55 protein-coding genes (2 of these 55 running past the window's edge) are annotated in these 56,692 nt (G+C 64.8%); 21 read left to right on the top strand and 34 right to left on the bottom strand.

Going from position 1 to position 56,692, the window contains the following annotated elements; translation table 11 throughout:
- Together JOE31_RS11865 and JOE31_RS11860 are read left to right on the top strand one after the other, a co-directional pair.
- Positions 1–505, top strand: partial view of an amidohydrolase gene (locus tag JOE31_RS11865; RefSeq protein ID WP_209744608.1) — the final stretch only. Its footprint begins 1,172 nt before the window's first position; 505 of the gene's 1,677 nt are visible here — the last part of the coding sequence; its start codon lies off the left edge, out of view; its stop codon occupies positions 503–505.
- Between the two features lie 419 nt (positions 506–924).
- A complete protein-coding gene (locus tag JOE31_RS11860) occupies positions 925–1,665 on the top strand; it encodes a polyprenol monophosphomannose synthase (protein WP_209744606.1) in 741 nt (246 codons plus the stop codon).
- A 117-nt stretch (positions 1,666–1,782) separates the two neighbouring features.
- Here the strand turns inward: JOE31_RS11860 and JOE31_RS11855 are convergent, their stop codons facing one another.
- The 4 genes from JOE31_RS11855 to JOE31_RS11840 all read right to left on the bottom strand — a co-directional run bounded on the left by JOE31_RS11855 (position 1,783) and on the right by JOE31_RS11840 (position 4,919).
- Positions 1,783–2,130 (bottom strand): RNA polymerase-binding protein RbpA, encoded by a 348-nt coding sequence (locus JOE31_RS11855; protein ID WP_011692034.1) that lies wholly within the window; start codon positions 2,128–2,130, stop codon positions 1,783–1,785.
- 263 nt (positions 2,131–2,393) lie between these two features.
- The gene (locus JOE31_RS11850; RefSeq protein WP_209744604.1) at positions 2,394–3,380 is read right to left on the bottom strand and encodes an SPFH domain-containing protein; all 987 of its coding nucleotides are present in this window, start codon (positions 3,378–3,380) and stop codon (positions 2,394–2,396) included.
- 103 nt (positions 3,381–3,483) lie between these two features.
- Positions 3,484–3,945: an NfeD family protein gene (locus JOE31_RS11845; protein WP_011692036.1), complete on the bottom strand. Its 462-nt coding sequence runs from the start codon at positions 3,943–3,945 to the stop codon at positions 3,484–3,486.
- 122 nt (positions 3,946–4,067) lie between these two features.
- Complete coding sequence (locus tag JOE31_RS11840) at positions 4,068–4,919, bottom strand: putative RNA methyltransferase (RefSeq protein ID WP_209744602.1); 852 nt, start codon at positions 4,917–4,919, stop codon at positions 4,068–4,070.
- Between the two features lie 130 nt (positions 4,920–5,049).
- Between JOE31_RS11840 and JOE31_RS11835 the strand changes: the two genes are divergently transcribed.
- A complete protein-coding gene (locus tag JOE31_RS11835) occupies positions 5,050–7,110 on the top strand; it encodes a S9 family peptidase (RefSeq protein WP_209744600.1) in 2,061 nt (686 codons plus the stop codon).
- Here the strand turns inward: JOE31_RS11835 and JOE31_RS11830 are convergent.
- Positions 7,107–7,787 (bottom strand): peptide deformylase, encoded by a 681-nt coding sequence (locus tag JOE31_RS11830; protein WP_209744598.1) that lies wholly within the window; start codon positions 7,785–7,787, stop codon positions 7,107–7,109. The genes JOE31_RS11835 and JOE31_RS11830 overlap by 4 nt on opposite strands.
- A 9-nt stretch (positions 7,788–7,796) precedes the next feature.
- Positions 7,797–8,723 (bottom strand): hypothetical protein, encoded by a 927-nt coding sequence (locus tag JOE31_RS11825; RefSeq protein WP_245199145.1) that lies wholly within the window; start codon positions 8,721–8,723, stop codon positions 7,797–7,799.
- A gap of 93 nt (positions 8,724–8,816) precedes the next feature.
- On the opposite strand from JOE31_RS11825, the gene JOE31_RS11820 reads away from it, so the two are divergent.
- Positions 8,817–9,266: a nuclear transport factor 2 family protein gene (locus JOE31_RS11820; RefSeq protein ID WP_209744595.1), complete on the top strand. Its 450-nt coding sequence runs from the start codon at positions 8,817–8,819 to the stop codon at positions 9,264–9,266.
- A 13-nt stretch (positions 9,267–9,279) separates the two neighbouring features.
- Here JOE31_RS11820 and JOE31_RS11815 read toward each other — a convergent pair whose 3' ends face one another.
- The 3 genes from JOE31_RS11815 to JOE31_RS11805 are packed head-to-tail and all read right to left on the bottom strand — an operon-like array spanning position 9,280 to position 12,348.
- The gene (locus JOE31_RS11815) at positions 9,280–10,416 is read right to left on the bottom strand and encodes an NAD(P)/FAD-dependent oxidoreductase (protein WP_209748365.1); all 1,137 of its coding nucleotides are present in this window, start codon (positions 10,414–10,416) and stop codon (positions 9,280–9,282) included.
- Positions 10,409–11,134 (bottom strand): class I SAM-dependent methyltransferase, encoded by a 726-nt coding sequence (locus JOE31_RS11810; protein WP_209744592.1) that lies wholly within the window; start codon positions 11,132–11,134, stop codon positions 10,409–10,411. The genes JOE31_RS11815 and JOE31_RS11810 overlap by 8 nt, the downstream gene beginning before the upstream one ends.
- Positions 11,134–12,348: a type III polyketide synthase gene (locus JOE31_RS11805; RefSeq protein WP_209744589.1), complete on the bottom strand. Its 1,215-nt coding sequence runs from the start codon at positions 12,346–12,348 to the stop codon at positions 11,134–11,136. The genes JOE31_RS11810 and JOE31_RS11805 overlap by 1 nt, the downstream gene beginning before the upstream one ends.
- 148 nt (positions 12,349–12,496) lie before the next feature.
- On the opposite strand from JOE31_RS11805, the gene JOE31_RS11800 reads away from it, so the two are divergent.
- Entirely contained in the window at positions 12,497–14,887 is a 2,391-nt protein-coding gene (locus JOE31_RS11800) for an excinuclease ABC subunit UvrA (RefSeq protein WP_209744586.1), read from the top strand.
- Positions 14,888–15,251: 364 nt separating this feature from the next.
- Here JOE31_RS11800 and JOE31_RS11795 read toward each other — a convergent pair whose 3' ends face one another.
- From JOE31_RS11795 to JOE31_RS11785, 3 genes are all read right to left on the bottom strand, one after another.
- Positions 15,252–15,548 (bottom strand): antibiotic biosynthesis monooxygenase, encoded by a 297-nt coding sequence (locus JOE31_RS11795; protein WP_209744583.1) that lies wholly within the window; start codon positions 15,546–15,548, stop codon positions 15,252–15,254.
- A 142-nt stretch (positions 15,549–15,690) separates the two neighbouring features.
- Entirely contained in the window at positions 15,691–16,167 is a 477-nt protein-coding gene (locus tag JOE31_RS11790) for a VOC family protein (RefSeq protein ID WP_209744580.1), read from the bottom strand.
- A 116-nt stretch (positions 16,168–16,283) separates the two neighbouring features.
- Positions 16,284–16,652, bottom strand: coding sequence for a VOC family protein (locus JOE31_RS11785; protein WP_209748363.1), 369 nt, complete (start codon positions 16,650–16,652; stop codon positions 16,284–16,286).
- Between the two features lie 169 nt (positions 16,653–16,821).
- Between JOE31_RS11785 and JOE31_RS11780 the strand changes: the two genes are divergently transcribed.
- Complete coding sequence (locus JOE31_RS11780) at positions 16,822–17,238, top strand: DUF3054 domain-containing protein (protein WP_209744577.1); 417 nt, start codon at positions 16,822–16,824, stop codon at positions 17,236–17,238.
- Positions 17,239–17,320: 82 nt separating this feature from the next.
- Positions 17,321–17,602 (top strand): Lrp/AsnC family transcriptional regulator, encoded by a 282-nt coding sequence (locus JOE31_RS11775; RefSeq protein WP_011692051.1) that lies wholly within the window; start codon positions 17,321–17,323, stop codon positions 17,600–17,602.
- A 15-nt stretch (positions 17,603–17,617) separates the two neighbouring features.
- On the opposite strand, the gene trpD is transcribed toward JOE31_RS11775, so the two are convergent.
- Positions 17,618–18,676, bottom strand: coding sequence for an anthranilate phosphoribosyltransferase (gene trpD / locus JOE31_RS11770; RefSeq protein ID WP_209744574.1), 1,059 nt, complete (start codon positions 18,674–18,676; stop codon positions 17,618–17,620).
- A gap of 112 nt (positions 18,677–18,788) precedes the next feature.
- Here trpD and JOE31_RS11765 point away from each other — a divergent pair, with 112 nt between their 5' ends.
- The 4 genes from JOE31_RS11765 to JOE31_RS11750 all read left to right on the top strand — a co-directional run bounded on the left by JOE31_RS11765 (position 18,789) and on the right by JOE31_RS11750 (position 23,166).
- Entirely contained in the window at positions 18,789–19,463 is a 675-nt protein-coding gene (locus JOE31_RS11765; protein ID WP_231510979.1) for a heme-copper oxidase subunit III, read from the top strand.
- Between the two features lie 87 nt (positions 19,464–19,550).
- The gene (locus tag JOE31_RS11760) at positions 19,551–20,339 is read left to right on the top strand and encodes a c-type cytochrome (protein ID WP_043481688.1); all 789 of its coding nucleotides are present in this window, start codon (positions 19,551–19,553) and stop codon (positions 20,337–20,339) included.
- 99 nt (positions 20,340–20,438) lie between these two features.
- Positions 20,439–21,509 (top strand): ubiquinol-cytochrome c reductase iron-sulfur subunit, encoded by a 1,071-nt coding sequence (locus JOE31_RS11755; RefSeq protein WP_011692055.1) that lies wholly within the window; start codon positions 20,439–20,441, stop codon positions 21,507–21,509.
- Complete coding sequence (locus JOE31_RS11750) at positions 21,487–23,166, top strand: cytochrome bc complex cytochrome b subunit (RefSeq protein WP_209744571.1); 1,680 nt, start codon at positions 21,487–21,489, stop codon at positions 23,164–23,166. The genes JOE31_RS11755 and JOE31_RS11750 overlap by 23 nt, the downstream gene beginning before the upstream one ends.
- A gap of 66 nt (positions 23,167–23,232) precedes the next feature.
- Here JOE31_RS11750 and JOE31_RS11745 read toward each other — a convergent pair whose 3' ends face one another.
- Positions 23,233–24,027, bottom strand: coding sequence for a GntR family transcriptional regulator (locus tag JOE31_RS11745; protein WP_011692057.1), 795 nt, complete (start codon positions 24,025–24,027; stop codon positions 23,233–23,235).
- Here JOE31_RS11745 and JOE31_RS21925 point away from each other — a divergent pair.
- Positions 23,966–24,481, top strand: coding sequence for an HPr family phosphocarrier protein (locus JOE31_RS21925; protein WP_374100836.1), 516 nt, complete (start codon positions 23,966–23,968; stop codon positions 24,479–24,481). The two genes, JOE31_RS11745 and JOE31_RS21925, sit on opposite strands and share 62 nt — an antisense overlap.
- Positions 24,482–24,625: 144 nt before the next feature.
- On the opposite strand, the gene JOE31_RS11735 is transcribed toward JOE31_RS21925, so the two are convergent.
- The 5 genes from JOE31_RS11735 to JOE31_RS11715 form a co-directional block, all read right to left on the bottom strand.
- Positions 24,626–25,027 (bottom strand): cytochrome c oxidase subunit 4, encoded by a 402-nt coding sequence (locus JOE31_RS11735; RefSeq protein ID WP_011692059.1) that lies wholly within the window; start codon positions 25,025–25,027, stop codon positions 24,626–24,628.
- A complete protein-coding gene (gene ctaD, locus JOE31_RS11730) occupies positions 25,024–26,745 on the bottom strand; it encodes a cytochrome c oxidase subunit I (RefSeq protein WP_209744565.1) in 1,722 nt (573 codons plus the stop codon). The genes JOE31_RS11735 and ctaD overlap by 4 nt, the downstream gene beginning before the upstream one ends.
- Positions 26,746–26,755: 10 nt before the next feature.
- Positions 26,756–27,628, bottom strand: coding sequence for a cytochrome c oxidase subunit II (coxB, locus tag JOE31_RS11725; RefSeq protein ID WP_209744562.1), 873 nt, complete (start codon positions 27,626–27,628; stop codon positions 26,756–26,758).
- Between the two features lie 186 nt (positions 27,629–27,814).
- Positions 27,815–28,204, bottom strand: coding sequence for an iron-sulfur cluster assembly accessory protein (locus tag JOE31_RS11720; RefSeq protein ID WP_011692062.1), 390 nt, complete (start codon positions 28,202–28,204; stop codon positions 27,815–27,817).
- Positions 28,205–28,412: 208 nt separating this feature from the next.
- Positions 28,413–29,843, bottom strand: coding sequence for a dipeptidase (locus tag JOE31_RS11715; RefSeq protein ID WP_209744559.1), 1,431 nt, complete (start codon positions 29,841–29,843; stop codon positions 28,413–28,415).
- Between the two features lie 131 nt (positions 29,844–29,974).
- Between JOE31_RS11715 and JOE31_RS11710 the strand changes: the two genes are divergently transcribed.
- Positions 29,975–30,577, top strand: a complete 603-nt coding sequence (locus JOE31_RS11710) for a DUF3043 domain-containing protein (RefSeq protein WP_011692064.1) — start codon at positions 29,975–29,977, stop codon at positions 30,575–30,577.
- Positions 30,578–30,657: 80 nt separating this feature from the next.
- Here JOE31_RS11710 and JOE31_RS11705 read toward each other — a convergent pair whose 3' ends face one another.
- The gene (locus tag JOE31_RS11705) at positions 30,658–31,731 is read right to left on the bottom strand and encodes a quinone-dependent dihydroorotate dehydrogenase (RefSeq protein WP_209744556.1); all 1,074 of its coding nucleotides are present in this window, start codon (positions 31,729–31,731) and stop codon (positions 30,658–30,660) included.
- Between the two features lie 126 nt (positions 31,732–31,857).
- Here JOE31_RS11705 and JOE31_RS11700 point away from each other — a divergent pair, with 126 nt between their 5' ends.
- Entirely contained in the window at positions 31,858–32,868 is a 1,011-nt protein-coding gene (locus JOE31_RS11700) for an alpha/beta hydrolase (protein ID WP_209744553.1), read from the top strand.
- The gene (locus JOE31_RS11695) at positions 32,865–33,950 is read left to right on the top strand and encodes an alpha/beta hydrolase (RefSeq protein WP_209744550.1); all 1,086 of its coding nucleotides are present in this window, start codon (positions 32,865–32,867) and stop codon (positions 33,948–33,950) included. Before JOE31_RS11700 ends, JOE31_RS11695 begins: the two co-directional genes overlap by 4 nt.
- Before the next feature lie 7 nt (positions 33,951–33,957).
- On the opposite strand, the gene JOE31_RS11690 is transcribed toward JOE31_RS11695, so the two are convergent.
- The 3 genes from JOE31_RS11690 to leuA all read right to left on the bottom strand — a co-directional run bounded on the left by JOE31_RS11690 (position 33,958) and on the right by leuA (position 37,409).
- Positions 33,958–34,818: an isoprenyl transferase gene (locus JOE31_RS11690; protein ID WP_209744548.1), complete on the bottom strand. Its 861-nt coding sequence runs from the start codon at positions 34,816–34,818 to the stop codon at positions 33,958–33,960.
- A 2-nt stretch (positions 34,819–34,820) separates the two neighbouring features.
- Entirely contained in the window at positions 34,821–35,576 is a 756-nt protein-coding gene (recO, locus tag JOE31_RS11685) for a DNA repair protein RecO (RefSeq protein WP_307864408.1), read from the bottom strand.
- 93 nt (positions 35,577–35,669) lie between these two features.
- Entirely contained in the window at positions 35,670–37,409 is a 1,740-nt protein-coding gene (gene leuA / locus JOE31_RS11680; protein WP_209744543.1) for a 2-isopropylmalate synthase, read from the bottom strand.
- 254 nt (positions 37,410–37,663) lie between these two features.
- On the opposite strand from leuA, the gene JOE31_RS11675 reads away from it, so the two are divergent.
- Entirely contained in the window at positions 37,664–39,616 is a 1,953-nt protein-coding gene (locus tag JOE31_RS11675; RefSeq protein WP_209744541.1) for a M13-type metalloendopeptidase, read from the top strand.
- Between the two features lie 80 nt (positions 39,617–39,696).
- Here JOE31_RS11675 and JOE31_RS11670 read toward each other — a convergent pair whose 3' ends face one another.
- The 5 genes from JOE31_RS11670 to JOE31_RS11650 all read right to left on the bottom strand — a co-directional run bounded on the left by JOE31_RS11670 (position 39,697) and on the right by JOE31_RS11650 (position 45,262).
- Complete coding sequence (locus JOE31_RS11670; protein ID WP_209744539.1) at positions 39,697–41,271, bottom strand: LCP family protein; 1,575 nt, start codon at positions 41,269–41,271, stop codon at positions 39,697–39,699.
- Positions 41,272–41,423: 152 nt separating this feature from the next.
- Entirely contained in the window at positions 41,424–42,380 is a 957-nt protein-coding gene (gene era / locus JOE31_RS11665) for a GTPase Era (RefSeq protein ID WP_209744537.1), read from the bottom strand.
- A complete protein-coding gene (locus JOE31_RS11660; RefSeq protein WP_209744535.1) occupies positions 42,364–43,707 on the bottom strand; it encodes a hemolysin family protein in 1,344 nt (447 codons plus the stop codon). The genes era and JOE31_RS11660 overlap by 17 nt, the downstream gene beginning before the upstream one ends.
- On the bottom strand, positions 43,704–44,177 hold the full coding sequence (gene ybeY, locus JOE31_RS11655; protein ID WP_011692075.1) for an rRNA maturation RNase YbeY: 474 nt from the start codon (positions 44,175–44,177) through the stop codon (positions 43,704–43,706). Before ybeY ends, JOE31_RS11660 begins: the two co-directional genes overlap by 4 nt.
- Positions 44,174–45,262 (bottom strand): PhoH family protein, encoded by a 1,089-nt coding sequence (locus tag JOE31_RS11650; protein ID WP_209744532.1) that lies wholly within the window; start codon positions 45,260–45,262, stop codon positions 44,174–44,176. Before JOE31_RS11650 ends, ybeY begins: the two co-directional genes overlap by 4 nt.
- 377 nt (positions 45,263–45,639) lie before the next feature.
- Here JOE31_RS11650 and JOE31_RS11645 point away from each other — a divergent pair, with 377 nt between their 5' ends.
- Complete coding sequence (locus tag JOE31_RS11645) at positions 45,640–46,602, top strand: GerMN domain-containing protein (RefSeq protein WP_209744529.1); 963 nt, start codon at positions 45,640–45,642, stop codon at positions 46,600–46,602.
- An 8-nt stretch (positions 46,603–46,610) separates the two neighbouring features.
- Here the strand turns inward: JOE31_RS11645 and JOE31_RS11640 are convergent, their stop codons facing one another.
- The 3 genes from JOE31_RS11640 to hrcA all read right to left on the bottom strand — a co-directional run bounded on the left by JOE31_RS11640 (position 46,611) and on the right by hrcA (position 49,628).
- Entirely contained in the window at positions 46,611–47,393 is a 783-nt protein-coding gene (locus JOE31_RS11640) for a 16S rRNA (uracil(1498)-N(3))-methyltransferase (RefSeq protein WP_209744526.1), read from the bottom strand.
- Positions 47,394–47,395: 2 nt separating this feature from the next.
- Complete coding sequence (dnaJ, locus tag JOE31_RS11635) at positions 47,396–48,523, bottom strand: molecular chaperone DnaJ (protein ID WP_209744523.1); 1,128 nt, start codon at positions 48,521–48,523, stop codon at positions 47,396–47,398.
- Positions 48,524–48,614: 91 nt separating this feature from the next.
- Positions 48,615–49,628 (bottom strand): heat-inducible transcriptional repressor HrcA, encoded by a 1,014-nt coding sequence (hrcA, locus tag JOE31_RS11630; RefSeq protein ID WP_209744520.1) that lies wholly within the window; start codon positions 49,626–49,628, stop codon positions 48,615–48,617.
- 246 nt (positions 49,629–49,874) lie between these two features.
- Between hrcA and JOE31_RS11625 the strand changes: the two genes are divergently transcribed.
- Positions 49,875–50,726 carry a DUF3097 domain-containing protein gene (locus JOE31_RS11625; RefSeq protein WP_209744517.1) on the top strand — a complete coding sequence of 284 codons (852 nt, stop codon included), beginning with the start codon at positions 49,875–49,877 and terminating at the stop codon, positions 50,724–50,726.
- A 123-nt stretch (positions 50,727–50,849) separates the two neighbouring features.
- Positions 50,850–51,269 (top strand): DUF4870 domain-containing protein, encoded by a 420-nt coding sequence (locus tag JOE31_RS11620; RefSeq protein ID WP_209744514.1) that lies wholly within the window; start codon positions 50,850–50,852, stop codon positions 51,267–51,269.
- 81 nt (positions 51,270–51,350) lie between these two features.
- On the opposite strand, the gene hemW is transcribed toward JOE31_RS11620, so the two are convergent.
- Together hemW and lepA are read right to left on the bottom strand one after the other, a co-directional pair.
- A complete protein-coding gene (gene hemW, locus JOE31_RS11615; RefSeq protein ID WP_209744511.1) occupies positions 51,351–52,580 on the bottom strand; it encodes a radical SAM family heme chaperone HemW in 1,230 nt (409 codons plus the stop codon).
- Between the two features lie 36 nt (positions 52,581–52,616).
- Positions 52,617–54,470, bottom strand: coding sequence for a translation elongation factor 4 (gene lepA, locus JOE31_RS11610; RefSeq protein ID WP_011692084.1), 1,854 nt, complete (start codon positions 54,468–54,470; stop codon positions 52,617–52,619).
- Positions 54,471–54,649: 179 nt separating this feature from the next.
- On the opposite strand from lepA, the gene JOE31_RS11605 reads away from it, so the two are divergent.
- The gene (locus JOE31_RS11605) at positions 54,650–55,207 is read left to right on the top strand and encodes a type II toxin-antitoxin system PemK/MazF family toxin (RefSeq protein ID WP_209744507.1); all 558 of its coding nucleotides are present in this window, start codon (positions 54,650–54,652) and stop codon (positions 55,205–55,207) included.
- A gap of 198 nt (positions 55,208–55,405) precedes the next feature.
- On the top strand, positions 55,406–55,666 hold the full coding sequence (gene rpsT / locus JOE31_RS11600; protein ID WP_011692086.1) for a 30S ribosomal protein S20: 261 nt from the start codon (positions 55,406–55,408) through the stop codon (positions 55,664–55,666).
- A 125-nt stretch (positions 55,667–55,791) separates the two neighbouring features.
- Here rpsT and holA read toward each other — a convergent pair whose 3' ends face one another.
- Positions 55,792–56,692 carry the 3' portion of a DNA polymerase III subunit delta gene (holA, locus tag JOE31_RS11595; protein ID WP_209744504.1) on the bottom strand. The gene runs 116 nt beyond the window's last position, so the window shows 901 of its 1,017 coding nt (coding positions 117–1,017); its start codon lies off the right edge, out of view; it ends in the stop codon at positions 55,792–55,794.

Here is a 56,692-nt window from a genome sequence, read left to right as displayed (position 1 = left end):
CGTCAGCGTGCAGCCTGGATTCGACGCTGCCTGGGGCGGGCCGGGACGCCTGTACCAGGAACGGCTGGGGCACCGGGAGCACGGCATGAACGCCTTCGCATCCTTCTACGCGGCCGGAGTACCAATCTGCTTCGGCAGCGACAGCCCCGTCACTCCGCTCAACCCGTGGGCCAGCGTCCGCGCCTGCCTCGAGCACAACAACCCGGACCAGCGCATCTCAGCCCGCGCGGCGTTCCTCGGCCACACAAGGGCAGGCTGGCGGGCCGCCAAGTACAGCAATCCAATGGCCGGCCAGCTGGTTCCCGGCGCACCCGCCAGCTTTGCGGTCTGGGAAGTGGAGGAACTCATGGTCCAGGTCGCGGACGGGCGCGTGCAGTCGTGGAGTACCGATCCGCGGGCCCGCACACCCTTGCTCCCGGCGTTGGACACCGGCAACGATCCTGTGTGCCTGCAGACCGTCCGCGACGGACACGAGTTGTTCACAAACGGCTCCCTGCAGTCATAGACCGTAAAACTACCGGCGCGCCGTATGTTCCTGACCTGCGGTTACACCTAAAACCGCACGTCAAACGCGGGTTGACACTCCCGGGACGGTCCGTAGCATTGAGTCGCAACGGACGGATTCCAAAGTCGAGGGGCTCCGTCTGGCCACGTGGCCGTCCGGCAGATGCCTAACCCGCACCTGCAGGCAGGCCGGAGCGTGGTAGTCCCAGGGGCAGGTCCACTTCGCAGCAGAAAACAGTTCCGCCGAGGCATGTCGCATCCGTCCGAAACTGGCCCGAGGCGTGTGGACCTGCCCGCGGGATCACGTGTGACGCGCCCGGTATGCGCAAACTACCTATAATGGTGACTTGCGCCTTAAAGCCGGCTCTCCTGTAGAGCTTCCTGGCGCGTGACCGCTCCCATCAAGGAAAGGGCCTCGCTGTGCGTGTCCTCACCATCATCCCCACCTACAACGAGCTGGAATCGTTGCCCAAGACACTCGCGCGCCTGCGTGCGGCCGTCCCGGCTTCCGATGTGCTGGTGGTGGACGACAACAGCCCGGACGGCACTGGACAGCTGGCAGACGGTATCGCTGCCGAGGACAGCCAGGTCCACGTCCTGCACCGTGAAGGCAAGGCCGGACTCGGAGCCGCCTATATCGCAGGCTTCAAGTGGGGCCTGGAGGCCGGGTACGACATTCTTGTGGAAATGGACGCCGACGGTTCGCACCAGCCCGAGCAGCTGCAGCAGCTCCTCGACGCCGTGGAGGAGGGCGCGGACCTGGCCATGGGTTCGCGCTGGGTGCCGGGCGGCAGCGTGGTCAACTGGCCGCTGTACAGGCAGGCGATCTCACGGATCGGCAGCACGTACGCGCGGCTTATGCTGGGCATCAAGATCAAGGATGTCACCGGCGGGTACCGCGCCTTCCGCCGTACCACCCTTGAGAAGCTCAACCTCGACCAGGTGGACTCCGTGGGTTACGGGTTCCAGGTGGACCTCGCCTGGCGTGTGGCCAAGATGGGGCTGAAGATCGTGGAACGCCCCATCACGTTCGTGGAGCGGGAACTTGGGGCCTCCAAAATGAGCGGCAACATTGTGGTGGAAGCCATGATCAACGTCACCAAATGGGGACTGACTGCCCGCTGGCAGAAGCTTACGGGCCGGGGTTCCGCCGCAGCGTAGAGTGCAAGGTGCCGGCGGCGGCGGCCGGAAAGACACAGTCGATAAAGGGCCGGGCCCGTAGCCTCACGTGAGGCTACGGGCCCGGCCCTTTTATGCTGCGTTTAGCCTGCGCCAGACCTAAGCCGAGCGCCGTTCGCCGCGGCGTTCCCGCAGAATGGTCAGGCGGTCTTCGAGGATCTGCTCGAGCTCAGGCAGCGAGCGGCGTTCAAGGAGCATGTCCCAGTGCGTACGGACGGCCTTCTCATTGCTGTTGATGGGGCGTTCGCCGTCGACAAGCAAGGCTTCCTTGCCGGTCTTCGAAACCCACACCGGGGGAATCTCGGCTTCGGAGGAGAAGGTAACGAAGACCTGCTCGCCGTCCTCGCAACGGTACTCAACCCGCTGGCGCGGAGCCGGCTCAACACCGGATTCCGTCTCCATGCTCTGTGCGCCAAGACGCATGCCCCGGAGGCTGCGATCGCTCATGATTTCTCCCTTTGGTCGGTTCGCGGAGTCAGGCTCCGCGCTAGCCGGGGCAGCTCACGCCTCGGACTACTGTTTGCACTGCACTGCACCAATAGATACAACGCTTTGCCAAGCTATGTTGTTCCAGCAGGCCTGAACCAGCCGGACAAATATACTATTATACCGGCTTCCGCGCTGGCGAGTAAAGCGGGGCCTCCGGCACAAAACCAGGGGAGGCACCCGCACTGCGGATACCTCCCCTGGCCGGTGGTTGACAGGGCTGCCTACAGCGGCTGGCTCGGAGTGTTGGGGTCGGCAACATCCGGCCGGGACCCGGCGGCAGCGTTCGTTCCGTCGCCAGTGGCGGCGTCGAACAGACCGCCGGTGCGGGGATCCGGGTTGGTGCCGCCGAGCGCGTTGCCGATGCCCTTCAGGGCTTCGCCGACTTCGCTGGGGATGATCCAGAGCTTGTTCGAGGAACCTTCGGCCAGCTTGGGCAGTGTCTGCAGGTACTGATAAGCCAGGAGCTTGTTGTCGGGATTGCCCTTGTGGATCGCGTCGAACACCTTCTGGATGGCCTGGGCCTCGCCGTCTGCGCGGAGAATGGCAGCCTTGGCGTCACCTTCGGCCTTGAGGATGGAGGACTGGCGCTGGCCTTCCGCGGTGAGGATGGCCGACTGCTTGGTGCCCTCGGCGGTAAGGATGGCAGCGCGGCGGTCACGCTCGGCACGCATCTGCTTCTCCATCGAGTCCTGGATGGAGTGGGGCGGATCAATGGCCTTCAGCTCCACACGGGAAACGCGGATGCCCCAGCGGCCCGTCGCCTCGTCCAGGACGCCGCGAAGCTGGCCGTTGATCTGGTCGCGGGAAGTCAGCGCCTCTTCGAGGTTGAGGCCGCCGACGACGTTTCGGAGCGTGGTGGTGGTGAGCTGTTCGACCGCCTGGATGTAATTCGCAATCTCGTACGTGGCCGCCCTCGCGTCAGTCACCTGGAAGTAGACCACGGTGTCAATGGAAACGACGAGGTTGTCTTCGGTGATGACCGGCTGCGGGGGGAATGAGACAACCTGCTCGCGAAGGTCCAGGAGCGGCAGGAGCCTGTCGACGAAGGGAATCAGGATGGTGAGGCCGGGGAGCAGTGTCCGCTGGTACTTACCGAGCCGTTCCACAACGCCGGCCCGGGCCTGCGGGACAATCCGCACCGACCGGACCAGCACTATTATTACGAACGCAACGAGAACCAGCAGCACTATTGCGACTGCGATATCCATACATCACCTATTCCCCAGTTATGTGCCTTGCTATGTGTTGCGGCGATGCTCTGCCGCCTGCCCGGCGCCGGTGGCGGCTGCCGGAAGAGTGTTCGTGCTGCTGCTACTGAACGGCCGTTTCCGGTTGCGGCGCCACCACGGCGGTGGCTCCTTCGATGGCGGAAACCACCACACGTTGCCCGGCGTTCAGGACTCCGTTCTCAGAACGCGCGCTCCAGACGTCTCCGCCGATCTTGACCAGGCCGGAGGATGTGCTGACGGTCTCCATGACGAGTGCGGATTCGCCGATCAGCCGGTCAATGTTAGTCCGCTGTTCCGCGGGGCCCTTCTTCAGGTGCTTCAGCGCCACAGGCCGGACAAAGACCACCATCAGTAGGGAAACGACGCAGAAAACAACGATCTGCAGCCAGAAGTCGGCACCGGCAAAATCAGCCAGCAGCCCGGCCAGTGCTCCGCCGCCAAGCATGATGAAGAAGAGGTCCAGCGTCAGCATTTCCACCACCGCGAACGCCAGGAATACGGTGAGCCACAATGCCCACCAGTTCTCGCCAAGCCATTCAAACATGTGCTCCCCCTTCGTCCCCGGAGCTGCGGAAGCAGGCCCTCAGTAACTGTCCTTCCATCCTAGACCGAAGCCACGGGGCGTAGGAGGCTGCTCCCGGGGACGTTCCGAACGTAGTCAAGTCGTTATGCGGGCGGCCGGTTCAGGGGTTCAAAAACGCTGATTCGGAACCGTGCCGAGACCTTGGTGAGCGGCGGCAGCGCGGCGGTGATGGTGTCCAGCGCTGCAGGGTCCAGGTGGTGGCCGGCGGGTCCCATCAGGGCGAGGTTGCCTACGTCGGCCGGTTCGAGCCCAAGCTCGAGGTCAAGCTCCCGGACGGAGTGCGGAGCAAAATGTCCCCCGAGCGAAGCGGCCAGCCGCTCCTCCTTGGCCGGTTCGATGCCGAGCATGCCCGTTTGTCCCGCTATTTCCGCGAGGTGGCCGGACCGCGGCGTCACCACGATCAGCCGGCCGCCGGGACGTAGCACCCGGGCGAATTCCGGGGCGTTCCTCGGCGCGAAGACCACCGTAACGACGTCCGCCGCCATGTCCGCAACCGGAAGCGGCTGCCAGACATCGCAGACCAGGTTGGCGGCGCCGGGATTCATCCGGGCGGCACGCCGCAGCGCGAATTTGGAAATGTCCAGGCCGATGGCCGACGCGGGTGCAGCCGCCAATAGTTCCTTGAGGTAATGTCCGGTTCCCGTACCGGCGTCCAGTACCGCGGCGTGCGGTCCCTGCAGCACCGGGGCTGAGAGCTCCGCGACGGCCCCGGCGAGCGGCCGGTAATGACCTTTGGAAAGAAAGTCGAAACGGGCTGCCACCATGGCGGCGGTATCGGCTTCGAAGACAGTTCCCTTGCCCACCAGCAGGTTGAAGTAACCCTGCCTGGCGGCGTCGAAGCTGTGGCCCTCGGGGCAAGCCAGCCGGTTGCCGCCCAGCGTCAGGCCGTTCCGGCAGACGGGGCACAGGAGGGAACGGGCGGCGTCGGGGAGCATGCCACCATCCTAGGGGCCGCGGCGGCGGCCAATCCACGCCTCCCGGCCGCCCCGGGTCGCGCCCAGGGTCCCGTCCCGGCGCGGCGTGAGTCATTTCACAGGCCATGCGCGAGCCGTTAGGCTCACAAACGTGAAACCTGAACATCTTCCCCTGCTGAAGTCCGTTTCCGCGCCGGCCGTCCATCCGGACGGCAGCCGGGCCGTGGTCTCCGTCATCCGCCCTGATTTCGACGCCGACACTTATGTGGGCCAGTTATGGACTGTGCCGCTGGACCCTGAAAAGCTGCCCCGCCGGCTGACCCGCGGCTTCCGTGACACGGCACCGGCATTTTCCCCGGACGGACTGGTGCTGGCGTTCCTGCGCGCTACTGCAGACGGGAAGCCGCAGCTTTATGTCGTGGAGGCTGCCGGCGGCGAACCGCAGGTCCTGACAAGCACCAAACTCGGCGTCTCCTCGTTCGCCTGGTCTCCCGATTCGCGCAGCATTGTCTTTGGCGCCAGGACGCCCGACGACGGCCGGTACGGCACTCTGGACGGCGTATCCGCCGGGGCCGAGGACGCGCGGCTCATCACGGACTTCAAATACAGGATGAACGGCGTGGGATACACGGCGGACAAGGCGCTGCAGCTCTACGTTGTGGAGGTGCCCGAGCTGGACGACGAGCCGCCCGTTGCGCCCGCAGGGCGCTCCCTGCGGGCGCGAAAGACCGCCGCGGAAGGTACTGCAAAAGAAGCCGGTCCGGCTCCTGACGCCGACACCGCGGACGCCCTGCTCCCGCCGGCCCGGCAGCTGACGTTCGCCCCGACTGACCACAGCGGAGAATCGTTCAGCACGGACGGACGCTCCGTGTACTTCGTTGCCTCACTTCATGAGGGCAGCGACCATGACCTTGAATCCGGCGTGTACCGGGTCCCCGTCTCCGGCGGAAAACCGGAACCCGTCATCGCTGCCAACAGCGGCCGCCAGACGGTCGGCGCGGCACGTCAGTCCAGGAACGGGAAGTGGCTGTTCTACACCGCCCAGGACCTTGGCGAGTCAGGCCAGGACTTCGTCGCACGCAACACTGCCCTGTATGTGATGCCGGCCGGGGGCGGCGACGCCAGCGTACTGAGCGACGTCGAAACAATGGACCTGGCAGCGTCCGCCGCGGGGCTGGAGCTCCGCGGCCCGGATTCCGTGCTTTTGCTCAACAACGCGCAGGGCACGGTGGAGCTTCTGGAGTTCGGAGCCACGGGGAACCACTCACTGCTGGTTCATGGTGACCGGGTTGTCACCGGCGCAGCTGCGGCCGCCGGCTCAGTGTTCGTCAGTTTCACTGATCCCGCCACAGCGGGGGACGTCGCAGCGCTTGAGGACGGCCAGCTGAGGCTGTTGACCGATTTCTCGGCGGAACTGCGCCGTCAGGCAGAGATCATCGAGCCCCGGGAGGTCACGTTCGAGGCTGCCGATGGCTATCCGGTCCACGGTTGGCTGGTGCTGCCGCCCGGGAAAGGGCCGCACCCCGTCCTGCTGAACATCCACGGCGGGCCGTTCTCGCAATACACCGTGGCCCTGTTTGACGAGGCCCAGGTGTACGCCGCGGCCGGCTATGCGGTGCTCATGTGCAATCCACGGGGCTCGGCCGGCTACGGCCAGGCACACGGGCGGGCCATCAAGGAAAAGATGGGAACCGTCGACATGCAGGACGTGCTGTCCTTCCTCGACGGCGCCCTGGCAAAGTTACAGGAGCTCGACGGCGGAGCGCTCGGGATCATGGGAGGTTCCTACGGCGGATACCTTACGGCGTGGACCATCAGCCAGGACCACCGTTTTAAGGCGGCCATCGTGGAGCGCGGATTCCTGGATCCGGTCAGCTTCATCGGCTCCTCGGATATCGGCTGGTTCTTCGGCGGCGAGTACACCGGCACCTCGGCGGAGCAGATGGCGGCCCAAAGCCCCATGGCCACTGTCCGCAATGTGCGGACGCCCTCGCTGGTCGTCCACAGCGAAGAGGACCTCCGCTGCCCTGTGGAACAGGGCCAGCGCTATTTCACGGCCCTGAAGCAGCAGGGTGTGGAAGCCGCGTTCCTCGTATTCCCCGGAGAGAACCACGAGCTCTCCCGGTCCGGTACCCCGCATCACAGAAGGCAGCGCTTTGAGGAGATCGTGCGCTGGTGGTCCCGTTACCTGCCCACGGCGGCCAACAGCTAGTTGCCCTGGCCGGTACCCTGGCCCGGCAGGAACCCCAATTCCTGCCGGGCCAGGTGGATGTCAGGATGCGCCCAGCGGGCGCCGTATTCGGCGTTGTTGCTGAGCGAGCGCAACTCAGCCTTGTCCACATAGAGGATCCCCTGCAAGTGGTCCGTCTCGTGCTGCACAATACGCGCCTGCCAGCCGGAGAAGTCCTGCTGCCGCCTGGTTCCGCCGGGATCGGTGAAATGCAGGCGTACCGCCTCGTGCCGCGAGACCACGGCCTGCAGGCCCTGCAGCGAGAGGCATCCTTCGTAAAACGCCGCAGTGCCGGTCCCCAGCGGCGAGTACGACGGATTGATGACCGCAAAGAACTCCAGCGGTGACCTGTGCCGGACGGCGGCAGTCTCGGCGTCGACATCGTACTGGTCCTCAAGGACCGCAAGCTGCAGGGGAATGCCGAGCTGCGGCGCGGCCAAGCCGACGCCAGGTGCGTCATGCATCACCTCCCGCATCAGGGCTATCAGCGCTGCAAGTTCAGCGCCATCCAGCTGGCCCTCGTACGGGGCTGCCTGTTGCCGGAGCACGGGATGGCCGGCTTGGACGATGGCGGGAAGGACGCCTGCGGAGAGCATTTCCTGGACAGTTTCCCTGATCCGGGCGGTGCTGAACGGCGTGGGGTTGGCTACGTGAAGCATGGGGAAAGCCTAGTGCGCTGCGCAGGCCGCCGTGGCGAATTCGTAGATCCGGGCCTTCAGGACGGCTCCGGCAGCAACTTTGAGCACACCCTGCCGGCCGCCTGCGTCGACGCGCAGGGGCAGCAGTGTCCCCACCTTGTCCTCGGCGACGGCATGCGGATCGCAGCGGGCGGGCCGGATACGGAGGCTGAGTTCCCGGGCAGCCATGCCGGCCGCAACCGTGATGCCGCGCGGCCAGGGGCTTTCCGGCGCTTCGGCCAGCAGCGTGGTCCCCTCGATCCGTTCGATGGTCAGTGTGCGCGATCCTCCGGCACCGGCTGCGCGCGGGGTGACCCGAAGGCGTACGACGGCGGTACGGCCGTCCGCCGAAACCTCCAGTTCCGTGTCCAGCCCCATCTCCGCAATCTGCCCGGCGTCCTGCGCGAAGCACAGCTCGGAATGGTTCCGGGCCAGGACGCCGAACGGGTCCGCGGCCGGAAGACGTTCCTGTGCGGTTGCGGACCCCTGCCGGACAGATACCGTTACTTCCGCCGGCGAACTGCCGGGCCCGGCCCGCGCCCCTTCAGCGCTCTGAGGTTCATCAATCCCGGGGTGCCCGCAGGCGGGTGCCGGAAGCCTGGCAGGCAGGCTCTTGGTCTGGCCCGGCGGTACCTCGGTGCCCTCCGGTGGCGCCTGCCATGCGGTCCCCGCCGGGAACAGGGGCGTCGAGACTTCGGCGCTGAGGACGCTGACCGGCACGGACCCGGTATTGCTGACCTGGATCTCGATGACCTGCGTGCCGTAGGTGTCCCTGAACTGGTTGAGCTCGGCAGTAAGCGGCTCCGGCGCCTGCGTTTCGGGAGTGCAGCCCTGCACCGCGCCGCCCGCCATCACGGCAGCCACGACGACGGCGGCTGCTGCGGACCGCCGTCGACCCGCCCGCGGGACGCCGTTCATGCGAGCAGTCTAAAGCCACGGCCCGGCAGCGGCGCCGGGCGACGGGCAGTGGGCGGCTGAAAATGGGCGCCGGGCATGGGCTACCCTCGTTCCATGACTGAACAGACGCCGCTCACCTGTGTCCTTGGGTTTGTACGAGCCATTGAAGCCGGCGGCGGCGCCGCTGAAGTGGACGCCTTCCTTGCCGAGGACTTCACCCTGGTCGAAGCGCCGCACGTGCTTGCCCCGGAAGGATCCAGGCGGAGCCGCGAACAGGTGCTGGCAGGTGCCGAGCAAAGCCGGCAGGTGGTATCCAACCAGCGTTTCGATGTCCGCCGGACCACGTGCGAAGGAAACCGCGTTGTGCTGGAAGTGGACTGGTCGGCAACGCTCTTGATGAACCTCCGCTATTGGGATGCCGGTGACACCATCCGGGCCCGCACCACCTCCGTCTTCGAAGTCCGTGACGGCCGGATCACCAGCCAGGACAGTTACGACTGCTACTTCACCGGTGACGAAGATGATGCAGATGACACAGATCAAGGACAGCCGGTTGCGGAGTAAGCCGCGGGGAGTTCTAATGCATGGTGAACCGGGCGGCAACGCGTGAATTGATGGCCGGAACACTGGCGGCGGATCCGATCAGCCGGTTCCTGACATGCCACAGCGGGCGTGGCACCGGCCGGCCAAGGGCCATGTTGATTTCGGATTGCCGGACGGCCTTCGCTGCCGCCCGCAGCCGGTGACGTTCAAAGGACCTGAGGTCAGCCCCGCAGTCAGTGTGCGTCAACCGGTTGAGGATGAGCGGCGCCAGTTCAGCGGCATCCAGCCAGCCCAGGTTCATACCCTGGCCGCCGATGGGGCTGATTTCATGGGCGGCATCACCGATCAGCGACGTCCGGCCGTGGACCATGCGCTTCACCAGCCGTGACCGTACGCCGAAACTGCTCACCATCGAATTCGTGCCGGCGTCGACGGCGATCCCGGTCCGTTCTTGCACGATCCGTGCCAAGGAACCGGCGCTGGGCGCATCCGGCATGGTTCCCGGGAGCCTGGCCACCCACCGGCGCATGGCTCCCGGCAGCGGGAAGGACTCCACGATCCCGGGAAACTCCAGGAAAAGTGCCGCGTCGGGGCCGAACGCGGTCCCGTCGGCGAAGTCTCCCATCAGGTATCTGTCCGGATACGTCCTCAGCGGGGCGGGGATGGCCAGCAATTGACGGATGGTGGAGCGGACCCCGTCCGCGGCCACCGCCAGGGAGGCATGAATTCGGGATTTTCCGCCGGCGGTGACGACGTCCACCGCAACCGCGGAGCCGTCGTCGTGAATTCCCGTCACTGTGGCTCCGCGGATTATCGCCCCGCCGTCCAGTGCCACGACGCGCCGTTCCAGGGCGGCTTCCGTGAGAACCTGCGGGACCGACAGCACGAAGGGGAATCGGCCGGACACGGAGTCGAAGGACATGCCAGCCACTTCCACGCCGCCGCCGATGGCAACCCCGCGGCGGATGCGCACGCCCTCGTTCACCAGGCCTGACGCCACCCCGATCCGGTCGAGCGCTTCCAGCGACGGCGGATGGATGCCGATGGCACGGGAGTGGGTGTCGGGTTCCGTGCGGCGCTCCAGGACGCGGACCGACACGCCCTGCTGCAGCAGAAGGGCCGCCACGTACAGCCCCACCGGCCCGCCGCCCACCACGACGACGTCAATCACCACGAACGTTCCGGCTGAGGGTGAGGAGGTTGCGGAAGGGTACGCGGGGCGCAACGGCCCAGCCCGGGGGAGCGGCGGCCTGGAGTTCCGCGGTTGTGTAACTGCGGCGGATGGACGTCAGCCCGTCCGGCCTGATGAAGGAACCGCGGAACGGCCATGATGCTGCGTAGAACAGCGCATAGGCGGCGGGGCTCCGGCGGATGTCGTTATGGAAGACGCTGCCGCCGGACAGCAGCGCCGACTCGGCGAGGAACCGGGGCAGGTCCGCCGCGTCCAGGTGGTGCAGCACGTGGTTGGAGATGACGACGTCGTAGCGTTTTCCTTCGGTGGCCAGTTCAGCAGTGGATGCCTGCCGGAACGTCACTCCGTCGACGCGCCGGCGGCGCAGCGCGAACTCAAGGGCACGACGGTCCGGATCAATGGCGGTGATTTCCAGCCGCCGCCCGTCCCTGGCCGCCCACTCCGCCAGCAGCACCGCCACATCCCCGCCCCCGCAGCCGATGTCCAGCAGCGTTGTGACCCTGTCCGCTGAAAGGAGCGGCCGGAGGTGCGTCCGGTAGATTCCGCGCCATCCGGCCACGGCCCTGTTGACCACGGAAAATTGTGCGTAGGTGCGGTCCAGGCGGGCAGGATCACAGTCAGGGCGATCCATTTCCTCCACTGAGTGCGCGTCCCGCTCGCGCAGCATTCCGACGGCGGCCGTCACGTGCGTGGCCATCAGATGAGTGACGGCTCGGTCCGTGCTCCGGCATCCTCCGTCCCGGCGGATTTCCGGACGGCCGCGGGCGACGCTTCCGGCTGCAGTGCGCGCACCTTGGTGAACATCGCCGTTTCCACCGTGAGGCCCGGTCCGAAGGCCATCGAACAAATGCGTTCATCGCCCTCCTGCGGCGGGAGTCCGGCGATGTGTTTAAGGACAAAAAGCACTGTGGCACTGCTCATGTTGCCAAAGTTGCGTAGGGTTTCCCGTGCCGGCACAAGCTGCTCATCCGTGAGCTCAAGCCGGGACTGCACCTTGTCCAGGATGCTCCGCCCGCCGGGGTGGATAGCCCAGTGGGTGATGTCACGGTAGGGGAGTCCCCGCAAGGATTCGTCCCGCATAAGCAGCGGCTCAAGCGCGCCGATGATGTGGTCGTCAATGATGTGCGGGACGTAGTTGCCCAGCACCATCTCGAAACCCTCGTCGCCGATGTTCCACGCCATGGATTCCTCGCCGACGGGAGTGAGTACCGTTTCGAAGTGGTCCAGCTGCAACAGGGGCGTCCCGTCCGGAATGTCCCTGGCCGAGATGACTGCTGCTGCGGCGCCATCGGCGAACAGGGCCGAGCCCATGATGGTGTCAGGGTCGTTGGAGGTGCGGACGTGAAGGGAACAAAGCTCCGCGCAGACAACCAGGACAACGGCGTCCGGGTCTGCCTCGCAGAACGATTTGGCGGCGCGCAACGCCGGAAACGCCGCGTAACAGCCCATGAAACCGAGGTGGTAGCGCTGCACGGCCGGACTCAAACCCAGGGCACGGACGATTTTGTAGTCCGGCCCGGGGTTGAAGAATCCGGTGCACGAGACTGTCACGAGATGGGTCACGTCAGCCGCATCGATGCCGGCACAGGCATCCAGCGCCGCCCTGGCGGACTCTACGAAAAGCTTCGTGGCTTCGCGGCCGAAAATGTCGTTCCGGACTTTCGTGCTGGGACTCAGGACCAGGCCGGTATCCGGGTCGAAGAACTGCGGATCATCCGCACGGCTGTCTTTGGTGAGCTCGGTAACAGCCGTGTACCGGGTGTCGATGGCTGCGGAATCAAAGCAGGTGTTGACCAGCCGCGACCCCAGCCTGGTCAGCCCTGGCTGGGCGGCAAACACATCGCGGGCTTCAGACTGAATGAGTACGGTGGGCGGGACAGCAGTTTCCAGGGACCTCATGTAGACCGTCATGGTTCATTCTCAGTGAGCTTCGGGCTTAAGACAATGGTGGCTACCAAACGGTAGGGTTCCCCGGCTGATCGGCCGGAGCTGGTTAGATTGGATCGGGCGACGCCGACGGAAGCCGCAGCGGCTGCCCCGCATAACCGAGGGAGACACGATGAGCATGGCCACCCAGACCGACCCCCAGTCGCCGGCCCCGCACGTGGCCGACAGCCACGACCTGATCCGTGTGCAGGGCGCGCGGGAGAACAACCTCAAAGATGTCAGCCTGGAGATCCCGAAGCGCCGGCTGACGGTATTTACGGGCGTCTCCGGTTCGGGCAAAAGCTCCCTGGTGTTCGCCACGATTGCCGCGGAGTCGCAGCGGATGATCAACGAGACGTACAGCGCGTTCGTGCAGGGCTTCATGCCGACACTGGCGCGGCCGGACGTCGACCTGCTGGAAGGCCTGACCACCGCAATTATCGTGGACCAGGAACGGATGGGTGCCAACCCGCGCTCCACCGTGGGCACCGCCACGGACGCCAACGCGATGCTGCGCATCCTCTTCAGCCGGCTGGGGACACCGCATATCGGGCCGCCCACGGCATTCTCCTTCAACGTCCCGACGCGGAAGGCAAGCGGGGTGATGAGCACCGAGAAGGGCGGCAGGGTCGAGAAGAGCGTGGTGCAGAACGCGGTCTACCTGGGCGGCATGTGTCCGCGCTGCGAGGGCATGGGCTCGGTCTCCGATTTCGACCTCACGGCGCTCTACGATGACAGCAAGTCGCTCGGCGGGGGTGCCCTGACGGTCCCCGGCTACAGCATGGACGGGTGGTACGGCCGTATCTTCAGCGGTGCCGGCTTCGACATGGACAAGCCGATCGCGAAGTTCACCAAGAAGGAGCTGGACGACCTCCTCTACAAGGAGCCGACCAAGATCAAAGTCGAAGGCATCAACCTCACCTACGAGGGCTTGATCCCGAAAATCCAGAAGTCGATGCTTTCCAAGGACGTCGACGCGATGCAGCCGCACATCCGGGCCTTCGTGGAGCGTGCCATCACCTTTCAGGCCTGCCCCGAGTGCGACGGTACGCGGCTCAGCGCGGAGGCAAGGTCCTCGAAGATCCAGGGCAGGAACATCGCCGACCTGTGCGCGATGCAGATCAGCGACCTGGCCGGCTGGGTCCGTGACCTCAAGGAGCCGTCCGTGGCCCCGCTCCTCAAAGGGCTGCAGCACCTGCTCGACTCCTTCGCCGAAATCGGGCTGGGTTACCTCTCCCTGGACCGGCCCGCGGGCACGCTGTCCGGGGGAGAGGCGCAGCGGACCAAGATGATCCGGCACCTCGGCTCGTCCCTTACGGACGTTACCTACGTCTTTGACGAGCCGACGATCGGTCTCCACCCGCATGACATCGAACGGATGAACCAGCTGCTGCTGCAGTTGCGTGACAAGGGCAACACCGTGCTCGTCGTCGAGCACAAACCGGAAACCATCGACATCGCTGACCACGTTGTTGATCTCGGTCCCGGCGCAGGAACCGAGGGCGGCCACGTCTGCTTCGAGGGAAATGTGGAGGGGCTGCGGGGGAGTGACACCATCACCGGCCGCCACCTCGACGACCGGGCATCCGTAAAAAGCTCCGTGCGCACGCCGTCCGGCACCCTGGACGTGCGTGGTGCCTCCACGCACAACCTCCGGGATGTGAGCGTCGACGTTCCGCTCGGCGTGCTCTGCGTCGTGACAGGAGTCGCGGGGTCAGGCAAGAGCTCGCTGATCCAGGGCTCGGTGGCCGGGCGCGACGGCGTTGTGGTGATCGACCAGGGCGCCATCAAGGGCTCGCGCCGCAGTAACCCGGCGACGTACACGGGCCTTCTTGAACCCATCCGCAAAGCGTTCGCGAAGGCCAACGGTGTGAAGCCTGCCCTGTTCAGCTCCAACTCCGAGGGCGCCTGCCCCACCTGCAACGGCGCCGGCGTCATCTTCACGGAACTGGGTGTCATGGCCACTGTCGAGTCCGTCTGCGAGGACTGCGAGGGCCGGAGGTTCCAGGCGTCAGTCCTGGAATACGAACTGGGCGGGCGCAACATCGCTGAAGTGCTGGCAATGTCGATGACCGAAGCCGAGGAGTTCTTCGGCGCAGGCGAGGCACGGACGCCGGCTGCCCACAAGATCCTCGACCGGCTCGTCGACGTCGGACTCGGGTACCTGACGCTCGGCCAGCCGCTCACCACGCTGTCCGGCGGCGAGCGGCAGCGCGTCAAGCTGGCTACCCAGATGGCGGAGAAGGGCGACGTGTACGTTCTGGACGAACCGACCACCGGCCTGCATCTCGCCGACGTCCAGAACCTGCTGGGCCTGTTGGACAGGTTGGTGGATTCCGGCAAATCGGTAATCGTGATCGAACATCACCAGGCCGTCATGGCTCACGCCGACTGGATTATCGACCTTGGCCCGGGCGCCGGGCATGACGGCGGACTGATCGTCTTTGAGGGCACGCCGGCCCAGCTCGTCGCCGGGCGCTCGACGCTCACCGGAGAACACCTTGCAGCCTATGTCGGCGGTTGATCGGAGGCGGTGACTAAGGGTTCAGAAAGGCGGGTCCTTCCGCCTTCTGAGTTGCTTCCCAATAACGCCGATAATCTACATTATGTAAAGTAGAAGTTTTTCGACGAAAGGCCCCCACCCTCCGATCGACCTCGGATCCGCCCATCCGCTACCCAAGGAAAGACGGCACAAACAAACGAAGCCGACGCCGCTATGATGCGGTCGCACCATTTCCGGAGGCTGGATTGTTTCCGGCTTGGCTTGCGGAGGCGCTCAGAGGTAGCGCTTCCGCGGCACGGGCGTGGTTGTCGATGCCGTTCACCCAGGACTTGTCAGGAAAACGGCCCTGTTAGGCCCGATGTGAGCGTGTTGGCTCCGGCCGGCATCAGCCGATAGTCGCCGCTTCATCAAGGGTGTGCGGTTCGAAGTGCTCCAGCATTTCGCGCATGGCCTCGTAGCCCTGGGTAAAGGCGGACGAGGCCCGCCATACGTCGACCTGTTCAAGCGACTCCCAAGGGCCGGTACTGATGAACCTGTTGGGAACATCGCGATCGTGCATCAGGACGGCCTTCGCGCCGGGAAAATCCTCTTCGGTCTTCCGGGCGAGATCACGCCATGCCTGGACGAAATCATTTTCCCTGCCTGGTTTCACCAGCCAGATTCCGAGCGTGTAAACAGACATCGCGAAGGCCTCCAATCGCGTGCGGGGTAGGTATTCCCGATTATCTTCCCGCCGGCCGGAGCCGGGTAGGGCCACATGGCATGTGGTCCACTCCCCCGCGCCCGACCCGGGAGTCCGCTCCTTTCAGGTCCCGTCGATTTATTCAGGCCCCGTCGTAGGCGGCCTGCAGCTCGCTGATCACCAGTTTGCGCATTCCCAGCATTGCCTGCATGGCACGCTGGGCGCCCGCAGGATCCGGCCCGCCCAGCAACTGCCCCATGACGGAAGGAACCACTTGCCACGAAAGGCCGAACTTGTCCTTGAGCCAGCCGCACTGGCCCTCCGAACCGCCAGCCGTGAGTGCTGTCCAGTACCGGTCCACTTCTTCCTGTGAGGAGCAGTTGATGACAAAGGAAACAGCTTCAGTAAACGTGAACGCGGGCCCACCGTTAAGGCCCAGGAACTTCCGGCCTTCAATTTCGAATTCCACGGTCATCGCCTGGCCTGCGGGGCCGGGTCCAACGTCGCTATAACGGGCCACATTCAGGATTTTCGAGTCGTCAAAGACCGAGACGTAGAAGTCCGCGGCTTGCTCTGCCTGGCTGTCAAACCACAGGCAGGTGGTGATTTTTTCAGTCACGGGGTCCCCTCATCTCACTGGCTTCGCCGGAAAGGACTCCCGACGGCGGTCCTTCAGTTGCGTGTGCGAGCCTAGCGGCGGGTGATTCGCGGCACAATGGTCCGGCAGGCCGGCCGTTAACGCGGCAGCTGGCTGACCAGGCCAACGGTGTTCCCTTCGCTGTCGCGGATGAAAGCCATCCATTCGTCGGTTCCGGGCGGCCCCAGACGGTCATCTGCATGGCTGAAGATCACTTTGGGCTCCTCAATGATCTCCACTCCCCTGCCCCGGAGCCCGGACACTGATTCCCTGACGTCAGGCACAGCCAGATAAAGCAAGGCCGACGGCGCCCCGGCCTCGAGCAGCAACCGCACGCCGTCCAGGTCAAAGAAAAGGAGGCCCGGCGGATTGAATACTGCACGGGCTTCGACGCCGAGCAGGGCGGCGTAGAACTCCCCTGCCCGCGGGAGGTCGCTGGCGTGCTGCGCGATCTGGACAAGTCTCATGCTGCCGTCCGGTTTGTCGTTGCGGGATGAGTTGGGTGCAGTTGGGGCGCGACGGAACGCCCCGGCAAGGTTGTTGGCGGTGTTCCCGGTCATAGTCTAGAGCCGTCGACCCTGCGACGCCGGCTCACATCGGCTCGTCCCGGCACGAAACCGCAACTAGTGTGGAGGTATGCCTTCCCGCCCTAACCCGACACCCGTCCGCGCCGCCACCAGGAACGCGGCAGTACTTGCCGCCCTCGCCGATACCGTCCTGATCCTCGCGTTTGCAGCCATCGGCCGGGACGCGCACCAGCGCGGGGACGTGATCACCGGGGTCCTCTCGACGGCCTGGCCCTTTCTGGCCGGGGGTGCGATTGCCTGGCTTGCATTGAGGGTATGGCGGCGGCCGTTGCGCGTCTGGCCGGAAGGCATCGCTGTGTGGCTCGGCGCTGTGGCCCTGGGCATGGTTCTGCGGGCGGTGACCGGACAGACGGTGGTCTTGCCATTCGTCATCGTTGCCACGCTGAGCCTGGGCGTTTTCCTTGTGGGCTACCGGGTGATTGTGGCCGCTGCCGGCCGGCTCAAAGGACGCCGGCAGCTCCGCTGATTCACCCCCGATGTACTAGGCTGGCAGCACACAGCATCGCCCGCCGTTCCCCGCAGGGACGCACCCATCCGAAAGGTCAAGAGTGATCACCGCATTCGTCCTGATCAAGACAGACGCCTCCCGAATTCCGGAGACGGCAGAGGAAATTTCGGCGATTCCGGGCATCAGCGAAGTCTATTCCGTGACCGGGGAATGGGACCTGATCGCCGTGGCCCGGGTGGCGAAGCACGATGACCTGGCGGACGTCATTGCGGACAAGCTGTCCAAGGTGCCGGCGGTGGTCCACACCACGACCCACATCGCGTTCCGCGCCTACTCCCAGCACGACCTCGATGCGGCTTTCGCACTGGGCTTCGAGCAGTAAGCCCGGCCATTACGGCTAACCCCGGGTAAGGGCGACCCACTTTTCCAGCACGGCCGCCGCGGCACCGGAATCAATGGACTCTTCCGCCCGCTTCAACGCGGCCGCCATCCGGTCGGTGAGCGCGCCCTCGGCATCGACGTCGAACGCCACCAGGCCAGCGGCGGCATTCAGCAGGACGGCGTCACGGGCCGGGCCCGCCGCGCCGCTCAGGACATCACGGACGACGGCGGCATTGGCTTTCGCGTCGCCGCCGCGGAGCTCCTCCACTGTCGCGGCACGGATGCCCAGCACCCGGGGATCAAACGTCTGCTCCGTCACTTCGCCGTTCCGGATCTCCCAGACAGTGGACGGCCCGGTGGTTGTCAGTTCGTCCAGTCCGTCACTCCCCCTGAAAACCAGCCCGCGGCTTCCGCGCTTGGCCAGGACCCCGGCAACCAAGGGAGCCATCCTTGCGTTGGCGACACCAACCGCGGAAGCCTGAACCCGAGCAGGATTGGTCAGCGGGCCGAGGAAGTTGAACGCCGTGGGAATGGCAAGCTCCCGGCGCGGCACGGCCGTGTGCCGGAAAGAGGGGTGGAACACCTGGGCGAAGCAGAACGTGATCCCCGCCTCTTCGGCGTTGCGCGCAACGCGGTCGATGGGCAGGTCCAGCCGGACGCCGAGCGCTTCGAGGACGTCCGCTGATCCTGACGACGACGACGACGCCCGGTTGCCGTGCTTAACCACCTTTGCGCCCGCTCCCGCACAGACGAGTGCGGCCATGGTGGAAATGTTGACGGTGTTCAGCTGGTCACCGCCGGTGCCCACAATGTCCAGCTTCTCGCCGCCGATATCGACCGGATTCGCGTGCGCCAGCATGGCCTCGACAAGCCCGGCTATCTCGTCCACCGTCTCACCCTTTGACCGCAGCGCCACCAGGAACCCGGCGATCTGCGAAGGGGTGGCTTCCCCGGACATAATGGTGTCCATCGCCCATTCCGTATTGTCGGCCGTCAGGTCCGCGCCGTTGATCAGTGCCGAAATGAGCCGCGGCCAGGTGTTGCCCGCCGCCTGTGCAGATGCCTGTGAAGTCACCTCCTGATGCTATCGAGGCACCCGCCCTGATGACCAATGTGAACCGGCCCGGGAACTTTTCCGCGCGAATTCGCGTCTTTGTAGAAAAAGTCCGCGGAAATGGCGGTTTGCGTTGGGCAGGAGGAACTTTTACAGACATAATGTCTATGTGACATCTGCGACCCATGCCCCCAGTACCCCGGCGCACCCGACGCTGAACCGCCCGAATATGGTTTCCGTAGGAACCGTTGTCTGGTTGTCCAGTGAGTTGATGTTCTTCGCCGGTCTCTTTGCCATGTACTTCACACTCCGTTCGACGTCCGGACAGATGTGGGCCGAAGAGACAGCCAAGCTCAACTTCCCCTTTGCGCTCGTAAACACGATCGTCCTCGTGGCAAGTTCATTCACTTGCCAGATGGGCGTCTTCGCCGCTGAGCGGCTCCAGCCGCGCCGCGCCGGCGGCCCCCTTGCCTTCACGCGTTGGGGGATGAACGAATGGTTCACCCTCACGTTCATCATGGGCGCCTTCTTCGTTGCCGGTCAGGCGACTGAATACGCCATGCTCGTCTCGGAGCATGTGTCGCTCTCATCGAATGCGTACGGCTCGGCCTTCTACATGACCACCGGCTTCCACGGCCTGCACGTCATTGGCGGCCTCATCGCCTTCCTCTTCATCATCGGCCGTTCGTTTGCCGCCAAGAAGTTTGGTCACTTCGAAGCAACGTCCGCGATTGTCACCTCGTACTACTGGCACTTCGTCGACGTCGTGTGGATCGGCCTCTTCCTGGTCATCTACGTCCTCAGGTAGCCCCGACTTGACTCTTTTTCTACAAGAGGCAGAATTTCAAGAAGCGGCTCCCGGAGCCGACGCACGATCGAATAAAGGAACCACCACGTGAAGGCACTCTCGCAGAAGCGACGTCACCCACTGGCAGCCATTGCGCTGCTGCTGATGGGCCTCCTCCTCACTGGTGGGCTGTACGCCGTTGCCACCACCGTCAACGAGGCCAAGGCTTCCACCACCAGCTTCAGTGCGAACGACACTGAAGAGGGCGGGAAGCTTTTCGCCGCCAACTGCGCAACCTGCCACGGCATGGGTGCGAGCGGAACCAAGGACGGACCCTCACTTGTAGGCGTCGGTGCTGCCGCTGTTGACTTCCAGGTAGGCACCGGGCGCATGCCCATGCAGATGAACGGCCCGCAGGCTTACAAGAAGCCCGCACAGTTCAACGACGAACAGACCCACCAGCTGTCCGCTTACGTCGCTTCGCTCGGCCCCGGCCCGTCCATCCCCGAAGAGGGCCTCTTGGACGCACAAGGCAACGCCGCCGAGGGTGGCGAGCTCTTCCGGGTCAACTGCGCCATGTGCCACAACGCAGCGGCCGCCGGCGGCGCGCTCACCCGCGGCAAGTTCGCACCGGCCCTTGCTGATGTGTCCGAAAAGCACATCTATGAGGCCATGGTTACCGGACCGCAGAACATGCCGGTCTTCAACGACGCCAACGTCTCACCTGAAGGCAAGCGCGACATCATCACCTTCCTGAAGCAGATCGAAGCCAACGGTTCACCCGGCGGAGCCGATCTCGGCGCCCTGGGGCCGGTCTCTGAAGGTCTGTTTGTCTGGATCGCCGGCCTGGGCGTCATCATCGCCTTCACCATCTGGCTGACGTCCCGGACGTCCTAGCGACGTCCGCAACTGTAAGAACTCCTGCTGACGAGTCAGCAGTATGGAATTGAAAACTAACCCGGCACTGGCCGGGACGAGAGAAGGATGAGGCGAATTATGGGCAACCATAGTGACGGCAGTCCGAACCACTCGGGCACCGTAGCTACGGCTGGTCAGAATGAGGTGGAGAAGTTCCAGGATCCTGGAATTCCCCCGCATCGTTTGCGCCTGGCTGACACGGACCCGAAGGCCGCAAAGCGTGCAGAACGGCAGGTTGCCGTCCTCTTCGGCAGCTCGGTCGTGGGCACCGTGATCTTCCTGGTGGCGTACTTCGCCATCGATCTTGGACCCGACTCCACGATCGCCACCATCCGGCTGCAGAATGCCCTGCTGGGCATCGGCACCGCCTTTGCCATGCTCGGCATCGGCACCGGCATTGTCCATTGGGCCAAGGCCCTCATGCCGGACCACGAGGTCTCGGAAGAGCGCCACGCCATCCGCACCGAAGAAGACCGCCAGGCGGCCGTCCGAATCGTTGACGACATCGTCGAGGAAACCGGGATCAAGCGCCGGCCGCTGATCCGCAACACCCTCCTCGGCGCCGTAGCGTTGGCTCCGCTGCCTGCACTGGCCGTCTTCGGTGACCTCGGTCCCCGCCCGGACGACAAGCTTGCACACACCATGTGGGCCCCGCAGGAAGGCAAGCTCAAGCGCCTCACCCGCGACCCGGACGGTACGCCCATCAAGGCGTCGGACGTCACCATCGGCTCGGCCTTCCACGTGATTCCGGAAGGCCTGAACGAACTGCATGAAGGCAAGCTGAACGAGAAGGCCAAGGCCGTCGTCCTGCTCATGCGCCTGAACCCCGAGTCCCTCAAGCCCTCTGCGGGCCGCGAGGACTGGAGCTACAACGGCATCGTTGCCTACTCGAAGATCTGCACCCACGTTGGTTGCCCTGTTGCCCTGTACGAGCAGCAGACCCACCACCTGCTGTGCCCGTGCCACCAGTCGACCTTTGACCTGACCCAGGAATGCAAGGTTATCTTTGGCCCGGCCAGCCGGCCTCTCCCCCAGCTGCCCATCGCAGTTGACGCCGAGGGCTACCTGGTCGCTACGAGCGACTTCAAAGAACCCGTAGGACCGAGTTACTGGGAGCGTGATGAGCATGAGCGCAACATCAACAGCTAATGCCCCCGCCTTCGTCGCCAAAACCAAGGGCGGCCGCATTACCGACTTTGTTGACCAGCGCGTCGGCGGTTCGGGCATCCTCCGCGAATTTGGCCGTAAGGTCTTTCCGGACCACTGGTCGTTCATGTTCGGCGAAGTGGCCCTGTACTCCTTCGTCATCCTTCTGCTCTCCGGCACCTTCCTGACGTTCTTCTTTGATCCGTCCATGGCGGAGACGCACTACGACGGCTCGTACACGCCGCTGAAGAACGTCGAAATGTCCGTCGCCTACAGCTCATCGCTGGATATCTCGTTTGATGTCCGCGGCGGCCTGTTCATGCGCCAGGTGCACCACTGGGCCGCACTGCTGTTCGTGGCTTCCGTCTCCGTGCACATGCTGCGCGTGTTCTTCACCGGCGCGTTCCGTAAGCCCCGCGAACTGAACTGGGTGGTGGGCGGCGTCCTGCTCATCCTCTCGATGGCGGCAGGCTTCACCGGCTACTCGCTCCCCGACGACCTGCTCTCCGGCAACGGCCTGCGGATCATCGACGGCGTCATCAAGTCGATCCCTGTCATTGGTACCTACATCTCGTTCTTCCTCTTCGGCGGCGAGTTCCCCGGTACGGTCATCATCAGCCGGCTCTACATGCTGCACATCCTCCTGGTACCGGCGCTGATCCTGCTGATGATCGTGATTCACCTCTTCATGGTGGTTGTTCACAAGCACACGCAGTACCCCGGCCCGGGCCGCAACGACGGCAACGTCGTCGGCTACCCCCTTGGCCCGGTTTACGCGGCCAAGGCCGGCGGCTTCTTCTTCATCGTGTTCGGTGTTGTCGCCCTCATGGCGGCTTTCTTCACCATCAACCCGATCTGGAACTACGGCCCTTACGACCCCTCCCCGGTTTCCGCAGGCACGCAGCCTGACTGGTACATCGGCTGGGTTGACGGCGCCCTGCGCCTCATGCCTGGTGTCATCGGCGACTTCCACTTCGAGTACGTCATCTTCGGCCAGGTCCTCACCCTGAACGTGCTGCTACCGGCCCTGGTACCTGCCGGCCTCGTCTTCACGGTGCTGTTTATGTACCCGTGGATCGAACGCTGGATCACCAAGGACGACCGCGAGCACCACGTTCTGGACCGCCCGCGCAACGCTCCCACCCGGACCGCAATCGGCATGGCCGGCTTCACCTTCTACTGCGTGATGTGGGCCGCCGCTAGCTCGGACCTCATTGCAACGCACTTCCACGTTGCTCTGAACGATGTCACCTACTGGCTGCGCGCACTGTTCTTCATCGGCCCGGTCATCGCGTTCGTCGTGACCAAGCGCGTCGCCCTGGCGCTTCAGCGCAAGGACCGTGAAATCGCCTTGCACGGCCGCGAAACCGGCCGAATCGTCCGGTTGCCGCACGGTGAGTTCATTGAGGTCCACGCGCCGCTGGATGACTACAAGCGCTACAAGCTGGTGGGCTTCGAGTCACCGGTGCCGTTGCCTGCGGTTCCGAACGAACACGGCGTCGTAACCCGCAAGGAAAAGCGCCGTGCGGCGCTCTCGCGCTGGTTCTTCGAGGACAGGGTCGCACCTGCTTCGCCGGCTGAGCTCGAGGCTGCCCACGGGCACCACGGCCAGCACGAAGCGGTGGAGACGGCCGAGGGACAGAAGACCCTCAGCCACTAGCTCATAGTTTGACAGCATTACAGAAGAGGCCCGGTCCGCATGGACCGGGCCTCTTCTGTGTCCCCCCTATGGATTCCGGTAGCCGGAGGCGTAGTTGCGCGTAGGACGGACGCCGGGACGCTGCAGCGGCACCCAGAGCTTGTAGCGGTCTGCCCGGTAGTAGGACACCGAGTAGTCCACCATGGAGCGGGCAACGAAGGCGTGCCTCTGGATCTTCAGCAGCGGCGATCCGACCTCCACGTTGAGCAGCCTGGCTGTTGACGGGGAGGCCGCCGTGGCCTCAATCATGTCCTCCCCCCACTCCATGACCAGGCCAAAGCGCTCACTCAGGACGTTGTACAGCGAGGTGGGTGGTTCGCCGTCGAGCAGGCCTGGCACGCGATGGGCGGGAATGAAGTTCTCGTCCACGCTCATGGGCTCGTTGTCGGCCAGCAGCAGGCGCCTGAAGCGCACCAGGGGCGTTCCCTCGTCCAACTGAAGCTCCCGGGCCAGGAACGCACTCGCGCCGATCTGTTCGAAGCTGAGCACCTTGGCGGCAGGGACCATGCCACGGCGCTGCATTTCCTCGCTGTAAGAAGTCAGTTTGACCTGCAGGTCAAGCTTTGGTTTCCGGACGAAGGTGCCCAGACCCACCACCCGTTCAATGACCTCCTCGCCTACCAACGCATCGATCGCCTGGCGGACCGTCATGCGGGCCAGGCCGAATCTCTCGGCGAGGTCACGCTCCGAGGGCAACGACGAGCCGGGCGGACAGGAGGCGGTGATGTGTGCGCGCAGAAGTTCCCGCAGCTGGACGTAGATGGGCGTCCCGCTGTCGCGGTCGATCTCCCCTACCATCCTGCTCGCGTCAGAGGCCGCCATGGCCGCGATCCAGATCTACATTCATGTTTTAAGGGTAGAGCAACAAGAGGGCAGGTCTAGACCACCCCGACGGCGGTTTCAGCCGCCGGATGTAGCGGCACTACGCTTGTTCAGGAATGCAGTCGTGACGGCCGAGACCCGTCGGAACAAAGGAGTCCTGTTGCCAGTGCGCAAGGCAATCGTTCAATCACCCATAGGCCTGCACGCGCGGCCGGCCGCTGTCTTCGTCCGGGCTGTTACGGAATCCGGCCTGCCGGTCAGAATCGGAAAAAGGGGAATCGTGCCCGTCGATGCACGGTCCCTGCTCGAAGTCATGACAGCCGATTTCCATTGTGGCTGTGAAGTGGAACTCTCAGTTGATCCCGAGGCGCTTCCTGCCCGCTACAGCGTTGAATCCGCCGAGGCGGCACTGGACGGCCTGACGCTTCTGCTGGAGGCAGGCGCGGCCGCCTGAGGCCTTACGAACGGCCTCAAGCCGGCCCTGCCCCTCCCAGCGCGCCACGGTAGGAAACGCGTCCTACCGTGGCTAAGCGCAAACAACGACGGCGGGCCCCACCGAATGGTGGGGCCCGCCGTCGTTGTGAACAGTGCTTAGGCGCTAGTGTGCGTGATCGCCGCGGCTGTATTCGTAGACCCAGCCGACGAGGGCGATGACGGCCAGGCCGCCGGCGATGAACGTGACCCAGAATCCTACGGCCAGGCCGAGGAATCCACCTGCGCAGGACAGGCCCAGGACCAGCGGCCACCAGCTCCAGGGGCTGAAGTGGCCCTGCTCGCCTGAACCTTCGTGGATCTCGGCGTCGTTGCGGTCCTCAGGACGCATGCCCACGCGCTTGCCGGTGAACCCAAGGTATGCACCGATCATGCCGGCGAGGCCGCCAACGAGAAGGATACCGAGGATGCCGACCCACTCAGACCAGTTGGTCAGGAATCCGTAAACCAGGGAGACCGGTACGAAGAAGAAGACTCCGGCTCCAAAAATCCATGATTCGATCTTCACTTGGCGGTGTCCTTCTGATCTGCGTTGCCCAGCACGGACGCTGCCGGTGCCGGTGATTCAACGGTGTGCGACTGTGCGAGCTCCGGGTGGTGGAGGTCCAGTGCCGGACGCTCCGAACGGATGCGGGGCAGCGACGTGAAGTTGTGGCGCGGCGGCGGGCAGGAGGTTGCCCACTCGAGCGAAGCACCGAAGCCCCAGGGATCGTCCACCTCAACCTTTTCGTTGCTGCGCCAGGTGATGTACACATTCCAGAAGAACGGGATCAGCGAAGCGCCCAGCACGAACGAGGAGATCGTGGAGAACTGGTTCATCCAAGTGAAATTGTCCTGCGGCATGTAGTCCGCGTAACGGCGGGGCATGCCTTCGACACCCAGCCAGTGCTGGATCAGGAAGGTTCCGTGGAAACCGAGGAACAGGAGCCAGAAGTGGATCTTGCCCAGGCGCTCGTTGAGCATCTTGCCGGTCCACTTCGGCCACCAGAAGTAGAAGCCGGCGAACATCGCGAACACCACGGTGCCAAACACCACGTAGTGGAAGTGGGCCACCACGAAGTAGGAATCCGATACGTGGAAGTCAAGCGGCGGTGACGCGAGGATGATGCCCGTCAAACCACCGAACAGGAAGGTTGCCAGGAAGCCGATGCTCCAGAGCATGGGCGTTTCGAAAGTGATGGAACCCCGCCACATGGTGCCGATCCAGTTGAAGAACTTCACGCCGGTAGGTACGGCGATCAGCATCGTCATAAAGGAGAAGAACGGCAGGAGGACCGAGCCGGTGACGTACATGTGGTGTGCCCACACCGTCACGGACAGAGCCGCGATGGCAATGGTTGCGTACACGAGGCCCTTGTAGCCGAAGATGGGCTTGCGGCTGAAGACGGGGAAGATCTCGGAGACGATGCCGAAGAACGGCAGCGCGATGATGTACACCTCGGGGTGGCCGAAGAACCAGAACAGGTGCTGCCAGAGGACTGCGCCGCCGTTCTCGGGATCGAAGATGTGTGCTCCGAAGCGACGGTCGGCACCAAGGGCGAACAGGGCAGCTGCGAGTGGCGGGAAGGCCATCAGGACCAGGATTGCCGTAACCAGCGTGTTCCAGGTGAAGATCGGCATGCGCCACATGGTCATGCCCGGAGCGCGCATGCAGATGATGGTGGTGATGAAGTTGACCGCACCGAGGATGGTACCGAAGCCGGAGAGCGCGAGGCCGAACACCCAGAGGTCACCGCCGACGCCGGGGCTGAACGTGGTGTTGGACAGCGGCGCGTACGCGAACCAGCCGAACGAAGCGGCACCCTGCGGGGTGATGAAGCCGGACACGGCGATCGTGGAGCCGAAGAGGAAGAACCAGAAGGCCAATGCGTTCAGTCGCGGGAAGGCGACGTCGGGTGCACCGATCTGCAGGGGCATGATGACGTTGGCGAAGCCTGCGAACAGCGGGGTCGCAAACATCAGCAGCATAACGGTTCCGTGCATGGTGAACAGCTGGTTGTACTGCTCTTTGGTCTGCAGGATCTGCATTCCGGGCTCGAAAAGCTCGGCTCGGATCAGCAGCGCCATCACGCCGCCGAAGCAGAAGAACACGAAGGACGAGATCAGGTACATGTACCCGATGGTCTTGTGGTCGGTCGAAGTGATCCAGTTGACGACGATGCGTCCCTTGGACTTCGGAACAACGGGACTTTCGAGGATCCCGGCGGATTGAGTGTACGTAGCCACGTCGCTCCCCTTACTTAATTTCGTTCAGGTTCGGGTTGCGGTCGTACTCTTCGCCGAGCAGGCCGGTGTTGCCGTCCTGTCGCAGCTGGTCCATGTGCGCCTGGAACTCCGTTTCGGAGACAACCTTCACGCGGAACAGCATTTCGGAGTGGTATTCGCCGCAGAGTTCGGCACATTTGCCGTCGTAGGTGCCCTCTTTGGTGGGGGTAAACCGGATGTAGTTCGTCTTTCCCGGGATCATGTCGCGCTTCTGCAGGAAGGCGGGGACCCAGAAAGAGTGGATAACGTCGCGGGAGTTCAGCTCGAGGTCAACAGACTTGTTGACGGGGAGGTACAGGGTGGGCAGCTTTTCCTTGTCCACTTCAGCACCGGTGAGGTGCGCCTGGACGCCTGCTTCGTGGACGTCTTCGGTGATGACGTCGCCCTGCTTGTAGTTGAAGTCCCAGGCCCACTGCTTGCCGCGGACGTCCACAACGACGTCGGCCGGCTCGGAGCGGTTGTCGATGGCCTGCTGGTCCCGGTCGGTGAAGTAAAAGAACACCAGGACCATGAACAGCGGGATGGTCAGGTAGAAGACCTCGAGGGGAAGGTTGAAGCTGGTCTGCCGCGGGAACCCGACGGTGCCCTTGCGGCGGCGGTAGGCCACGATGCACCAGACCATAAGTCCCCAGGTAATGATGCCGACGACCAATGCGGCTATCCATGAGTTGACCCAGAGGTCCATGATGCGGTCAGTGTGATTGGTGGTGCCACGCTCGGTGGGCAACCAGCCTCTCTGTACCTCTGGTGAACATCCAGTCAAAGCCAACGCGCCGGCTAGTGCCAAGCCAGTGATCGTAGTGATCTGTTTGCGTCGGCTGCCGGTTCGGTTCTGCGAACTCACAGACGGCCCTTCCTACTTGTTGCTGTTGCCCGGGCCGTAGATGGCTCCCCGGGCACACTAAAAGTTTTACTACTCGATGTAGAGCTTACCGCTCCCCGGGGGTTTTCGCTCACATGTCGGCACCGTGCGTCGGCACCGGTTTTCACCGGTGCCGAAAGCAAGCTGTCATGGGGCAAAAGAGCCAGGTTAGTGGAAAGAATCTCCGCAGGCGCAGGAGCCGCCGGCGTTGGGGTTGTCAATGGTGAAGCCCTGCTTCGAGATGGTGTCTTCGAAGTCGATGCTGGCGCCGCTGAGGTACGGGACGCTCATCTTGTCGACAACGACCTCGACGCCGTCGTAGTCACGTACGGCATCTCCGTCGAGCAGCCGCTCATCGAAGTAGAGCTGGTAGATCAGCCCGGAGCAACCGCCCGGCTGGACAGCAACGCGCAGACGAAGGTCGGTGCGGCCTTCCTGCTCCAGCAGGCTGCGGACCTTGCCCGCGGCGACGTCGGTCAGCTTGACCTCGTGCGTGGGCAGTTCTTCGCTGGCGGTGCCGGTGGCTGCGGCGCTGTTTTCATTGGTTGTAGTGCTCATTGGCCTACCTTCTTACGACGGTGGTGGCGACTCGGCTTGCGCGTTGCCCGCCCCTACGGAAACGGTATGGGCTATAGCTACATGCTACGTCGATCCTGCGTGTAGCTCTAACTCCTGGCGTAACCGTGGCCATACCCTGAATGTTCCCTGGCGACTCCGGAACAGACCCGCCAGGGAACGTGGGGCCACTGCGCTGCCGCTCCCGGCGTCAGGCAAGACCCTCATGGTTGAGCCGGGCAATGAGGAGGGCTTCAGCCACCACCGCATTGCGGAAGTCCTCCAGGTGCAGAGACTCATTGGCGCTGTGGGCCCTGGAATCGGGGTCCTCGACGCCGGTAACCAGGATCTGCACGTCCGGGTAGACCTCCGTAAGGTCCGCGATGAAGGGAATCGAACCACCGATGCCCATTTCGACCGCCGGAACGCCCCAGGCTTCCCCGAGGGCCCACATTGCCATTCCGGCGGCCGCGGAACCCGTGTCGGTCAGGAAGGAGCTTCCACTCTCCCCCGGGGTGAAGACCACCTTGGCGCCGAACGGTGCATTGGACTCAACATGGTTCCGCACGGCGGCCATGGCATCGGCCGGGTCCTGGCCCGGAGCCAGCCGCAGGCTGAACTTCGCCCGAGCCCTCGGCAGCAGGGTATTAGAGGCAACGTCCACGGCGGGAGCATCGAAGCCGATGATCGACAGCGCCGGCTTGGTCCACAGCCGGGAGGCGATGGTACCGCTGCCGGCGAGGCGCACTCCGTCCAGCACGGACGCGTCGGCCCGGTATTCCGCCTCCGTCAGGTCGACAGAGACGTCGTCCCTGCTGACGAGGCCTTTCACAGCGACGTTTCCTTCGTCGTCGTGGAGGGTGGCGATCAGGCGCGAAAGCAGCGTGGGCGCATCGAGGACTGCGCCGCCGAACATTCCGGAGTGGACGGCGTGCTCCAGGACCTGTACCTCAATGGTCCCGTCCACCAGGCCGCGCAGGCTCGTGGTCAGGGCCGGAATGCCCACTTTCCAGTTGCTGGAATCCGCTACCACGATGACGTCGGCGCGCAGCAGTTCGCGGTGCGTTTCCAGGAACGTGCGGAAGGTGGGCGATCCTGCCTCCTCCTCGCCTTCGAAGAAAAACGTCACACCCAGTCCCAACTCGTCGGCCAGTACCTCGGTGACGGCGGCATACGCGGCTATATGGGCCATGATGCCGGCTTTGTCATCGGCCGCTCCCCGCCCGTAAAGCCGGCCGTCGCGTTCGACGGCGGTGAACGGTTCGGTCTCCCAAAGCGCCAGGTCCCCGGTGGGCTGGACGTCATGGTGGGCGTACAGCAGAATGGTCGGCTTTCCCTCGGCAGCGGTACGTCGTGCCACGACAGCCGGTCCGCCCGGCGTGCCGTCCTCTTTGTTGCAGCGCAGGATCCGGACGTCAGCAATTCCCGCAGCCCGCACCAGCTCCGCCACGGCCTCCGCGCTGCGGTCCAGCGGGGCAGGATCGAAGCTGGGCCAGGCGACGCCCGGGAGCTTCACGAGATCTTTCAGCTGCCCAACGGTGGTGTCGAAGGACTCATGTACAGCCCGGCGCAGGGCTTCGACGCCGATCCCGTCGATTCCTGCGCTGATTTTTTGCGGGGTCCCCGCCGGTGATGAAGTCATGGCCAAAACCCTACCTGTGTCCGTGACCACAGGAAACACTTCGGAACCGCCCGCCGGCTCCCCCGGTTCGCCGCCGCCTGACCCGCGCGACACATGAAATTCCGCCTCCCCGTGCAGGGTATTCTTTAGGGGTGTTTGGACGTAAAAAAGAAGCGCCAACGGCGCAGGACGTAGTTGACCAGCAGGCAGCCGAGGCCTTGGCCCGGCAGGACGCAGCCCTCGGCAAGGGCGCGCCCACGCCCAAGCGCAAAGCACAGGAAGCCGCGCGGAAGCGTCCCCTGGTGCCGGAAGACCGAAAGGCCTCCAAGGCAGCCGAGCGGGCGGCCGTGCAGGAACAGCGGATCAAGATGCGCCAGGCCCTGGACACGGGCGACGAAAAGTTCCTGCCCCTTCGGGACAAGGGCCCGCAGAAGCGCTACGCACGCGATTACGTGGATGCCCGCTTCAGCCTGGGCGAGTACCTGATGTTCGGTGCCTTGTTGTTCGTGGTCATCTCGCTGCTGGTCCCTTCCACCAGCGAAGCGATGATCTACGTCCTGGGCGGCTTCTGGGTGATGTTCCTGGCCGTTTTTGTTGACGTCTTCATCCTGTCCCGCAAGCTGCGCAAGCGCCTCACGGAGAAGTTTGGCGAGGTGGAACGCGGAACTGTCTGGTACGGGTCCATGCGCTCACTCCAGTTCCGCCGCCTGCGCCTTCCCAAGCCGCTCGTCAAGCGCGGAGAATTCCCCGCCTAATCAAGGCAATAAGAAGCCCCCGGCAGTTCACCAACTGCCGGGGGCTTCTTTGTCGTCGGGCGCTTTCGCGGAAATGCCGGTTACCGGCGGGAGGGGTGTTTGGCCAGCTGCCGGTTGATCCGCGCGGCCCAGAACGGACCCTCATACAGGAACGCCGTGTAGCCCTGCACCAGGGTGGCACCGGCATCGAGCCGTTCCTGGACATCCCTGGCGTCCTCCACTCCGCCGACGGACACGAGCGTGAGCGAGCCGCCGGTTGCGTCCTTGAGGCGGCGCAGCACTTCCAGGGACCGTGCCTTCAGCGGGGCCCCGGAGAGGCCGCCGGGCCCGCAGTCCCGGATTTTTGCCGGATCGGAGGTGAGCCCCTCCCGGCCGATCGTGGTGTTGGTGGCGATGATTCCGTCCAGCTTGAGGTCCAGGGCGAGTTTCGCAACATCGTCAATGTCCTCGTCCGTGAGGTCCGGGGCGATCTTAACCAGCAGCGGAACGTGCCTGCCGGCGGCCTTGTCCGCTTCCTCTCCCACCGCTTTGAGCAGGGGGCGGAGGGTTTCGACGTTCTGGAGCAGGCGGAGACCCGGCGTGTTGGGTGAACTGACGTTGACCACGAGGTAATCGGCTGCCGGTGCAAGGCTCCGGGCGCTGACCAGGTAGTCGCTGGCTGCGTCCTCGAGCTCCACCACCTTGCTCTTGCCGATGTTGACGCCGATCACCGGACGGACCCCCGGGTGGCGGCGCTGCAAGGCGGCCCGCGCGGACTTCAGCCGGGGGGCCACGGCGGTGGCGCCGTCGTTGTTGAATCCCATCCGGTTGATAACTGCCTTGTCCTCGACGAGGCGGAAGAGCCGCGGCTTTTCGTTCCCGGGCTGGGCCTGCCCGGTGATGGTGCCGACCTCCACGTGGCCGAACCCGAGTTCGGTCAGCGCTTCAATGCCGTGCCCTTCCTTGTCAAAGCCTGCGGCGAGCCCGAAGGGTGAAGGAAAGGTAATGCCGAAGGCAGTGGTCTGGAGCGACGGCGCCGGTGCCGTGAATTTGGCGAGCACCCTGCCCGCCCCTGAGCTGTGGGCCAGCCTGATGGCACGGAAGCCGATCTTGTGGGCGCGTTCGGCGTCCATCCATGAAAAGGCCAGGCGAAAGAAGGTGGGATATACGCGCATGAGTCCAGTTTTCCGGTTCAGGCTCCGCAGACCAAACCGGCGCGCACGCCGGCGGGCGGTGTGACGCGCTTCGCGGGCACGGCCGGTGTATTCGCCGCTGAAGCAAGCGTTGTCTAGGCTGATCAAATGGAGTGGCACACAGATATCCTGGGTGACGATTTTGAAGCCTGTACCTACCAGGCCACAGGCGGCGACGGCGTGGAGCGCACGGCTACCCTTGTGCGCCACGTTCCCCAAGGCGAGGCTGACGGGCCGGGCGGTTCCGGACCCCGGCCCCTCCCCCGCCGCGCCATTCTCTTCCTGCACGGCTGGAGCGATTACTTCTTTAACGTGGAGCTCGCCCGGTTCTGGTCAGGGAAGGGATTCGAGTTCTTTGCCCTCGATATGCACAACCACGGGCGGAGCCTGCAGGCCGACACCCATGGCGGCTACGTGGCCGACCTCGATGACTACGACGCCGAAATCAGCAAGGCAATTGACATCATCGGCTCCCTCTGGCCGGAGCACGCCGGCAAGCCGCCGCTGACCTTGATGGGACACTCCACCGGCGGCCTCATCGCCGCACTGTGGGTGAGCCGTCATCCGGGAGTGGCTTCCCAGCTGGTCCTCAACAGCCCCTGGCTGGAAATGCACGGCAGTTCACTGGTCCGGCGTGCCGCCAGGTCCATGGTGGGACCGCTGGCACGGTACCGTCCGGAGGCTGTGCTGCGGCTGCCGGAGCGCGGCTTCTATTGGCGGAGCATCAGCAGCGAGGCTGAGGGTGAGTGGACCCTGGACAACAAGTACCGGCCGCCCCTGGCTTTTCCCGTGCGGGCCGGCTGGCTCAGTGCGGTCCTGGCCGGGCATTCCCGGGTGGCCCGCGGACTGCGGATCGACATCCCCATCCTGGTGCTCCTGTCCGGAGCCAGCGCGAACGGCATGTTCTGGACCGAGGCGATGCGACGGACCGACGCCGTGCTGGACGTGAACACGATCGCCATCCGGGCCATGGCCCTCGGCCGGACGGTCACCCTTGAAAGGATCGACGGCGCCCTCCACGACGTCTTCCTGTCTCCGCCCCACGTCCGGGCGGACGCATACGCGCGGCTGAACCGCTGGATCAGGGGCTACGTCCTGGACGACGGCGGCGAGGAGTGAAAGCGGCGGAGCCGGAGGCACCTTCCTGGCAGCCTGATCGGCTCGGGGAAGGGTTCGAGACCCTGGAGCTGCCCCTGGCCGACGACGATGAAGGCATGGTGTGTGCCACGCTGGTCCGGTACGTCCCGGCGGTTACGGCCGGTCCGCCGGCCTTCCTCTCGGCGCTGCGCAATACGGTCTTCCGGACCCTGGAGTGGCCGGCCACGGACGGCCGGGAACCCGACGGTGCAGCCCGCCCCGGAGTAGTCCTCTACCTTCACGGCTGGGCGGATTACTTCCTGCAGTCCGAACTTGCCAGGTATGTCGGTGCGCACGGACTCCACTTCTATGCGCTGGACCTCCGCAAGTACGGCCGGAGCCTGCGCGACTGGCAGACGCCCGGCTACACCACGGACCTGGGCGTCTACGATGAGGACATTTCGGCCGCGATCGAGGCAATCAGGGCGGACGTGGCAGGACGTACCGGCCTGGCCACGGATCCCGCGGTCCACATGCTGGCACATTCACTGGGCGGGTTGATCGGGGCACTCTGGGCGGACCGGCACCCGGCCGCGCTCGAGACACTGATCCTCAACGCGCCATGGCTGGAGCTCCAGGGCAGCAGCCTGATCCGGAACATTGCCATGCATCTCGTGGAACCGATCGCACGCACGGACCCGCGTCGGCCGTTCCGTTTTCCGGAAATGCCGGGCTATTGGCAGAGCGTCAGCGATCAGGCCCACGGCGAGTGGTTCCTGGATCCGCAGTGGCGCCCGACGGCGTCGTTCCCTATCCGTGCGGGCTGGACCCGGGCCGTCCTTGCCGGGCATGCAGCCGTGGAACGGCGCCTGGACATCGCGGCGCCGGTTCTGGTGATGCTCTCGGACCGCACCAGAATCCAAGCTGAGTGGTCTGAAGAGCTGATGGTCGCGGACGCTGTGATCGACGTGGAACAGACCGCGCGCCGGGCGCTGGGCCTGGGTCGCCGGACGTCCGTGTTCCGCTACCCCCGGGCGATCCACGACGTTTTCCTTTCACGCCGGGAGGTGCGGCAGGAAGCCTACCGCGACCTGGTGGACTGGCTCAGTTCGCATCCGGGCTGACCGCTTATCAGGACTCCACGGACTCCACCGGCCGGGATGCGTCCTCCGGGCCGGGCCGGGCAGCATCCACGGCCCCGCCATACCGGCGGTCCCGCCCGGCATAGATTTCGACGGCGTCCCACAAGGTGCGGCGATCGACGTCGGGCCAGAGCGTGTCCATGAAGACAAACTCCGCATAGGCCGACTGCCACAGCATGAAGTTGGAGAGACGCTGCTCGCCGGAACTGCGGAGGAAGAGGTCGACGTCGGGAAGGTCCGGCTCGTCCAGGTACTTCTGGATGGTCTTTTCGGTGATCGAACCCGGCTTGAGCCTGCCGGCCGCGACGTCTTCGGCAATGGCCGAGACGGCATCCGCAATTTCGGCACGGCCGCCGTAGTTAACACACATGGTCAACGTGCACGTGCTGTTGGCCCGGGTGTACTCCTCCGCCTCTTCCAGTTCACGGATCACCGAACCCCACAGCCTGGGCCGGCGTCCCGACCAACGGATCCGCACGCCCCACTCGTCCAGCTGGTTCCGCTGGCGTCTTAGCACGTCTTTGTTAAATCCCATCAGGAAGCGGACTTCCTCCGGGGACCGCCGCCAGTTCTCCGTAGAGAAGGCGTATACCGTGACGTACTTGATGCCCAGCTCAATGGCGCCCGCGACGACATCCAGCAGCGCCGGCTCCCCCGCTTTATGGCCCTCGATCCGGGGCAGCCCGCGCTGGTTGGCCCAGCGGCCGTTGCCGTCCATGACGATCGCCACATGCTGCGGGATGAATTCCGCGGGTATCGACGGCGGCACGGCCCCGGAGCTGTGCGGATACGGCGCAATCACAGGCTCTGTCCGTTGCCGGACGGGGGTTTTCTTCTTTCCAAGGGCCACTGTCAGCTACGCTCCACGTGTTTGAGTGATTTCAGCACCCGTTCAAGATGCCATTGCAGATAGCTGGCCACCAAACCGGCAGCCTCCCGCCGGTGAAGCGCCAGGGACGCATCCGCGGTCGTCCAGTCCCCTGTCAGCAGTGCCCCGAGCAGGAAGACTGTTTCCGCCGCGGGTGCAGGTGATCCCGGCGGACGGCAATTGCTGCACACCATGCCGCCCAGCGGCGCCGAAAAGGCCGTGTGCGGACCGGGCGCGCCGCAGCGGGCGCACACCGTGAAGCTCGGCGCCCACCCCCCGGTGGCCAGTGCACGCAGGAGGTAGGAGTCGAGGATGAGTTCAGGGGTGTGCTCGCCCCGGCTGAGCGAGGCAAGGGCTCCCACCAGCAGGTTGTACTGCGCGGTTCCGGCCTCGCCGTCCACATCCGTGAGCTTCTCGGCGGTCTCCGTCATGGCCGCCGCCACCGTATAGCGGCCGTAGTCGGCCGCGATGTTGCCGCCGTAGGCACCCTTGGCCACCGCCTGGGTCACGACGTCCAATGTCCGCCCGGAAATTAGCTGCAGGTCCGCCACCATAAAAGGTTCCAGGCGGGCGCCGAAGCGGCTGCTGGTGCGGCGCACTCCCTTGGCCACCGCACGGACCTGGCCATGGTGTTTCGTCAGCAGCGTGATGATCCGGTCCGCTTCGCCCAGCTTGTGGGTACGCAGCACCACGGCATCGTCACGGTACGCGCGGGCAGAAAAGGAGGATTGTTGGGCCACAGTTAATCTTCGCACTGACCTTCAGGAAAACGCGGCTGCTGCGCCCCCGGAGTGGTCCGGAGGCGCAGCGCGCCAGTGGTTCGGCTGATTGGCCTAGGCCTGCGCGTCCCGGATGGCACGGTTGACGGCCGAAATGACGGCCTTCAGCGAGGACGTGGTGGTGTTGGAATCAATACCCACGCCCCACAGGACCCGCTCGCCGACAGCGCATTCAACGTACGCGGCCGCACGGGCGTTGCCGCCTTCAGAGAGCGCGTGTTCGCTATAGTCCAGGACGCGTACGTCCACGCCGTCCTGGCCGAGGATCGACAGCAGCGCCGCGATCGGCCCGTTGCCGGAGCCGGTGCGGCGGACCTGGACGCCGTCCACGGTGACCGTCGCATGCAAGGTCATGGCGCCGTCGTCGTCCGTTTCGGTGCTGAACGAGCCCAGCGAATAGCGGCCCCACTGGCCGGCCTCCTTGCTGGAGGGCAGGTATTCGTCCTGGAAGATCTGCCAGAGCTGGGCGCCGCTGACCTCGCCGCCCACGGTGTCCGTCCGCTTCTGGATGACACCGGAGAATTCGATCTGTGCGCGGCGCGGCAGGTCCAGGCTGTGCTCGTTCTTCAGCAGGTAGGCCACGCCGCCCTTACCGGACTGCGAGTTGACCCGGATGACGGCTTCGTAGCTGCGCCCCAGGTCCTTGGGGTCGACCGGCAGGTACGGAACCTGCCAGGTGTAGTCGGCCACATCCTTGCCGGCCGCAGCCGCATCCTTTTCGAGCGCTTCGAAGCCCTTCTTGATGGCATCCTGGTGCGAGCCGGAGAACGCCGTGAAGACGAGGTCGCCGCCATACGGCGAACGCTCCGCCACCGGCAGCTGGTTGCAGTACTCCACGGTGCGGCGGACGTCGTCGATGTCGGAGAAATCAATCATGGGGTCGATGCCCTGGACGAACATGTTCAGCCCCAGCGTCACCAGGTCCACGTTTCCGGTCCGCTCGCCGTTTCCGAACAGGCAGCCCTCAATCCGGTCCGCCCCGGCGAGGTAGCCGAGCTCGGCCGCGGCAACACCGGTGCCGCGGTCGTTGTGCGGGTGCAGCGAGAGGATGATGCCCTCGCGGGGGTGCAGGTGGCGGCTCATCCATTCGATGGAATCGGCGTAAACATTGGGGGTGGCCATCTCCACGGTGGCCGGCAGGTTGATGATGACCTGGCTGTCAGCCGAAGCTTCAAAGATATCGGCCACGGCGTTGCAGACGCGGACAGCGTATTCGAGTTCCGTACCGGTAAAGGATTCCGGTGAGTACTCGTAGGTGATGTGGGTGTCCGCCAGTGTTTCCTCGTACTTCTTGCACAGCCGGGCGCCCTGGAGTGCAATGTCCAGGATGCCGTCCTCGTCCTGGTTGAACACCACGCGGCGCTGCAGGACCGACGTCGAGTTGTAGAGGTGCACGATGGCCTGCTTGGCGCCGACCAGGGACTCGTACGTCCGCTCGATCAGGTGCTCGCGGGCCTGCGTCAGCACCTGGATGGTGACGTCGTCCGGAATGTGGTTGCCTTCAATCAACTGACGGACAAAGTCGAAGTCAGTCTGCGAGGCGGAGGGGAAGCCCACCTCGATTTCCTTGTAACCCATGCGGACCAGCAGGTCGAACATCTTCATCTTGCGGGCCGGGCTCATGGGGTCGATCAGGGCCTGGTTGCCGTCCCTGAGGTCCACGGCGCACCAGCGCGGGGCCTTGGTGATGACTTTGTCCGGCCACGTCCGGTCAGGCAGTTCAACGGTGATCTGGTCCTGGAACGGCATGTAGCGGTGGACGGGCATTCCGGAGGGCTTCTGTGCGTTTCGCATTACTATCGGGGCCTTTTCTGTGGTTCCTGTGTGAAAGGTGGCCGGGCAACACAAACTCCGCGACGAGGATTGGCCTTGCGCTAGATCGCGTCTGAGGCCTCGCCGCGGCAGCTAAGAAGAAGCAGTTCTGCGCGCACCATTTCACAGTAACACGGGTGCGTAAGATGAAGGAGCAACACCTCCAGCAACGTCCACTATGCAGACGCTGCCACCGGTGCCAGCGCCGGAGGCAGCCTTCACCTGAAGGAGCACTTGTGCCAAACTCGGGGATCGACCTGTCCAATATCGACCACACCGTGCGGCCGCAGGATGACCTGTACCAGCACATCAACGGCGCGTGGCTGAAGAGCACGATCATCCCGGACGACCGCCCCCTTGAAGGCACTTTCACCGCCTTGCGGGACGGCTCCGAGCTGGCGGTCAGGGAAATCATCGAAGAAGCCGCCGGACGCGGCGAAGAAGCCACCGGCATCGAACAGAAGGTCGGGGATCTTTACAACAGCTTCATGGATGAAGCCGCGGTAGAAGCCAAAGGCCTGGAACCCATCCGGGAACGGCTCGCCTCCGTCTACGCCACGAAGTCCGCGGCGGACGTCATCGAACTGGCCGGAAAACTCTTCCGTTCGGACGTATCGGGGCTTTTCTACATCTACCCGGCACCCGACGCGGGTAATCCGGACAGGATCCTGCTGTACACCGGCCAGGGAGGACTCGGGCTGCCCGATGAGTCGTACTACCGCGAAGAGAAGTTCGCCCCCATGGTGGCCGCCTACCGGGACCATGTCCGGACCATGCTCGGCCTCGCCGGAACCGCGGACCTGGATGCCGCCGCGGAACGCGTGGTCCGGCTGGAGACGGCCCTTGCCGCCCATCACTGGGACAACGTGACCCTGCGGGATCCGCAAAAGACCTACAACCTCAAGACCGCCGAGGAGGCACGCGAGCTGTTCCCGCTGCTTGATGCCTGGTTCGAGGCCGCCGACATCGTGCCGGACAAGCGCCAGGAACTGGTGGTGAGCACGCCTGACTTCTTCGCCGGGGCAGCCGGCCTGCTCGACTCCGAGCCGCTGGCGGCCTGGCAGGACTGGCTGGCCATGCGCGTCGTCGGCTCTGCCGCCCCGTACCTGTCGTCCGAATTCGTGGACGCGAACTTCGCGTTCTACGGCACCACCATTAGCGGCACCCCGCGCAACAAGGACCGCTGGAAGCGCGGCGTCGCCGTCGTCGAGGCCGCGCTGGGCGAAGCGGTGGGCCAGATCTACGTCTCCCGGCACTTTCCCGAGACCCATAAAGCCCGGATGCAGACACTCGTCGCCAACCTCATCGAGGCCTACCGGCAAAGCATCACCGGGCTGGCCTGGATGGGCGAGGACACGAAGCTCGAAGCCCTCAAGAAGCTCGAAGCATTCCGGGCCAAAATCGGCTACCCGGATGAGTGGATCGACTACTCCGCGGTGGAAATAGACCCCGCCGATCTCCTCGGAAACGTTGAACGGGCCCACAATGCCGACGTGGACCGGCACTTGGATGAAGTGGGCAAACCCGTCGACAAGAACAAGTGGCTGATGACGCCGCAGACCGTCAACGCCTATTACCACCCGCTGCTGAACGAGATCGTGTTCCCGGCAGCAATCCTGCAGGCCCCGTTCTTCACCGCGGACGCCGACGACGCCGTCAACTATGGCGGCATCGGCGCCGTCATCGGCCACGAAATCGGGCACGGCTTCGATGACCAGGGCTCACAGTTCGACGGCGGAGGCGCCCTGCGCAACTGGTGGACCGAGGATGACCGGACTGCGTTCGAAGCCCTGACGTCCAAGCTGGTGGCGCAGTTCGATGCCTTGTCGCCTACTGCGGCCCCCGGCCACCATGTCAACGGCAAGCTCACCCTCGGCGAAAACATCGGCGACCTGGGCGGGCTCACCATCGCGTACAAGGCCTACCTGATCAGCCTTGACGGTGCGGAGCCGCCGGTTTTGGACGGCCTCACCGGACCGCAGCGGTTCTTCGCCTCCTGGGCAGCCGGCTGGCGTCAGGTGATCCGCAACGAGGAGGCAATCCGGCGGCTCGCTACCGACCCGCACTCCCCCAACGAGTTCCGCACCAACGCCATCGCCAAGAACCTGGACGCCTTCCATGAAGCGTTCGGTGTGGCGGAGCAGGACGGCATGTGGATGCCCGCGGAGGACCGCGTTAGCATCTGGTGATCCTAGGCCTGCAGAGAGACCAGCGGGGCCGGCCACACACAGTGGCCGGCCCCGCATTTTATCCGTCAATGCGGCCGCCGCTAGCGGACGATCATTTCAGGATTCGCCTGCTGGCAGACGGTGTCGCCGGCCGTCTGGTTGACGATGTCGGACGGGAGCGGCGCAGAGTCCATTTTTGTTCCAGACATGAAATCGGTGCCGAGGTAGACCTGGACCCCGCTGACGCCCGTCGCCGGGAGAACCTGCGTGGCGGGTATTTCCAGCAATGCTGCGACGTCCGCCGCCACGTCCTCGAAACCGGGTCCGTAATAGACCGCCGTCTTCGCGACAGGCTGCGCCACGAGCGGGGCAACCTGCGTGAAGCCGCCGGCGATGATCGCCTGGGTGATCTCCTGGGTCCGCGCCGGAACACCCGTTCCATTCGCCACGGTCACCGGCTGCAGCGCCTTATCGTAGGGCGGCAGCGGCGTTTCGGTCGGCGTCGATGGCGTGGGGGCGGGAGCAGATTCGCTCGGCTCCGCCGTGGGGCTCGGGGTGGCTGTCGGGTCGGTTAGGTCTACATCCTTGCGCAGCGCGGCGAAAAGCTGCGATGCGGCCGGCTCGGCAACGGTGAGCCGGTTGGGATCAGTGGGAGCAGGCGTCGTTGGCACGGCCACGAACGCCACCTTGCCGATGTCAATGTTCTTGAGCCGGTTGCCGATGGTCAGCAGCGACGGGACGGAAGCCAGTCCATCGTCCACCGTAAGGTTCTGGGTGACGACGTCAGCAATCTTGAGCATCTTCTGGGGGTCCGACAGCGTGCCGTCATCCTTGATCTTGCGCGTCAGGGACGACAGGAAGCCCTGCTGCGCCTTGATGCGGCCCAGGTCACCGCCGTCCGCGAAGGCATGCCTGGTCCGCAGGTAGGCCAGCGCCTGCTCGCCCTGCACCTGCGAGTTTCCGGCGGGGAGGCGGAGCCGGGAATCGGGGTCGTAGACGGCGTCACTGACGCAGACTTCCACGCCGCCCACAGCGTTGGAAAGTTCCTTGACCGCGTTGAAGTCCGCCATCATGAAGTGGTCGATTTCCAGCCCCGTGATTTTGTTCACCGTGTCCACGGCGCAGCCGATGCCGGCCTCTTTCATGGCTTCGTTGATCATCACGCCGCTTCGGGCCGGGAACACCTGCTTGGTCTTCTGGTCCGTGCATTCGGGAATGTCCACCAGCAGGTCGCGCGGGAAGCTGATGACACTGACACGCTTGTTGTCCGCCGAGATGTCCATCATCATCATGACGTCCGACTGGCCGTAGCCTGTGGAGTCCTCGGCCGTGCCGTAGTCGGAATTCTTGCCGTCGCGGGTGTCCGAGCCCAGGATCAGGATCTGCATCCGGTCCTTGGAGTCGTTGACGGGATCTTCGGTGCGGCTGCTGCCTGCACCGAGTGGAGCTTTGCTGATGTTCATCTGCAAACGGATGACCCAGAAGGCGGCGAAAGCGAGAGCGCCCACCAGGACGAGGGCCACAACAGCTGTGGTCACCTTGAACCACACGGGCTTGACGCGCATTGCGCCGAGGTGCCGGGCGGGGCCCATGTCCTTCGTGTCCGAATGCCTGGCAGCGGCGTCGGACGCTGGCGAACCAAAGCCTTGTCCGGGAGTGTCTCGGCGTCGCACCACGTGGTGTTACCTTCCTCTATAAAACGGGGTCCGGTCCATTTTAGTGGCCCTGGCTGGGAAAACGCCCGATGGGCGGGCGCAGGCGGGCGTCGGGATGGGCCGTCTGGTCCGGCGGCGGCAACCCGGGACGCAGCCCGGCGCCCCGGTGCGGGCTAGAAACCGAGCTTCACCAGCTGCTTGGGGTCGCGTTGCCAGTCCTTGGCCACCTTGACATGCAGGTCGAGGTAGATCCGGGTCCCGAGGAGGGCTTCGATGCCCTTGCGGGCGTTAGTGCCGACTTCCCGCAGCCGGGCGCCGCCCTTACCGATGATGATGGCTTTCTGGGAGGGGCGCTCCACGTAGAGATTGACCCTGACGTCAAGGAACGGGCTGTCCTCGGGCCGGCCCTCCCGGGGAACGATCTCCTCCACCACAACGGCCAGGGAGTGCGGAAGCTCGTCCCGGACACCCTCCAGTGCAGCCTCACGGATGAGTTCGGCCACCATGACGGCTTCGGGCTCATCCGTCAGGTGCCCGTCGGGGTACAGCGGCTGCGACGGCGGCATGTGGCTGATGAGGACGTCCGCGACAGTAGACACCTGGAAGCCGTCCGTGGCCGACACGGGAACGATGTCCTTCCAGCCCTCCTCGCCAAGGACTTCGCGGCCCAGGGCAGCAACGGCGAGCAGCTGTTCGGTCAGTGCCTGACGGTCCACCAGGTCAGCCTTGGTCACGATGGCGATGATCGGCTTTTTGCCGACCGCGGCCAGCTGGGCGGCGATAAAGCGGTCGCCGGGGCCGATCTTTTCGTTGGCCGGAAGGCAGAAACCGATGGCGTCCACTTCGGAGAGGGTGTCCGCCACGAGGTCGTTGAGGCGCTTGCCGAGCAGCGTCCGCGGCCGGTGCAGACCGGGGGTATCCACGAGGATCAGCTGGGCGTCGTCCCGATGGACGATGCCACGGATCGTGTGGCGCGTCGTCTGGGGCTTGGCAGAGGTGATGGCCACCTTCTTGCCCACCAAGGCGTTCGTCAGCGTGGACTTACCGGCGTTCGGCCTGCCCACAAGGATCGAAAATCCGGCCCGGAAGCCGCCAAAGGCGTCGTCGTCCGCTTTATTCTGCTTGCTCACGTGGAACTCCCTGTTGCGTTGTTTCGGCCTCGTCGAGTAGGTCTTCAAGGTCAGTTTGTTCTGGAACGGCGCCCTTTGCAACGGGCGCCGCGATGATGTGGCTGACCCTGTTGCGGCGGCCTTCCAGGCGTTCCGCCCGCAGCGAGATCCCGTCCACCTCTACGGTGCTGCCGACGATGGGAACCCTGCCGAGGGCCTTGGCGAGCAGGCCGCCGACGGTGTCCACTTCGTCGTCGTCGAGTTCCACATCGAAAAGCTCACCGAGATCGTCGATGCCCATCCGGGCACTGACCCGGTAGCTGCCGTTGCCAAGGGCCACGGCCTCGGCACTCTCGGTGTCGTATTCATCCACGATCTCGCCGACGATTTCCTCGATCAGGTCTTCGAGGGTGACAAGGCCGGCAGTTCCGCCGTACTCGTCGATCACAATGGCCACATGCGTGGATTCCTTCTGCAGTTCGCGAAGCAGGTCGCTGACCTGCTTGGACTCCGGCACGTAGCGGACTTCGCGGGCAAGGTCATCCACGATGGGGGGTTCCTCGCCGGGGCCGAGACCGTGCAGCGCCGCGGCGACATCCTTAAGGTAGATAATGCCCAGAATCTGATCCGTGTTGTCCCGGATCACGGGGATCCGGGAGTAGCCGGACCGCAGGAACAGGGACATGGCCCGGTGCAGGCTCGAGCCGGCATCGATGCTCAGGATGTCCGTGCGGGGCACCATCACCGCCCGGACCAGGGTGTCGCCGAAGTCGAACACGGACTGGATCAGTTCGGCTTCGTTGTCCTCGATCATGTCCGATTCGGTGGCACGGTCCACGAGCTCGCGGAACTCTTCCTCGCTGAAGGAGGCTTCATCGCCGGCGCGTGCGCCCGGCGCCACGACGCTGCCCAGCGCAACCAGCCAGCCCGGAATAGGGCCCAGCACCCAGCACAGGAAACGGATGATCGGCGCACTGAACCTGACGACGCCGGCGGCGTGGGCACGGCCCAGCTGCCGCGGTGACACCCCCACGATCACGAAGCCCACGAGGGCCATGATTCCGGTGGCGGCGAGGCCGGCGAGCCAGACACTGTCCAGCAGGCTGTGCAGAAGGACGGCGACCGCCACTGCAGAGGCCATTTCGAACCAGATCCGCCAGAACCTCAGGGACCGCATGTGCGCGACCGGCTGGTCCAGGATGCGCTTGAGGGCCTGGCCGTCGCTTCGAAGCACGGCTTCTTCGGCGTCGTGGCGGGGAAGAAAATTAAACGCGGACTCGGCCGCTGTCAGCAGGGCGGCGAAACTGAGAAAGACCAGCGCCATGCCAACAAGGATCAGTGGGGTCACTGCATCGTCTCAGACGGGGCTTCTTTACCGGTGAAGCCCTCCAGCAGTTCCCGCTGCAGGCCGAACATCTCTTCTTTTTCCTCGGGATCGGCGTGGTCGTAACCCAGCAGGTGCAGGATTCCGTGGGTGGTGAGCAGCAGCATCTCGTCCTGGGTGGAATGCCCGGCGTTGCGTGCCTGGACTTCCGCCACCTGAGGGCACACGGCGATATCGCCGAGCATGCCCTGCGGCGTCGGCTTGTCCGGTGTGCCCGGAGTCAATTCGTCCATGGGAACCGACAGGACGTCGGTGGCCCCCGGCTCGTCCATAAGTTCCAGGTGCAGTTTCTCCATGGCGGGTTCGTCCACCAGGAGGATGGACAGTTCAGCCTGGGGGTGGATGTACAGGCGTTCGAACACAAACCGGGCCAGGGCAACCAGCTGGGCTTCGTCCACCGTGACGCCTGATTCGTTGTTTACTTCGATGCTCATGCGTGCTCTCCCCGCTTCTCCCGGGTCACGGAATGCTTCACCCGGTTCCTCTGTGCCTCGTCCCAGATGCCGTACGCATTGACGATGTCGCCCACCAGCCGGTGGCGGACCACGTCAGAGGCATCCAGAACGCTGAAGTTCACGTCCTCAATTCCCTGCAGGATCTCTTCCACGATCCGGAGGCCGGAGCGGGTGCCGAAGGGCAGGTCCACTTGGGTGACATCCCCGGTGACCACCATTTTGGAGCCGAATCCAAGCCGGGTCAGGAACATCTTCATCTGCTCTGGTGTGGTGTTCTGGGCCTCGTCGAGGATGATGAAGGCATCGTTGAGGGTTCGGCCGCGCATATAGGCCAGTGGAGCTACTTCGATGGTGCCTGCCGCCATGAGACGGGGAATGGACTCCGGGTCCATCATGTCGTGCAGGGCATCGTACAGGGGACGCAGGTAGGGATCGATCTTGTCACTGAGCGTCCCGGGCAGGAAGCCCAGCCGTTCGCCGGCCTCCACCGCGGGCCTGGTGAGGATGATGCGGCTGACTTCCTTCTGCTGCAGTGCCTGGACTGCCTTCGCCATGGCGAGGAACGTCTTGCCCGTACCGGCGGGACCGATTCCGAAGATCACCGTGTTGGCGTCAATGGCATCCACGTAGTTCTTCTGGTTCAGCGTCTTGGGCCGGATCGTCTTGCCGCGGCTCGAGAGGATGTTGTACGTCAGTACCTCAACCGGGTTTTGGAGTGACTGGCTCCGGAGCAGGGCTGCGAGCTGTTGGAGTACCGCAGGTGTAATGACAGTTCCCCGGTCAACGAGGCCGCGCACTTCGTGCAGCAACCGCATGATCCTGGGAACGTCGGCGGCGGGGCCGCTGATGGCCAGCTCGTTGCCGCGGACATGGAAGTCCACGGCCGGAAACTGCTCTTCGATGAAACGCAGCGCCTCATCGTGGCTGCCGAGCGACTGAACCATCTGTTCGGAGTTGTCGAAGATGACCACCTCCGTCCGGACACCGGGAAGACTATGGGGAAATTCACCTGTGGTGCGCTCTCCGGCGCTGAACCGGGGCCTTCCGTTTGTTGCTTCAGTCATGGTGCCGGCCTGCGGGCCTCTGGTCCCCTCCAGTTAGGAATATTGTCTCTCCGGCCGATTACTTCGCCGCCGCTGCTGCGGCATCGGGCTTCCGTGCTCGGCCGAGTCCTTTTATCTTACGCCAGTACGCTGCCCGGGAGCCGCGGACCGTGGAGGTACGCCGGCCGGGTGCAACCGTTTCGTTGCGCGTTTACGTCATTAGGTATCAACTTCGTATCGGCCTCATATCGTTCCCGTTGCAGTTCGGCTGACCGTCCGCAAACGCCGCTGGCGGCCGCCCTCTCTATGTAATGCTGGAATCCGCCGGGATTGCGCCGGCCGAAATACGACGTCACCGACAACGGTTGCAGGGACAGGGCGGGGTACCCGGGAACACTATGGAGATCTGGAATCGACGACGCCGGAAGGCAGCAGGAGGCGAGCGGACACGGTCTGCCGCGCTCCTGTTTGTGCTGCCCGCCGCCATGGTTCTCTCCGGCTGTGTCGCCACTCCCCAGCCTTCGGCAACGAGCGCGGACAGCACACCACAGTCAGTGACCGGGTCCGCTACCGCCGGTGTCCCGAGCACAAGCGCGCCGCTGGAAACCACACAGGCCTCCAACAAGGCGCCGGTGTATTGGATCGGACGCAGCAACGAGAACGTCTTCCTCTACCGTGAGTTCCGGGACGTCCCCGAACAGGAAAATCCAGTCACCAGGGCACTTCGCGCCATGATGTCGGACAAGCCCCTCGATCCCGACTTCTTCACCCCGTGGCAGAACCCGAAGAAGCTGGCCACCTCGATCTCCGGAAAAAATGTGATCACGGTAGACGTCTCACCGGATGCCTTCAACAGCAACCTCGACGAGGACATGGCCAAACGCGCCATCCAGCAGCTGGTCTACACGGCAACGGCCGCCGGTGCCAGCTCGGGGCTGGTGGATTCGGGCCAGCAGATCCAGGTTGTCATCCTCGTTGACGGACACACCGATTACCTGGCCTTCAACCACGTGCGGCTGGGCACTCCCACCCCCCGCAGCGCAGGAATGGTGGCCCCGGTCTGGATCATCGACCCGCAGGAAGGCGCGGGCGTTGCTGACGGCAGCGTCAAGATCACCGGACGAAGCACGGTGCCCGGCGGAAAACTCCGGTGGAAGATCCTGAAGGTTGAAGGCAGCAGCGATAAGACGGCGTACTTGGGCGGCGAGGTCACGGCATCGGCCGAGCAGGCACAAGCAGGACTTTTCTCGCTGAACGTCAACCTGGCACCGGGCAACTATGAAGTCCGCGTGTCACAGATCGATCCGGGCAAGCCGGACCGGGAAATGAACGTGGACACCCGCGGCTTCAAGGTCGAATAGCTCTGCCGCTACCAGCGTCCGAGGATGTCGCTGGCGAGCACTGTGGCGGCTGGCCCTGCCGTGGATGACCTCAGCACATGGTGCCCCAGCAGGGCCGTGACGGCACCGGCGCCGCAGAGTTTGGTGACTTCCCGCGGACTGATTCCGCCCTCCGGGCCAACAATGAGGAGAATTTCGCGGGGCCCCGGACCCGGCGTCCTGCCGTCGCCGTCGCCGTCGCGCCATTTCTCCAGCACTGCGCGCAGCGGCCGGACGGCATCCTCGTGGAGGATGATCGCCAGGTCCGCCGCGGCGACAGCGGACTGCAGCCCCGCGCCATCGACGGCGGCACGGACCTCGGGGATCCAGGCCCGCCGCGCCTGCTTGGCCGCCGCGGTCACCACCGACTGCCACTTGGCATGGGCCTTGGCGGCACGCTCGCCTTTCCAGCGGACTATGGAGCGTTCAGACTGCCACGGGATGACGGCATCGATCCCCAGTTCAGTAGCTGTTTCAGCTGCCAGTTCGTCGCGGTCGCCTTTGGCCAGCGCCTGTACGAGGACCAGGCGGAGGTCCGGACGCTCCTCGGTTTCGAGGACCGAACACTCCACTGTCAGTTCGCCCTGGCCGACGGCCGCGACGGTTCCGGTGAGCCTCTTGCCCGCGCCGTCGGCTATGTCGACAGACTCCCCCACAGCGATCCGCTTGACGGTGACCGCGTGCCGGGCCTCAGCACCCTGGAGGACAAAGTGCGAACCGGGAACCTGTTCGTCCAGGGCTCCCGGGGTTGCGAAAAAAACCGGGTTGCTCACCGCTACAGGTTACCGAACCGGTCCCGCAGCTTGGCGAAGACTCCCCCGCTGGCGGTGAGTTTTCCCTCGGTGTACTGCTCGCCCCGGAGTTTGGCGAGCTGCCGGAGCAGGTCTTCCTGCGCGGCATCCAGCTTCGCCGGGGTTTCGACCTGCAGGTGGACCTTCAGGTCGCCGCGGCCGTAGCCCCGGAGATGGGTGACGCCGAGCCCGCGCAGGGTGATGACTTCGCCGGACTGGGTGCCCGCCTTGACGTCTATTTCCTGCTGGCCGTCGAACGTGTCCAGGCTGAGCTCGGTGCCAAGGGCAGCGGCGGTCATGGGAATGTGCAGGGTCGCGTGAAGGTCGTCGCCGTCGCGCACGTACGTGGCGTCATTATTGACGCGGATCTCTACGTAGAGGTCACCGGAGGGGCCGCCGGCGGGACCGGCCTCGCCCTGGCCGCCGAGCTGGATGCGGGTTCCGGTGGCCACGCCCGCGGGTACCTTGACCGTCAGTGAACGGCGGCTGCGGATGCGGCCCTGGCCGTTGCACTCGTTGCAGGGATCCTTGATGACGGTTCCGAAGCCTTCGCAGGAGCCGCAGGGGGCGGCGGTCATGACCTGGCCCAGGATGGAGCGGACGGCCCGCTGGACCTGGCCGCTGCCGCCGCAGATGTCGCAGCGCTCAGGGTGGGCCCCGGGCTGGCAGCAGGATCCCTCGCAGGTGGGGCACGTGACGGCCGTGTCCACCTCAAGCTTCTTGTTGACGCCGAACACAGCGTCGCGAAGGTCGATGCGGACGCTGATCAGGGCGTCCTGCCCGCGGCGGACCCGCGAGGCCGGACCGGACGAACCGCCGGCACCGAAGAAGGTGTCGAAGATGTCCTGGAAGGCAAAGCCCTGCCCGGAGTAGCCGGCGCCGCCGAAGCCGTTATCGGTGCCGTTCTCATTGCCGGTGGTGTCGTAGACCCGGCGCTTTTGCGGGTCGGAAAGGACTTCGTAGGCGTGGGTGACAGCTTTGAAGCGGTCCGAGGCATCCTCACCGGGGTTCACATCCGGGTGCAGGGTGCGCGCAAGCTTTCGGTAGGCCTTCTTGATCTCTTCGCCCGTCGCTTCGGGTGAGACTCCAAGAACGTCGTAGTGGCTGCTCAAAGTTCGTATCTCTTCCTGGTTGTACTGCCTGTTGTGCTGCTGCGCCCCGGAAACCGGGACACGAAGGCCTGGTTGGCTGATGTAGGACCGGTCACGGCCCAAGGATCCTGGAAAGGTAGCGGGCCACGGCACGGACCGCGGCCATGGTGGTGGGATAGTCCATCCGGGTCGGGCCGAGCACGCCCACCTTGGCGCTGGAACCGGGGCCGTAGCCTGTGGCCACCACCGAGGCTTCCGCGAGTCCGTCGTAAGGGTTCTCCCTGCCGATGCTGACAGTGACACCGCGGGGGTCCTGGGCCATTTCGCTGAGCAGGCGGAGCATGACCACCTGCTCCTCGAGTGCTTCGAGGACCGGGCCGATACTCAGCGGAAAGTCAACGTTGGAGCGCGCGAGGTTCGCCGTGCCGGCCATGACCATCCGCTCCTCGCGGGTGCTGCTGGCCAGGGCATCCAAGCCACGGGCCAGTGCCTGGGCGGCGTGCCGGCGTGACGGTTCACAACCGGCGACGACGGCGGGCAGCGCCTGCGGTAGCAGGCTCAGGGGTGTCCCCGCCAGGCTCTTCAGGAACCGCGCGCGAAGGCCGGCGAGGGCTTCATCGCCGAGCTCCTGGCCGACGTCGATAACCCGCTGCTCCACCTTGCCGGTGTCCGCAATCAGCACGATCAGCACCTGGCGCGGCGCCAGCAGCACGAACTCGATATGCCGCACCATCGCGCGGCTGAGGTGCGGATACTGCACCACGGCCACCTGGTTGGTCAGCTGCGACAGCAGCCGCACGGTGCGCTCCAGGACATCGTCCAGGTCCTCCGACCCTTCCAGGAGCGTCTGGATGGCGCGGCGTTCGGCCTGCGACAGCGGCTTGACGGCGGATATCTGGTCGACGAAAAGCCGGTAGCCCTTGTCCGTGGGGATCCTGCCGGCGCTGGTGTGCGGCGCCGTGATCAGGCCCTCGTCTTCCAGCGCCGCCATGTCATTGCGGATGGTGGCACTGGAGACTCCGAGGTGGTGCCTCTCCACCAGTGCCTTGGAGCCCACAGGTTCGCGGGAATGGACGTAGTCCTCCACGATGGCCCGCAACACTTCAAGCTTTCGCGGTTCGCTCATTCTCCACCTCCGATCGGCTTTCCCGGTCCGCGGTCCGGCGTTGCGCCGGACGCACGTCCCGTCATCCGTTAGCACTCGACATGTCTAAGTGCTAACCAGTCTAATATGAGTCGCCGCGTTGTTAGCATTGGTACCGCTCCGGGCGAAACCCGGGAGCGGGACAGGACGTGCAGTTCCGTGGACCCACAGACTCCCTGTTTTCGCTTCTCCTGTTCATTTTTTCTAGCGCAAGGCTGTGTCTATCCGATGTCGTACCAGAACTGGGGCCCGCAGGACATCACCGCTCCCCGGAAATCCGAACTTCCCGAAGTGCCGGTCGAACGCGGCATGGTGCTGGAAGACGTGCAGTCCGGCTGGGTGGGCGCTGTTACCAGGGTGGAGAAGTCCGGCGGCATGCATGTTGTTGCCCTCGAGGACCGGCGGGGCAAATCACGCACGTTCAGGCTCGGCTACGGGTTCCTCCTGGAGGGCCTGCCGATCCGGCTGATGCCCCCGGTGCCGCGACCGCAGGCAGCCTCTGCCGGATCCGGCAGGACGGCGTCCGGTTCCGTGCGGGTAGAAGGCCGGCGCGCCCAGGTGGCCAGGGCCAGCCGCATCTGGGTGGAAGGCAAGCACGACGCCGAACTCGTGGAAAAAGTCTGGGGCGACGACCTCCGGGTGGAGGGTATCGTCGTCGAACCCTTGCACGGCATTGACGACCTCGCAGCGGCGGTTGCCGCTTTCCGGCCGGGCCCGGGCCGCCGCCTGGGGGTGCTGGTGGACCATCTGGTTGCCGACTCGAAGGAATCGCGGATTGCCGATGCCGTGATAGCGTCCCCCGGCGCCGCCGGCAATGTGCTGATCGTGGGCCACCCCTACGTGGACGTGTGGCAGGCCATCCGGCCCGCCGTACTGGGCATTGACGCGTGGCCAGTCATCCCGCGGGGCGTGGACTGGAAGACCGGCATCCTGACGGCCTTCGGCTGGCCCCATGAGACCAAGGAGGACATCGGCCTGGGCTGGCAAAGACTGCTCGGGGCAGTCCGAAGCTACGCGGACCTGGAACCGTCCCTGCTGGGCCGGGTGGAAGAGGTCATCGACTTCCTCACCGTGCCGTAGGCGCCTGTTGAACTCTTCGAATGCACCCCTGACCCAGTATTCTTGATTCGGCGGTTGTTGCTGTTGAGGCAGCGCCCGCTTTTCCGGGAACCACCGCACCACTGCAATCCGAAGGACGACACCGTGGCAGAAGACGCACGTGAACAACGGGACAACCAGGCCGGCCATGGCCAGCCCCAGTATCATGGTGTCCCCGCCAATGCCCTGCCGCTGACGGCCAACGAAGACCGGCAGTGGGCAACACTCGCACACTTCGGCGGCATCCTCGGGTGCGTCCCGTCGCTGCTGATCTACCTGATTTTCAAGGACCGCGGCCCGTTCACGGCGCAGGAATCCAAGGAAGCGCTGAACTTCACCCTGCCGCCCACAATCGCCGCCGTCGTCTGCAACATCCTGGTGATGCTGCCGGTGGTGGGTAACATCTTCGCAGTGCTGGCCACGCTGATTTGGATCGCTGTAACGTGCTTCTCCGTAGCGGCCGGTATCCACGTAAACCGCGGCCAGCCCCACCGCTACGACTTCAACCTGCGCTGGATCAAGTAAGCGCTGGATCAAGTAAGCAGCCGGGCCGGGTAACCGGCCCTGCAAGCTAACCGGAGGCGAAGTAACCGCCGGTTCTGCCAATTAGTCGGGCAGGATCCTTCTGACTACGGCGTCGGCGAGCAGCCTGCCTCTCAGGGTGAGGACGAGCCTGCCCTGGAATGCCGCAGCGGGATCCACCAGGCCGTCGGCGATCAGGCCTGCGACGGCGTGCCGCCCGGACGTTCCCAGCCCGGACAAATCGAGGCCCGTGCTCAGCCTGGCCTCAAGCATGACCCGCTCAACGTTCCGGGTTTCGGCGTCGAGCGTTTCCCGGCCCGCCGCCGGCGACACACCGCCGGCAAGCCTTCCCGCGTAGGCCGTGGGGTGCTTCACATTCCACCAGCGGACTCCGCCGACGTGCGAATGCGCGCCCGGGCCGATCCCCCACCAGTCATCGCCGCGCCAGTAGGCCAGATTGTGCCGGCACGCCTGCTCCTCCGTGCGCGCCCAGTTGCTGACCTCGTACCAGGCAAGGCCCGCGGCCGTGATCAGTTCATCGGCAAGTTCGTACTTGGCCGCGTGGTCGTCGTCGTCGATTCCCGGCACTTCGCCGCGGCGGATCTGGGCGGCCAGCTTGGTGCCGTCCTCGACGATCAGGGCGTAGGCGCTGATATGGTCCGGGCCGTATGAGAGGGCGGTCTCGAGCGAGTACCGCCAGTCCTCCAGCGATTCCCCCGGTGTTCCGTAGATCAGGTCAAGGCTGACGGCGAGTCCGGCGTCCCTGGCCCACTGCACCACTTGCGGCACCCGGCTGGGTGTGTGGGTGCGGTCGAGGACCTTCAGGACGTGCGGAACAGCTGACTGCATTCCGAAGGAGACACGGGTGAAGCCGGCATCCGCAAGGAGCTGCAGCGACTCGGGTGTGACCGAATCCGGGTTGGCTTCCGTAGTGACCTCGGCACCTGGTTCCAGGCCCCATTGCGCTACCGCCGCGGTGAGGATGCGGGCCAGGTCCTCCGCGGGCAGCAGTGTTGGTGTGCCGCCGCCAAAAAAGACCGTGCCCAGCCGGCGTTCCGGCAGGCCGCTGCCTTGCAGGGCCTTGGCGGCAAACTCCACCTCGGCGATGGCCGTGGAGGCGTACGCGTCCTGGGACGCGCCGCCGCCGAGCTCTGTCGCGGTGTAGGTGTTGAAGTCGCAATAACCGCAACGGACGGCACAGAAGGGTATGTGGACGTAGAGCCCGAATCGCCGCTGCGCAGCGCCGTCAGCGGCCTGCGCGGGCAGCAGGCCGTCCGACGGCGCGGGGTCGCCCAGGGGAAGGACGCTAGGCATGGGTGCGGCCTCCGGAGGTTCCGGCCACGATCATCACTACTTCTTGGCCTTGTCCTTGGATTCGTCCGTGGTGAGCGCTGCGATGAAGGCTTCCTGCGGCACTTCAACGCGACCCACCATCTTCATGCGCTTCTTGCCTTCCTTCTGCTTTTCCAGCAGTTTGCGCTTACGGGTGATGTCACCGCCGTAGCACTTGGCAAGGACGTCCTTGCGGATGGCACGGATGCTTTCCCGGGCGATGATCCGGGAGCCGATCGCGGCCTGGATCGGCACCTCGAACTGCTGGCGGGGAATGAGTTCACGCAGCTTGCCGGTCATCATCACGCCGTAGGCATAGGCCTTGTCCCGGTGGGTGATGGCGCTGAAGGCGTCCACCTGTTCGCCCTGGAGCATGATGTCCACCTTGACAAGGTCGGCAACCTGGTCGCCGTCGGCCTTCCAGTCCAGCGAGCCGTAGCCGCGGGTCTTGGACTTGAGGATGTCGAAGAAATCGAAGACGATTTCGGCCAACGGCAGGCGGTACCGGATTTCCACGCGGTCCTCGGAGAGGTAGTCCATGCCGCCCATCACACCGCGGCGGCTCTGGCACAGCTCCATGATGGCCCCGACAAATTCGTTCGGCGCGAGGATGGTGGCGGACACCATCGGCTCCCGGACTTCCGCGATTTTACCAGTGGGGTATTCGCTGGGGTTGGTGACATGAACAACCCGCTTGTCCTCCAGGGTCACTTCGTATTCCACGTTGGGGGCGGTGGAAATCAGGTCGAGCTTGTACTCGCGCTCAAGGCGCTCACGGGTGATTTCGAGGTGCAGCAGCCCGAGAAATCCAACACGGAAGCCGAAGCCCAGCGCGGCCGAGGTTTCCGGCTGGTACACGAGGGCGGCGTCGTTGAGCATCAGCTTTTCCAGCGCATCGCGGAGCACCGGGTAGTCCGTGCCGTCCAGCGGGTAGAGCCCGGAGAAGACCATGGGCTTGGCGTCCGCATAGCCCGGGAGTGATTGGGAGGCAGGCTTGGCCAGGTTGGTGACGGTATCGCCCACCTTGGACAGGCGGACGTCTTTCACACCCGTAATGAGATAGCCCACTTCGCCGACGCCCAGGCCCTTGGAGGGGGTGGGCTCCGGGGAGCTGACGCCGATCTCAAGGAGTTCATGTGTGGCGCGCGTGGACATCATCTGGATGCGTTCGCGGGGGTGCAGCATGCCGTCGACCACGCGCACGTAAGTGACCACGCCGCGGTACGTGTCGTAGACCGAGTCGAAGATCATGGCGCGGGCGGGAGCGTCCGGGTCGCCTACGGGTGCAGGCAGGTCGCGGACGATCTTGTCCAGCAGGACTTCGACGCCCATGCCGGTCTTGCCGGAGACGCGCAGGACCTCGTCGGGGTCGCCGCCGATCAGGTTGGCAAGCTCCTCGGCGTACTTTTCGGGCTGGGCCGCGGGGAGGTCGATCTTGTTCAGGACCGGGATGATGGTGAGGTTGTTCTCCATCGCCAGGTACAGGTTCGCGAGGGTCTGCGCCTCGATGCCCTGGGCCGCGTCCACGAGGAGCACTGCACCTTCGCAGGCGGCCAGCGAACGGGAGACCTCATAGGTGAAGTCGACGTGACCGGGGGTGTCGATCATGTTCAACGCATAGCTGGTGCCGTCAACTTCCCAGGGCATGCGTACTGCCTGGGACTTGATGGTGATGCCGCGCTCACGTTCGATATCCATGCGGTCCAGATACTGGGCCTTCATGTCGCGGGACTGAACGACGCCGGTGTACTGCAACATGCGGTCGGCCAGAGTGGATTTACCGTGGTCAATGTGCGCAATGATGCAGAAGTTCCGGATGATGGCCGGATCTGTTGCGGCGGGCACCGGGGCGGTGCGGGCCATGGGAGACACGCAGGGTCCTTACTGTTGGCATTTCCGCGGCTGTGCTCAGGACGGCCGAGGCCGTCGCGGGACCTGCCGCACGTGAACTTATAGTGTCCCACGTCCTGCCGCCACTCGGTGCATTGTTTGCGCGCCTGGTCCGCGGGACCGCGAAAGTCCGGGCCGGCCGGTCGAAGTATCGTTGCAGGATGGCATTTAACCTCCGCTCACTCGGCCGGGCTGTCCGCACTGCTTTTCGCCTGCTGGAAGGGCGCCCCGCCGCGGGACGACCGGCCCGCCCGGCCCCCGGCCGCCCCACTCCCGCCCATTCAAAACAGCCGCAGGCCGCTGCAAGCGGCCTCAGCGGAACATACCCTGGTGACTTCAAGGGAACCACGGATATCAAGTACGCCCCCTCCCCCAACGGCAAGCCGGAACCGGGCGAAGTCGTGTGGACCTGGGTTCCCTACGAAGAGGACCACTCCCAAGGCAAGGACCGGCCCGTGCTCCTGGTTGGCAGCCGCGGGCGGTACCTGCTGGGACTCATGCTCACCAGCAAGGACCATGACAAGGACCGCAGGAATGACGACAGCTACGTGGATATCGGGACAGGCAGCTGGGACAGGCAGCGCCGGCCCAGTGAAGCCAAGCTGGACCGCATCATCCAGATCAGCCCGGCGGACATCCGCAGGGAAGGCGCCGTCCTGGACCGAAAGCGGTTCGACAGCGTCGCCTCGGCACTGCGTGAGCTTCACGGCTGGAGCTGATGGATGCCACCGGCACAACGCCCGACACCAGCAGGGAAACAACAGCATTGCAGAGCATCTGCTACTATTGACAGCTGTGTGTCCGTGCAGGTCGACGGCCACTGATGGTTGGCCGCCATAGGTATCCCCACGCCGCTCAGTCAATGGCCAATCTGAAAGCCCTCTAGACCATTTCCGCATTAAAAAGAGAGTTCACACGTGGCTAATATCAAGTCCCAGAAGAAGCGCATCCTCACCAACGAGAAGGCTCGCCTGCGCAACAACGCAGTCAAGTCGGAGCTGAAGACGGCCATCCGCGCCGTCAACACCGCCGTTGAGTCCACCGACAAGGATGCCGCTGCTGCTGCGCTGGTTGCTGCAAGCCGTAAGCTGGATAAGGCTGTCAGCAAGGGCGTTCTTCACAAGAACAACGCTGCAAACCGCAAGTCGGCGATCTCCAAGAAGGTCAACGCACTCTAAGGTTTTCCAGTTCACCTGAACTGATGATCGTGGCCGGCACCCCAAGCGGGGTGCCGGCCACATCCATTTAACGGCGACTGCAGGTTGGCAGAGTCGGTGGCGAACCGTCCGCTACGTGTCCGCAGCTAGTTGCGGCGGACCGACGTTGCAATGACGGTGACAGCGTGCTCCACTGCGTAGACCGGATCCCGGGAAAGGCCTTTGACCTGGGCGTCCGCCTCGGCAGTCACCTGGATGGAGCGGACCAGGCCTTCCGGTGTCCAGCGCCTGACGTCCCGCTGCGCCTGTTCAACAAGCCACGGCTGCATGCCAAGCTGCCGCGCAATTTGGGCCGAGGATCCCTGCGCACCGGCTACTTTGGCCACCGTGCGCAGTTTTGCGGCCAGTGCCGCCACGAGCGGAACGGGATCGGCCCCCGTCGCAAGGGCGTGGCGGAGCGTAGAGAGTGCCAGCGGTCCGTTGCCGGCAAGAGCGGCGTCCGCAACTTTGAAGGCTGTTGCCTCGATCCGCCCGCCATAGTAACGGTCCACCATGTCCGTATCCACAGCAGTGGCTGCATCCGCGATCAGCTGGCTGCAGGCGGCAGCGAGCTCCGACAGGTTGGCGCCCACCGCATTCACCAGCGCATGGACGGCCTCGGGCTCGATGCGGCGCGAAGCGGCCTTGAATTCCGCTGCGACGAATGCCGACTTGTCCGCATCCTTCTTGAGCGGCTGACAATCGACCACCGGCCAGCCGGCGGCTTTGATGGCATCGAGCAGTTTCTTGCCCCGAACGCCGCCGCCGTGGCGGACCACCAGGACGGCGTCGGGCTCAGGGTCTGCCAGGTACTTCAGTGCGTCCGCGAGGAACGCGTCATTCATTGCCTCCGCGGACTCCACCTCAATCAGCTTCGATTCCCCGAACAGCGAAGGGCTGACGTTCATGGCGAGGGACCCGGCTTCATAGCTGCCTGCGTTGAGCCTGGTGATCTCGACATCAGGCTGGGCTGCGCGGACCTGGGACCTGATGCGGTCCATGGCCCGG

The organism is Arthrobacter sp. PvP023 (assembly GCF_017832975.1).
GTDB lineage: Bacteria > Actinomycetota > Actinomycetes > Actinomycetales > Micrococcaceae > Arthrobacter.
Note: the sequence above shows the minus strand (reverse complement) of the source record. Positions and strands in the feature narration are given on the sequence as shown.

Coding starts and splice junctions, on each gene's coding strand:
- JOE31_RS11850 (WP_209744604.1), bottom strand. CDS start 3,380: ATGGATATCGCAGTCGCAATAGTGCTGCTGGTTCTCGTTGCGTTCGTA.
- JOE31_RS11745 (WP_011692057.1), bottom strand. CDS start 24,027: ATGGCGGCCTCTGACGCGAGCAGGATGGTAGGGGAGATCGACCGCGAC.
- JOE31_RS11645 (WP_209744529.1), top strand. CDS start 45,640: ATGGAGATCTGGAATCGACGACGCCGGAAGGCAGCAGGAGGCGAGCGG.
- JOE31_RS11830 (WP_209744598.1), bottom strand. CDS start 7,787: ATGCTTCACGTAGCCAACCCCACGCCGTTCAGCACCGCCCGGATCAGG.
- hrcA (WP_209744520.1), bottom strand. CDS start 49,628: ATGAGCGAACCGCGAAAGCTTGAAGTGTTGCGGGCCATCGTGGAGGAC.
- JOE31_RS11840 (WP_209744602.1), bottom strand. CDS start 4,919: ATGCTCCCCGACGCCGCCCGTTCCCTCCTGTGCCCCGTCTGCCGGAAC.
- JOE31_RS11855 (WP_011692034.1), bottom strand. CDS start 2,130: ATGAGCGATCGCAGCCTCCGGGGCATGCGTCTTGGCGCACAGAGCATG.
- JOE31_RS11825 (WP_245199145.1), bottom strand. CDS start 8,723: ATGAACGGCGTCCCGCGGGCGGGTCGACGGCGGTCCGCAGCAGCCGCC.
- leuA (WP_209744543.1), bottom strand. CDS start 37,409: ATGCGAAACGCACAGAAGCCCTCCGGAATGCCCGTCCACCGCTACATG.
- JOE31_RS11820 (WP_209744595.1), top strand. CDS start 8,817: ATGACTGAACAGACGCCGCTCACCTGTGTCCTTGGGTTTGTACGAGCC.
- JOE31_RS11755 (WP_011692055.1), top strand. CDS start 20,439: ATGGGCAACCATAGTGACGGCAGTCCGAACCACTCGGGCACCGTAGCT.
- JOE31_RS11795 (WP_209744583.1), bottom strand. CDS start 15,548: ATGTCTGTTTACACGCTCGGAATCTGGCTGGTGAAACCAGGCAGGGAA.
- JOE31_RS11605 (WP_209744507.1), top strand. CDS start 54,650: ATGGCATTTAACCTCCGCTCACTCGGCCGGGCTGTCCGCACTGCTTTT.
- JOE31_RS11625 (WP_209744517.1), top strand. CDS start 49,875: ATGTCGTACCAGAACTGGGGCCCGCAGGACATCACCGCTCCCCGGAAA.
- JOE31_RS11720 (WP_011692062.1), bottom strand. CDS start 28,204: ATGAGCACTACAACCAATGAAAACAGCGCCGCAGCCACCGGCACCGCC.
- JOE31_RS11780 (WP_209744577.1), top strand. CDS start 16,822: ATGCCTTCCCGCCCTAACCCGACACCCGTCCGCGCCGCCACCAGGAAC.
- JOE31_RS11650 (WP_209744532.1), bottom strand. CDS start 45,262: ATGACTGAAGCAACAAACGGAAGGCCCCGGTTCAGCGCCGGAGAGCGC.
- JOE31_RS11785 (WP_209748363.1), bottom strand. CDS start 16,652: ATGAGACTTGTCCAGATCGCGCAGCACGCCAGCGACCTCCCGCGGGCA.
- JOE31_RS11715 (WP_209744559.1), bottom strand. CDS start 29,843: ATGACTTCATCACCGGCGGGGACCCCGCAAAAAATCAGCGCAGGAATC.
- JOE31_RS21925 (WP_374100836.1), top strand. CDS start 23,966: ATGGGCGTCCCGCTGTCGCGGTCGATCTCCCCTACCATCCTGCTCGCG.
- JOE31_RS11705 (WP_209744556.1), bottom strand. CDS start 31,731: ATGCGCGTATATCCCACCTTCTTTCGCCTGGCCTTTTCATGGATGGAC.
- JOE31_RS11805 (WP_209744589.1), bottom strand. CDS start 12,348: ATGACGGTCTACATGAGGTCCCTGGAAACTGCTGTCCCGCCCACCGTA.
- JOE31_RS11750 (WP_209744571.1), top strand. CDS start 21,487: ATGAGCGCAACATCAACAGCTAATGCCCCCGCCTTCGTCGCCAAAACC.
- JOE31_RS11845 (WP_011692036.1), bottom strand. CDS start 3,945: ATGTTTGAATGGCTTGGCGAGAACTGGTGGGCATTGTGGCTCACCGTA.
- JOE31_RS11800 (WP_209744586.1), top strand. CDS start 12,497: ATGAGCATGGCCACCCAGACCGACCCCCAGTCGCCGGCCCCGCACGTG.
- hemW (WP_209744511.1), bottom strand. CDS start 52,580: ATGCCTAGCGTCCTTCCCCTGGGCGACCCCGCGCCGTCGGACGGCCTG.
- JOE31_RS11810 (WP_209744592.1), bottom strand. CDS start 11,134: ATGGCCACGCACGTGACGGCCGCCGTCGGAATGCTGCGCGAGCGGGAC.
- ybeY (WP_011692075.1), bottom strand. CDS start 44,177: ATGAGCATCGAAGTAAACAACGAATCAGGCGTCACGGTGGACGAAGCC.
- JOE31_RS11700 (WP_209744553.1), top strand. CDS start 31,858: ATGGAGTGGCACACAGATATCCTGGGTGACGATTTTGAAGCCTGTACC.